Annotated in this window: 48 protein-coding genes and 5 tRNA genes; 43 read left to right on the top strand and 10 right to left on the bottom strand. The window is 60.7% G+C overall.

Annotated features, from left to right (window positions below; genetic code table 11):
- Positions 1-22: 22 nt before the first annotated feature.
- The 5 genes from DMX11_RS05930 to mgtE all read left to right on the top strand — a co-directional run bounded on the left by DMX11_RS05930 (position 23) and on the right by mgtE (position 2,458).
- Positions 23-113, top strand: a tRNA-Ser gene (locus DMX11_RS05930).
- 106 nt (positions 114-219) lie between these two features.
- Positions 220-296: transfer RNA gene (locus tag DMX11_RS05925), tRNA-Arg, on the top strand.
- Positions 297-367: 71 nt separating this feature from the next.
- Positions 368-444: transfer RNA gene (locus tag DMX11_RS05920), tRNA-Arg, on the top strand.
- A gap of 73 nt (positions 445-517) precedes the next feature.
- Positions 518-594, top strand: a tRNA-Arg gene (locus tag DMX11_RS05915).
- 421 nt (positions 595-1,015) lie between these two features.
- Positions 1,016-2,458, top strand: a complete 1,443-nt coding sequence (mgtE, locus tag DMX11_RS05910) for a magnesium transporter (RefSeq protein WP_110743646.1) — start codon at positions 1,016-1,018, stop codon at positions 2,456-2,458.
- A gap of 126 nt (positions 2,459-2,584) precedes the next feature.
- Here mgtE and DMX11_RS05905 read toward each other — a convergent pair whose 3' ends face one another.
- The gene (locus DMX11_RS05905) at positions 2,585-2,911 is read right to left on the bottom strand and encodes an Arc family DNA-binding protein (protein ID WP_003254499.1); all 327 of its coding nucleotides are present in this window, start codon (positions 2,909-2,911) and stop codon (positions 2,585-2,587) included.
- Between the two features lie 345 nt (positions 2,912-3,256).
- Here DMX11_RS05905 and phnN point away from each other — a divergent pair, with 345 nt between their 5' ends.
- A complete protein-coding gene (gene phnN / locus DMX11_RS05895; protein ID WP_110743644.1) occupies positions 3,257-3,850 on the top strand; it encodes a phosphonate metabolism protein/1,5-bisphosphokinase (PRPP-forming) PhnN in 594 nt (197 codons plus the stop codon).
- 111 nt (positions 3,851-3,961) lie between these two features.
- A tRNA-Arg gene (locus DMX11_RS05890) sits at positions 3,962-4,038 on the top strand.
- Between the two features lie 129 nt (positions 4,039-4,167).
- Here the strand turns inward: DMX11_RS05890 and DMX11_RS05885 are convergent.
- Positions 4,168-4,692 (bottom strand): hypothetical protein, encoded by a 525-nt coding sequence (locus tag DMX11_RS05885; protein WP_110743643.1) that lies wholly within the window; start codon positions 4,690-4,692, stop codon positions 4,168-4,170.
- A 215-nt stretch (positions 4,693-4,907) separates the two neighbouring features.
- On the opposite strand from DMX11_RS05885, the gene DMX11_RS05880 reads away from it, so the two are divergent.
- Positions 4,908-5,906 carry a sensor domain-containing diguanylate cyclase gene (locus DMX11_RS05880; RefSeq protein WP_110743642.1) on the top strand — a complete coding sequence of 333 codons (999 nt, stop codon included), beginning with the start codon at positions 4,908-4,910 and terminating at the stop codon, positions 5,904-5,906.
- An 89-nt stretch (positions 5,907-5,995) separates the two neighbouring features.
- Here DMX11_RS05880 and lpdA read toward each other — a convergent pair whose 3' ends face one another.
- From lpdA to DMX11_RS05860, 4 genes are read right to left on the bottom strand one after another with little or no spacing between them, the layout of a single operon-like run.
- Complete coding sequence (gene lpdA, locus DMX11_RS05875; RefSeq protein WP_110743641.1) at positions 5,996-7,375, bottom strand: dihydrolipoyl dehydrogenase; 1,380 nt, start codon at positions 7,373-7,375, stop codon at positions 5,996-5,998.
- 2 nt (positions 7,376-7,377) lie between these two features.
- Positions 7,378-8,649 (bottom strand): dihydrolipoamide acetyltransferase family protein, encoded by a 1,272-nt coding sequence (locus tag DMX11_RS05870; RefSeq protein WP_110743640.1) that lies wholly within the window; start codon positions 8,647-8,649, stop codon positions 7,378-7,380.
- The gene (locus DMX11_RS05865) at positions 8,650-9,708 is read right to left on the bottom strand and encodes an alpha-ketoacid dehydrogenase subunit beta (protein ID WP_012273542.1); all 1,059 of its coding nucleotides are present in this window, start codon (positions 9,706-9,708) and stop codon (positions 8,650-8,652) included.
- Position 9,709: 1 nt separating this feature from the next.
- Positions 9,710-10,942, bottom strand: coding sequence for a 3-methyl-2-oxobutanoate dehydrogenase (2-methylpropanoyl-transferring) subunit alpha (locus DMX11_RS05860; protein WP_110743639.1), 1,233 nt, complete (start codon positions 10,940-10,942; stop codon positions 9,710-9,712).
- Between the two features lie 198 nt (positions 10,943-11,140).
- On the opposite strand from DMX11_RS05860, the gene bkdR reads away from it, so the two are divergent.
- The 3 genes from bkdR to DMX11_RS05845 all read left to right on the top strand — a co-directional run bounded on the left by bkdR (position 11,141) and on the right by DMX11_RS05845 (position 14,499).
- Positions 11,141-11,626, top strand: a complete 486-nt coding sequence (gene bkdR / locus DMX11_RS05855; protein ID WP_012273540.1) for a Bkd operon transcriptional regulator BkdR — start codon at positions 11,141-11,143, stop codon at positions 11,624-11,626.
- A gap of 162 nt (positions 11,627-11,788) precedes the next feature.
- Positions 11,789-13,030: a glutamine synthetase family protein gene (locus DMX11_RS05850; protein ID WP_177410716.1), complete on the top strand. Its 1,242-nt coding sequence runs from the start codon at positions 11,789-11,791 to the stop codon at positions 13,028-13,030.
- Positions 13,031-13,158: 128 nt separating this feature from the next.
- Complete coding sequence (locus DMX11_RS05845; protein ID WP_110743637.1) at positions 13,159-14,499, top strand: MFS transporter; 1,341 nt, start codon at positions 13,159-13,161, stop codon at positions 14,497-14,499.
- Positions 14,500-14,568: 69 nt separating this feature from the next.
- Here the strand turns inward: DMX11_RS05845 and DMX11_RS05840 are convergent, their stop codons facing one another.
- The 4 genes from DMX11_RS05840 to flgA all read right to left on the bottom strand — a co-directional run bounded on the left by DMX11_RS05840 (position 14,569) and on the right by flgA (position 17,139).
- Complete coding sequence (locus DMX11_RS05840; RefSeq protein WP_110743636.1) at positions 14,569-15,312, bottom strand: flagellar brake protein; 744 nt, start codon at positions 15,310-15,312, stop codon at positions 14,569-14,571.
- A gap of 79 nt (positions 15,313-15,391) precedes the next feature.
- The gene (locus DMX11_RS05835) at positions 15,392-15,859 is read right to left on the bottom strand and encodes a flagella synthesis protein FlgN (RefSeq protein WP_110743635.1); all 468 of its coding nucleotides are present in this window, start codon (positions 15,857-15,859) and stop codon (positions 15,392-15,394) included.
- 49 nt (positions 15,860-15,908) lie between these two features.
- A complete protein-coding gene (gene flgM / locus DMX11_RS05830; protein WP_110743634.1) occupies positions 15,909-16,223 on the bottom strand; it encodes a flagellar biosynthesis anti-sigma factor FlgM in 315 nt (104 codons plus the stop codon).
- A 163-nt stretch (positions 16,224-16,386) separates the two neighbouring features.
- Positions 16,387-17,139 (bottom strand): flagellar basal body P-ring formation chaperone FlgA, encoded by a 753-nt coding sequence (gene flgA / locus DMX11_RS05825; RefSeq protein ID WP_110743633.1) that lies wholly within the window; start codon positions 17,137-17,139, stop codon positions 16,387-16,389.
- 77 nt (positions 17,140-17,216) lie between these two features.
- Here flgA and DMX11_RS05820 point away from each other — a divergent pair, with 77 nt between their 5' ends.
- The 32 genes from DMX11_RS05820 to fleQ all read left to right on the top strand — a co-directional run bounded on the left by DMX11_RS05820 (position 17,217) and on the right by fleQ (position 57,645).
- Positions 17,217-18,146: a chemotaxis protein CheV gene (locus tag DMX11_RS05820; protein ID WP_110743632.1), complete on the top strand. Its 930-nt coding sequence runs from the start codon at positions 17,217-17,219 to the stop codon at positions 18,144-18,146.
- Between the two features lie 52 nt (positions 18,147-18,198).
- On the top strand, positions 18,199-19,026 hold the full coding sequence (gene cheR, locus DMX11_RS05815) for a protein-glutamate O-methyltransferase CheR (RefSeq protein WP_110743631.1): 828 nt from the start codon (positions 18,199-18,201) through the stop codon (positions 19,024-19,026).
- Between the two features lie 285 nt (positions 19,027-19,311).
- The gene (gene flgB, locus DMX11_RS05810) at positions 19,312-19,722 is read left to right on the top strand and encodes a flagellar basal body rod protein FlgB (protein ID WP_012051595.1); all 411 of its coding nucleotides are present in this window, start codon (positions 19,312-19,314) and stop codon (positions 19,720-19,722) included.
- 2 nt (positions 19,723-19,724) lie between these two features.
- Positions 19,725-20,168: a flagellar basal body rod protein FlgC gene (flgC, locus tag DMX11_RS05805; protein WP_026034446.1), complete on the top strand. Its 444-nt coding sequence runs from the start codon at positions 19,725-19,727 to the stop codon at positions 20,166-20,168.
- Between the two features lie 15 nt (positions 20,169-20,183).
- Positions 20,184-20,888, top strand: coding sequence for a flagellar hook assembly protein FlgD (gene flgD, locus DMX11_RS05800; protein ID WP_110743630.1), 705 nt, complete (start codon positions 20,184-20,186; stop codon positions 20,886-20,888).
- Positions 20,889-20,919: 31 nt separating this feature from the next.
- Positions 20,920-22,674, top strand: a complete 1,755-nt coding sequence (locus DMX11_RS05795) for a flagellar hook-basal body complex protein (RefSeq protein ID WP_110743629.1) — start codon at positions 20,920-20,922, stop codon at positions 22,672-22,674.
- 72 nt (positions 22,675-22,746) lie between these two features.
- Positions 22,747-22,935 carry a hypothetical protein gene (locus DMX11_RS26160; RefSeq protein ID WP_110743628.1) on the top strand — a complete coding sequence of 63 codons (189 nt, stop codon included), beginning with the start codon at positions 22,747-22,749 and terminating at the stop codon, positions 22,933-22,935.
- Positions 22,936-23,140: 205 nt separating this feature from the next.
- Entirely contained in the window at positions 23,141-23,881 is a 741-nt protein-coding gene (locus DMX11_RS05785) for a flagellar basal body rod protein FlgF (RefSeq protein ID WP_110743834.1), read from the top strand.
- A gap of 48 nt (positions 23,882-23,929) precedes the next feature.
- Positions 23,930-24,715 (top strand): flagellar basal-body rod protein FlgG, encoded by a 786-nt coding sequence (gene flgG, locus DMX11_RS05780; RefSeq protein WP_012051601.1) that lies wholly within the window; start codon positions 23,930-23,932, stop codon positions 24,713-24,715.
- A gap of 36 nt (positions 24,716-24,751) precedes the next feature.
- Positions 24,752-25,447, top strand: coding sequence for a flagellar basal body L-ring protein FlgH (flgH, locus tag DMX11_RS05775; RefSeq protein ID WP_060500738.1), 696 nt, complete (start codon positions 24,752-24,754; stop codon positions 25,445-25,447).
- Positions 25,448-25,459: 12 nt separating this feature from the next.
- The gene (locus DMX11_RS05770; RefSeq protein ID WP_110743833.1) at positions 25,460-26,569 is read left to right on the top strand and encodes a flagellar basal body P-ring protein FlgI; all 1,110 of its coding nucleotides are present in this window, start codon (positions 25,460-25,462) and stop codon (positions 26,567-26,569) included.
- An 11-nt stretch (positions 26,570-26,580) separates the two neighbouring features.
- Positions 26,581-27,735 (top strand): flagellar assembly peptidoglycan hydrolase FlgJ, encoded by a 1,155-nt coding sequence (gene flgJ, locus DMX11_RS05765; protein WP_110743627.1) that lies wholly within the window; start codon positions 26,581-26,583, stop codon positions 27,733-27,735.
- 12 nt (positions 27,736-27,747) lie between these two features.
- Positions 27,748-29,778 (top strand): flagellar hook-associated protein FlgK, encoded by a 2,031-nt coding sequence (gene flgK / locus DMX11_RS05760; RefSeq protein ID WP_110743626.1) that lies wholly within the window; start codon positions 27,748-27,750, stop codon positions 29,776-29,778.
- A 13-nt stretch (positions 29,779-29,791) separates the two neighbouring features.
- Positions 29,792-31,357: a flagellar hook-associated protein 3 gene (locus tag DMX11_RS05755; protein ID WP_110743625.1), complete on the top strand. Its 1,566-nt coding sequence runs from the start codon at positions 29,792-29,794 to the stop codon at positions 31,355-31,357.
- A gap of 127 nt (positions 31,358-31,484) precedes the next feature.
- The gene (locus DMX11_RS05750; RefSeq protein WP_110743624.1) at positions 31,485-35,063 is read left to right on the top strand and encodes a glycosyltransferase; all 3,579 of its coding nucleotides are present in this window, start codon (positions 31,485-31,487) and stop codon (positions 35,061-35,063) included.
- A 52-nt stretch (positions 35,064-35,115) separates the two neighbouring features.
- Positions 35,116-37,833, top strand: a complete 2,718-nt coding sequence (locus tag DMX11_RS05745) for a glycosyltransferase (protein WP_110743623.1) — start codon at positions 35,116-35,118, stop codon at positions 37,831-37,833.
- Between the two features lie 247 nt (positions 37,834-38,080).
- Positions 38,081-38,851, top strand: coding sequence for a glucose-1-phosphate cytidylyltransferase (gene rfbF / locus DMX11_RS05740; protein ID WP_110743622.1), 771 nt, complete (start codon positions 38,081-38,083; stop codon positions 38,849-38,851).
- A complete protein-coding gene (rfbG, locus tag DMX11_RS05735) occupies positions 38,833-39,909 on the top strand; it encodes a CDP-glucose 4,6-dehydratase (protein ID WP_218278943.1) in 1,077 nt (358 codons plus the stop codon). Before rfbF ends, rfbG begins: the two co-directional genes overlap by 19 nt.
- Positions 39,902-41,224, top strand: coding sequence for a lipopolysaccharide biosynthesis protein RfbH (gene rfbH, locus DMX11_RS05730; RefSeq protein WP_012051611.1), 1,323 nt, complete (start codon positions 39,902-39,904; stop codon positions 41,222-41,224). The genes rfbG and rfbH overlap by 8 nt, the downstream gene beginning before the upstream one ends.
- Positions 41,225-41,315: 91 nt before the next feature.
- Positions 41,316-44,807, top strand: a complete 3,492-nt coding sequence (locus DMX11_RS05725; protein ID WP_110743621.1) for a glycosyltransferase — start codon at positions 41,316-41,318, stop codon at positions 44,805-44,807.
- A 154-nt stretch (positions 44,808-44,961) separates the two neighbouring features.
- Positions 44,962-46,071, top strand: coding sequence for an N-acetylneuraminate synthase family protein (locus DMX11_RS05720; RefSeq protein WP_012051613.1), 1,110 nt, complete (start codon positions 44,962-44,964; stop codon positions 46,069-46,071).
- A 2-nt stretch (positions 46,072-46,073) separates the two neighbouring features.
- A complete protein-coding gene (locus DMX11_RS05715; protein ID WP_256590508.1) occupies positions 46,074-47,903 on the top strand; it encodes a thiamine pyrophosphate-binding protein in 1,830 nt (609 codons plus the stop codon).
- A complete protein-coding gene (locus tag DMX11_RS05710) occupies positions 47,903-49,033 on the top strand; it encodes an FkbM family methyltransferase (RefSeq protein ID WP_110743619.1) in 1,131 nt (376 codons plus the stop codon). Before DMX11_RS05715 ends, DMX11_RS05710 begins: the two co-directional genes overlap by 1 nt.
- Positions 49,033-49,986, top strand: a complete 954-nt coding sequence (locus DMX11_RS05705; RefSeq protein WP_110743618.1) for an NAD(P)-dependent oxidoreductase — start codon at positions 49,033-49,035, stop codon at positions 49,984-49,986. The genes DMX11_RS05710 and DMX11_RS05705 overlap by 1 nt, the downstream gene beginning before the upstream one ends.
- Before the next feature lie 70 nt (positions 49,987-50,056).
- Positions 50,057-50,959 carry a class I SAM-dependent methyltransferase gene (locus DMX11_RS05700; protein WP_256590507.1) on the top strand — a complete coding sequence of 301 codons (903 nt, stop codon included), beginning with the start codon at positions 50,057-50,059 and terminating at the stop codon, positions 50,957-50,959.
- Between the two features lie 214 nt (positions 50,960-51,173).
- Positions 51,174-52,109: a ketoacyl-ACP synthase III gene (locus tag DMX11_RS05695; protein ID WP_110743617.1), complete on the top strand. Its 936-nt coding sequence runs from the start codon at positions 51,174-51,176 to the stop codon at positions 52,107-52,109.
- 252 nt (positions 52,110-52,361) lie between these two features.
- Positions 52,362-53,213: a flagellin domain-containing protein gene (locus DMX11_RS05690; RefSeq protein ID WP_110743616.1), complete on the top strand. Its 852-nt coding sequence runs from the start codon at positions 52,362-52,364 to the stop codon at positions 53,211-53,213.
- Between the two features lie 71 nt (positions 53,214-53,284).
- Positions 53,285-53,662, top strand: a complete 378-nt coding sequence (locus DMX11_RS05685; RefSeq protein ID WP_110743615.1) for a flagellar protein FlaG — start codon at positions 53,285-53,287, stop codon at positions 53,660-53,662.
- An 81-nt stretch (positions 53,663-53,743) separates the two neighbouring features.
- Positions 53,744-55,156 carry a flagellar filament capping protein FliD gene (gene fliD, locus DMX11_RS05680; RefSeq protein ID WP_110743614.1) on the top strand — a complete coding sequence of 471 codons (1,413 nt, stop codon included), beginning with the start codon at positions 53,744-53,746 and terminating at the stop codon, positions 55,154-55,156.
- Positions 55,157-55,293: 137 nt separating this feature from the next.
- On the top strand, positions 55,294-55,689 hold the full coding sequence (fliS, locus tag DMX11_RS05675) for a flagellar export chaperone FliS (RefSeq protein WP_012051622.1): 396 nt from the start codon (positions 55,294-55,296) through the stop codon (positions 55,687-55,689).
- 14 nt (positions 55,690-55,703) lie between these two features.
- Entirely contained in the window at positions 55,704-56,000 is a 297-nt protein-coding gene (locus DMX11_RS05670; RefSeq protein ID WP_110743613.1) for a flagellar protein FliT, read from the top strand.
- 169 nt (positions 56,001-56,169) lie between these two features.
- Positions 56,170-57,645: a transcriptional regulator FleQ gene (gene fleQ / locus DMX11_RS05665; RefSeq protein WP_110743612.1), complete on the top strand. Its 1,476-nt coding sequence runs from the start codon at positions 56,170-56,172 to the stop codon at positions 57,643-57,645.
- The last annotated feature ends 26 nt before the right edge of the window (positions 57,646-57,671 follow it).

Below are 57,671 nucleotides of genomic sequence, written 5' to 3'. Positions count from 1 at the left end.
TTTAATATTCGCCTCGTGTTGCGGTGAGGTGGCCGAGTGGCCGAAGGCGCTCCCCTGCTAAGGGAGTATACCTCATAAGGGTATCGGGGGTTCGAATCCCCCCTTCACCGCCATTATTTGCGTAGGGCGCTGCAAACGGTAGGAACGCTAAGTAGTTGTTTTATAACGAAAAGCTTCTTGCAAAAATGTTTCAGCGACCTATAATGCGCGGCAAGACACGGACTCATAGCTCAGCTGGATAGAGTACTCGGCTACGAACCGAGCGGTCGCAGGTTCGAATCCTGCTGAGTCCGCCACTTTTGAAGTGGCTTTGTTTGCAAGGCTGCTTCAATCAACCAGCGGTATCTGGTCTAAAACTGCCAATCGCGGACTCATAGCTCAGCTGGATAGAGTACTCGGCTACGAACCGAGCGGTCGCAGGTTCGAATCCTGCTGAGTCCGCCACTTTCTTGAAGTGGTTCTGCTTGCAAAGCCATTTCAGTAAGCCAGTGGTAACCTGGTCTAAAACTACCATCACGGACTCATAGCTCAGCTGGATAGAGTACTCGGCTACGAACCGAGCGGTCGCAGGTTCGAATCCTGCTGAGTCCGCCATACCCCATCAAGAAGCCCGCTCGATTGAGCGGGCTTCTTGTTTTTCTGCGCCACAGAATTGTTGGCCGTATCGATCTAAGCTCTCCTGTAATAAGTGTGGCGTAGCTTGGGCGCGCAGCAGTCCTGAATTTGCCATGGCGCCACACATCCCGAAATTAAATGTGCTTTCCCAAGCAGAACAACCGTCGCACTGATAGCTTCACGCGTTGTCCCAGCTTTATCGCGCAAACGATTGTTCTGGCCAAAAATTTAAGCGATCTGACAGCTTTAGCAGTGTATGATTGCGCCCGTCAGCCCCGCCGGGGCTTGTGGAAAACCACCATGGACTTACCCAGTAGTTACTCGCTAACAAGATTCGTACAGAAAGATCTGACCGATTGATTCTCCCGGCGTGCTCCGCTGCTGGGAGTGGAGTTCGCCTATGACTGAAGTAGAAGTAAAAAAAGCGCAAGACAGCCTGCAGGATCGCCTGGCCCAGGTGATCGAACTGCTGCAGCGCCAGCGCGTGGTCGAAGACCTTACCCATCGTCAGGAAGGCGCGCACAACGACCTGGTGGAAAATCTGGTCCACCGCCAGAACCTCGTCGAGCTGCAGCGCAAGCTTGATGACCTGCACCCTGCCGACATCGCCTATATCCTCGAAGCCTTGCCCCTGGAAGATCGCCTGACGGTCTGGCAGCTGGTGCGCTCGGATCGCGATGGCGACATCTTGCTCGAAGTGTCCGACTCTGTCCGCCAATCGCTGATCGCCGACATGGACGATCACGAGCTGTTGGCTGCCGCCAAGGAAATGGACGCCGACGAGCTGGCCGACCTGGCCCCTGAGCTGCCGCGTGATGTTGTTCACGAGCTGATGGAAACCCTCGATGCCCAGCAACGCGAACGTGTGCGTTCGGCGCTGAGCTACGACGAGGAACAGGTCGGTGCGCTGATGGACTTCGAGATGGTCACCATCCGCGAAGACGTGAGCCTGGAAGTGGTACTGCGCTACCTGCGCCGCCTGAAAGAGTTGCCCAACCACACTGACAAACTGTTCGTGGTCGATTACGACGGCATCCTCAAGGGGGTATTGCCGATCAAGCGCCTGCTGGTCAACGACCCGGAGAAGAAGGTGGCGGAGGTCATGGCAACTGACCCCGTGTCCTTCCAGCCCGAGGAAGATGCCTACGATGCAGCCCAAGCCTTTGAACGTTACGACCTGGTCTCGGCCCCTGTAGTCGACAAGGGCGAGCGCCTGATTGGCCGTTTGACCATTGACGAAATGGTCGACCTGATTCGTGAGGAAAGCGAAAGCGAAGTCCTCAACATGGCCGGTCTGCGCGAGGAAGAAGACATCTTCGCTTCGGTCTGGCGCTCGTTCCGCAACCGTTGGGCTTGGCTTGCGATCAACCTGATTACCGCCTTTTTGGCTTCGCGGGTGATCGGTGTGTTCGAGGGCTCGATTGAAAAACTGGTGGCATTGGCTGCATTGATGCCGATCGTGGCTGGTATTGGTGGGAACTCGGGTAACCAGACCATCACCATGATCGTCCGTGCCATGGCGCTTGACCAGGTGTCGCCGGGCAACACCAGCCGCCTGATGCGCAAGGAGTTGGCGGTTTCGCTGATCAATGGCCTGGTATGGGGTGGGGTGATTGGTGCGGTGGCGTTCTGGCTATACGGCAGCTGGTCACTGGGGGTAGTGATGACTGCCGCGATGACCCTGAACCTGTTGCTGGCGGCGCTGATGGGTGTGCTTATCCCGATGACCCTGGCCCGTCTGGGGCGCGATCCGGCAATGGGGGCGAGTGTGATGATCACCGCTGTGACTGACAGCGGCGGTTTCTTCATCTTCCTCGGGCTTGCTACGTTGTTCCTGCTGTAGCCTGTTTGTCGCCGTTGCAAGGCGTTTGCACTGCATCAAGGGCGTGCCTCGGTGCAGTAGCTGCAGCAACCGGCCACCCATAAAAAAAGCCAGCTTGCGCTGGCTTTTTTGCGTCCGCTGCAACCTTCAGGAAGCGTCGGCGGCCATTTCCACATCGTGAGCGATGAGGGCGACCAGGGCGTTCTGCTGGCGGTGGGAAAGCTGGCGGAAGCGTTGCAGCAACTCGCGCTCATGCAGGGACAGCTCTGGGCTGTCAAGGCGCATGCTCAGCTCGTCACCCAGCGCGCCTTCCTGGATAAGGCTCTGCTCCAGGCGTGCGATGATTTCGGAGTTCATGCTGCGGTGATGGTTGCGCGCTACCTCGGCAATGCGCTCACGCATCCCGTCTGGCAGGCGGACGACAAACTTGTCAGCGGTGCGGCTCGAATAAATAGCCTGTTTCATTGGGCGCATATAAATTGACCGGATTTTGGTTCAGGGGAAGCGGTTCTCAAATTGGCCGCACGGGGTGGAAGTACGACCGTGGCGACGACAAAATGTTCAACCGTCAGTGAAAAATGGATGTTCATCTTGCCTCATGGTCGCCGTTTCCTTGGCGTCAATTCTGTGACAAATAGTGAGCCGGATAAAGGCTTTATGCCAGTACCAATTATCAGAAATGAGTACTGGTTTGAAAAGTTTTACATGATCCGGCTTACCTCACTGTCAGACTTTTGCCGTCAAAAACTGGTAAAACGCAGCAAAAGGCTTGGAAAACCCCTAAAATGCGCCGGTTTCCCTCCATAGAGCATAGTGGCTATGCAACATGACGCAAGCGACCGCCGATCAGGGACAGGGCGGCTGGTATTTCTGATAGGACCGTCGGGTTCGGGGAAAGATTCCCTGATCGAAGCTTCACGTGAGCGGCTGATAGCGGCCGGGGTGTTCATTGCCCGCCGCGTCATTACCCGTTCAGCCGAAGCCAAGGGTGAAGATGCGCATGGCGTCACTGCCGAACAGTTCCAGGCCCTGCTTGCACAGGGTGCATTTGCCATGCACTGGCAGGCCAATGGTCTGGACTACGGCATTCCGCAGCAGATCGATCAGTGGCTGGGGTCAGGCAGGGCAGTGCTGGTGAATGGCTCGCGGGCCTATCTGGCAGAGGCGCGCCGGCGCTATCCGGACCTGCTGGCAGTGCTGGTCGAGGTCCAACCCGAGATACTGCGCGAGCGCTTGCTGGCGCGTGGACGCGAAAGTGCAGAAGAAGTGGAGCAGCGCTTGGCTCGTAGCGCACGCTTGCAGGCTGCGGCCGACCCCTCCGTGCATGTGCTCGACAACTCCAGCACCTTGGATGATGCTGTCTCGGGGTTGTTCCGATTGCTGCGCGAACAGGGCGTTTTGCCTGCCGCGTAGCAGTGGCAGAAAAGGATTACGCGAAAAAGCCCGGCGCAGACATGACAAACGGCAATGGGCTGGTTAACATGCTTGCCGTCCCGCTTCGCAGCGCTCGCTGCAGGTGCTTGCGTCTCAGTAGCTCAATTGGATAGAGCATCCCCCTCCTAAGGGGAAGGTTGCAGGTTCAATTCCTGCCTGGGACGCCATTTCATATCTCCCCTACTTGCTTGTCCCATCCTTGGGGCGCGCGTTGGTCTTGATCGTCAGCCGGTGCTCAGGCGCGACCCTTCAACACAGCCCATCCCGCTGCAGTAGCATACGTAGCCACCAGGGCCCTACACCTGGCTGTCTTCATCCTCCTGGGGGGCCTGGGTTGTGGCCTGGGTATCGATCTTCGCCAGGGTCTCGGCCTCGATGTCGTCCTTCATACGCTGGGCAATCTGCTTGTCCACCAGTTCTTTCTTCTCTGGTGGCATGGCGTTGTACTCGTCTTCGGTCAGGCCCAGTTCACGCAGCAGTTTTTCCTTGATCATTTCGGCAGGTGACCTGGACATGAGGTCGTGAAAATCCTGCCTGGCGCTGCTGGTTTGTTCCGTGTTGGCATTCTCGGGCTGGCCAACGCTGGTGCCGGGGCTGTGCAGCTGCAGCTGCAGCTTGAGCTTGGCAAAGGCTTCCTCACGTGCGTCCGCCGCATCCTGCTGGGAAGTACTGCTCTGGCCGCCCTGTTGCGCCGTGGCGGTACTGGCCGGCACTGGCGGGCCAAACTGTGGCATATAGGCCGCCGCCGGGTCAGTGTCGGTGGTGCGCTGTTGCGGGTGGACCGTAGCCTGCCAGCCGAAACCGTTGAGGGTAATGGTCATGAAATCCTCCTTGGAAATGTGAGTGCCAAGAGAGACCGGCAAATGCCGTGCCAGGCGGTGCTGCACAAAAATAGGGCGCTGGAGCTATTCCGGTCGTCTTGCCGTGGGCATATGCTTGCCCGTCAGAGGCAGGATCTTGCCGCCTGCGGCTAATTACACATTGTCGGCAGCCCCTTGGGTGGGCGCGCAGTTGCTGGGCATCAGGGAGAGGGTTCATGAATCAGGAAACCCGGCCGGCACCCGCCGGCTTCAGTGAGCAGCAGCTGCGCACCTTGTTCGAGTTGATCAGTGATGGCATCTGGGACTGGAACGCCAACACCGGCTACGTCTACCGCAACCCCGGCTGGTACGCCATGCTTGGCTATTCCAGCCACTCAATGGCCAACACTGTCTTCACTTGGGAGAGTGTCATTCACCCTGAGGACTACCCGCGGGTGATGGCGCATTTCGAGGCCTACATTGGCCAGCGCAATGAACGTTACCTCATCGAATACCGGTGCCGTTGCCAGGATGGCAGTTACCTGTGGATCGAAGACAGCGGCCACATCATCGACCGTAATGCAGACGGCTCGGTAGCGCGCATGCTCGGTGCCCACCGCAACATCGACGCCGGCAAGCGCCTGGTGGCGCAGCTGGAGCAGAAAAACCAGTCGCTGGAGTGCCAGGTGGCGGAACGCACCCGTGAGCTGTCCTGGGTGAACCAGCAGTTACAGCGGCAGCTTGACGAAAACCGCGAGCTGGCCGAGCGCGATGCCTTGACCCATGTTGCCAACCGCTATCGGCTGGAGAAGGTGTTGCAGCGGGAGTGCGAACGCGCGCAGCGCTTCCGCCAGCCGCTGTCGCTGATCGCGATGGATATGGATGATTTCAAGCCTATCAACGACCGTTACGGTCACGCCCGTGGCGATACAGCATTGGTAGGCGTGGCGCAAACGCTAGGTAGCTGCCTGCGCGATCTGGACCTGCTGGCGCGTTGGGGGGGTGACGAGTTTGTCATCGTGCTGCCGCAGACCGCGCTGGGCGAGGCGCTGGATGTAGCGGGGCGGTTGCGCCAGGTAATGGCGCAGCTGGAGCCGGTGGGGGAGTGCCGGCTGACCATGAGCTACGGCGTGGTGCAGAGGCAGGACGGAGAGGATCAACCTGCGCTGTTGGCACGGGCAGACAAGGCGCTGTACCGGGCCAAGGGCAACGGCAAGAACGCCATAGCCGAGTAGTACCCGGTCATTGTGGAGCGGCCTGAATGAAAAAAGACCCGCGGCGCCTCACGGCGCAGCGGGCCAAATCGGCCTTGGCCGCTTCAGTGTCAGATATGCAGGGCGTGGCCCAGGGCGCGCAGTGCCGCTTCCTGTACCGCCTCACCCAGTGTCGGGTGGGCATGGATGGTACCGGCCACATCTTCAAGGCATGCGCCCATCTCCAGCGACTGGGCAAACGCGGTGGACAGCTCGGAGACCGCCACGCCAACTGCCTGCCAACCCACGATCAGGTGGTTGTCACGGCGCGCCACCACCCGCACGAAACCGCTTTTCGACTCCAGGCTCATGGCCCGGCCATTGGCGGCAAACGGGAACTGCGCGACGATGCAGTCCAGGCCTTGCTGGCTGGCCTGCTCCGGGGTCTTGCCGACCACCACCACTTCCGGGTCGGTAAAGCAGACGGCGGCGATCGCTGCCGGCTCGAAGCGTCGGGCCTTGCCGGCGATGATTTCGGCCACCATTTCGCCCTGGGCCATGGCCCGGTGCGCCAGCATCGGTTCGCCAGCGACGTCGCCGATGGCCCACACGTTGTGCATGCTGGTGTGACAGCGCTCGTCGATGGCAATGGCGGCGCCGTTCATCTTCAGGTCCAGGCATTCCAGGTTGAAGCCTTTGGTGCGTGGTCGGCGGCCCACGGCCACCAGCACCTGGTCGGCCTCCAGGCGCAGTTGCCCACCCTTGCCGTCGCTGGCCAACAGGCAGCCATTTTCGTAGCCCTCGACGCTGTGGCCCAGGTGCAAAGCGATGCCCAGCTTCTTCAGCGACTCGGCCACCGGCGCGGTCAGCTCGCTGTCGTAGGTCGGCAGGATGCGCTCGCGCGCTTCCACCACACTGACCTGTGCACCCAACTTGCGGTAGGCAATGCCCAGCTCCAGGCCGATATAGCCGCCGCCGACCACCACCAGGTGTTGCGGCAGGGTTTTTGGTGCCAGGGCTTCGGTAGAGGAAATCACCGGCCCGCCCAGCGGCAGCATCGGCAGTTCGACACTGCTGGAACCGGTCGCCAGCAACAGATGCTCGCACTGAATACGCTGGCCATCGACCTCGACCTGCTTGCCGTCCAGTACCTTGGCCCAGCCATGCACCACTTTCACTCCGTGCTTTTTCAGCAGTGCTGCAACACCTGTGGTCAGGCGGTCGACAATGCCGTCCTTCCAGGCGACGCTCTGGCTGATGTCCAGGCGCGGTGACGCCACGCTGATGCCCAGCGGCGAGGGCTCGGTAAAACGTGAAGCCTGGTGGAATTGCTCGGCCACGTGGATCAGCGCCTTGGAGGGGATGCAGCCGATGTTCAGGCAAGTGCCGCCCAGTGCCTGGCCTTCCACCAGTACGGTAGGAATGCCCAGTTGCCCGGCGCGAATGGCTGCTACATAGCCGCCTGGGCCACCGCCGATGATCAGCAGGGTAGTCTGGATAATCTGTTGCATGCTCACTCCACGAACAGGCAGGCGGGTTGTTCGAGCAGGCCGCGCACGGCCTGAATGAACAGGGCGGCGTCCATGCCATCGACCACGCGGTGGTCGAACGAGCTGGACAAATTCATCATCTTGCGCACGACGATCTGGCCATCGATCACCACGGGCCGTTCAACCATGCGGTTAACGCCGATGATCGCCACCTCCGGGGTGTTGACCACCGGCGTGCTGACAATGCCGCCCAACGCGCCGAGGCTGGTCAGGGTGATGGTCGAGCCGGACAGCTCCTCGCGGCTGGCCTTGTTGCTGCGCGCTGCGTTGGCCAAGCGCGAAATCTCGCTGGCGTTGGTCCACAGGCTGCCTGCTTCGGCATGGCGCAGCACCGGTACCATCAGGCCGTTGTCGCCCTGCGTGGCGATGCCGACATGCACCGCCCCATGGCGGGTGATGATTTGCGCTTCGTCGTCGTAGGTGGCGTTGATCTGGGGGAAGTCCCGCAGGGCCACGACCAGGGCGCGCACCAGGAATGGCAGCAAGGTCAGTTTGCCGCGGCTGTCGCCGTGCTTACTGTTGAGCTGTTGGCGCAGGGCCTCCAGGGCGGTGACGTCGATTTCTTCCACGTAGCTGAAATGTGCGACGCGGCGCTTGGCGTCCTGCATGCGCTGGGCGATCTTGCGGCGCAGGCCGATAACCTGCACCTGTTCACTGTCAGTGCGCTTGGCATAGCCATTCGGTGCCTGGCCGGCACTGCTTTGCGGTTTGCTCATGAAGGCGTCGAGGTCTTCGTGCAGGATGCGCCCGGCTGGGCCGCTGCCGTGCACGTAGCGCAACTCGATACCCGCATCCAGGGCGCGCTTGCGCACGGCTGGCGACGCCAGCGGCTTGTCGCCCGGCTGACGTGGCACGATGGGCGCGGCCTCGTGGCTGGCCGGGGGCTGGCAAGCAGCCAGTTTCACCTCTTTCTGCGGCTCTGGCTTGGCCGCTGCCGGGGCAGCCGGGGTTTCGACCTGTTTGGCCTGAGGCACATCCACATGGTTGCCGCTGCCTTCCACCTCGATGCGGATCAGCTCGCTGCCGACCGCCATCACCTCCCCAGGCTGCCCCCCCAGGGCCAGTACCTTGCCGCTGACCGGCGAGGGGATTTCCACGGTGGCCTTGTCGGTCATGACGTCGGCCACCACCTGGTCCTCGGCGATGATGTCGCCGACCTTGACGAACCATTCCACCAACTCGACCTGCGCGATGCCTTCGCCAATGTCCGGCATCTTGATGACGTGCGTGCCCATTCAGACCTCCATGACCTTTTTCAATGCCGCACCTACCCGCGAAGGGCCTGGGAAGTAAGCCCATTCCTGTGCGTGAGGGTAGGGGGTGTCCCAGCCGGTGACGCGCTCGATCGGCGCCTCCAGGTGGTGGAAGCAGTGCTCTTGCACCAGCGACACCAGTTCGGCACCGAAGCCGCAGGTGCGGGTGGCCTCGTGTACCACCACGCAACGGCCGGTCTTTTTCACCGACTCGACGATGGTGTCCAGGTCTAACGGCCACAGGCTGCGCAGGTCGATCACCTCGGCGTCGACGCCGCTTTCTTCGGCGGCCACCTGGGCCACGTACACCGTGGTGCCGTAAGTCAGTACGGTCACGTCATTGCCAGGACGGGTAATGGCGGCCTTGTCCAGCGGTACTGTGTAATAGCCGTCGGGCACGGCGCTGTGCGGGTGCTTCGACCACGGTGTTACAGGGCGGTCGTGGTGGCCATCGAACGGGCCGTTGTACAGGCGTTTGGGCTCCAGGAAGATAACCGGGTCATCGCATTCGATCGAGGCAATCAGCAGGCCTTTGGCGTCATACGGGTTGGACGGCATGACGGTGCGCAGGCCGCACACCTGGGTGAACATCGCCTCCGGGCTCTGGCTGTGGGTCTGGCCGCCATAGATACCGCCGCCGCAGGGCATGCGCAGGGTCAGCGGGGCGATGAATTCGCCGGCTGAACGGTAACGCAGGCGGGCCATTTCCGAGACGATCTGGTCGGAGGCCGGGTAGAAGTAGTCGGCGAACTGGATTTCCACCACCGGGCGCAGGCCGTAGGCACCCATGCCCACGGCGGTGCCGACGATGCCACTTTCGGAGATGGGGGCGTCGAACACGCGGGACTTGCCGTACTTGGTCTGCAAGCCCTCGGTGCAGCGGAACACGCCGCCGAAGTAACCGACGTCCTGGCCGTACACCACTACATTGTCGTCGCGCTCAAGCATGACATCCATGGCCGAGCGCAGGGCCTGGATCATGGTCATGGTAGTGGTGGCCATGGCGGTTTCCGGGTTGATGCTGTTGTTATGGTCGTTCATCTCAAACCCCCAGTTCCTGGCGCTGTCGGCGCAAGTGGTCGGGCATTTCCTTGTACACGTCCTCGAACATCGAGGCGGCGCTCGGGATGTGACCGTTGGCCAGGGTGCCGTACTGCTCGGCCTCCTTCTGCGCGGCAATCACCGCGGCTTCGAACTCGGCCGTGGTGGCCTGGTGTTCTTCCTCGGACCAGTGGCCGATCTTGATCAGGTGCTGCTTCAGGCGGGCGATCGGGTCGCCCAGCGGGAAGTGGCTCCAGTCATCGGCGGGGCGGTACTTGGACGGATCGTCGGAGGTCGAGTGCGGGCCGGCACGGTAGGTGACCCACTCGATCAGGCTTGGGCCCAGGCCGCGGCGGGCGCGTTCGGCGGCCCAGCGCGAGGCGGCGTATACGGCGACGAAGTCGTTGCCGTCAACCCGCAGCGAGGCAATGCCGCAGCCCACGCCACGGCCGGCGAACGTGGTCGACTCGCCACCGGCAATGGCCTGGAAGGTAGAAATCGCCCACTGGTTGTTGACCACGTTGAGGATCACCGGGGCGCGGTAAACGTGGGCAAAGGTCAGGGCTGTGTGGAAGTCCGACTCGGCGGTGGCGCCGTCACCGATCCACGCCGAAGCAATCTTGGTATCGCCCTTGATCGCCGACGCCATGGCCCAGCCGACGGCCTGCACGAACTGAGTCGCCAGGTTGCCACTGATGGTGAAGAAGCCGGCTTCGCGTACCGAATACATGATCGGTAGCTGGCGGCCCTTGAGCGGGTCGCGCTCGTTGGACAGCAGCTGGCAGATCATCTCTACCAGCGACACGTCGCGGGCCATCAGGATGCTTTGCTGGCGGTAGGTCGGGAAGCACATGTCGGTGCGGTTCAGCGCCAGCGCCTGGCCGCTGCCAATGGCTTCTTCGCCCAGGCTCTGCATGTAGAAAGACATCTTCTTCTGGCGCTGGGCAACCACCATGCGGCTGTCGAAGATCCGCGTCTTGAGCATGGCGCGCATGCCCTGGCGGAGGATTTGCGGGTCGATGTCTTCGGCCCACGGGCCTTGGGCATTGCCTTGCTCATCGAGCACGCGGACCAGGCTGTAGGACAGGTCGGCCGTGTCGGCGGCATCTACATCGACAGGGGGTTTACGGGCTTGACCCGCGTCATTCAGGCGCAGGTAGGAAAAATCGGTCTGGCAGCCTGGCCGGCCGGTGGGCTCGGGCACATGCAAACGCAGGGGGGCGTACTCGTTCATGCTTTTTACGCTCGCTCGGGTATTTGTTTTTGTGAGCTCTGAAGCGGCCGCCGCTGAGTACCGGCTTGTGACTGGTAGGTCAGCGTCATCTACATCTTAGTGGTCCGGCAGGAGAATTTTTCTCTCAAGTTGATTGCCTTTGCCGAGCGGTGCAGATAAACATTCCGCATAAACACAAGAAACCGGTGATTTTGTCTCATGCGCAAACTCGATCGTACCGATATCGGCATTCTCAACAGCCTGCAGGAGAACGCCCGCATCACCAACGCCGAGCTGGCACGCTCGGTAAACCTGTCGCCCACGCCCTGTTTCAACCGGGTGCGGGCCATGGAGGAGCTGGGGGTTATCCGCCAGCAGGTGACGTTGCTGTCACCGGAGGCGCTAGGGCTGGATGTGAACGTGTTCATCCATGTCAGCCTGGAAAAACAGGTAGAGCAGTCGCTGCACCGCTTCGAGGAAGAAATTGCCGAACGGCCGGAAGTGATGGAGTGCTACCTGATGACCGGTGACCCGGATTACCTGCTGCGGGTGCTGTTGCCGAGCATCCAGGCGCTGGAGCGGTTTCTTGATTACCTGACGCGCTTGCCGGGGGTGGCGAATATCCGGTCGAGTTTTGCCTTGAAGCAAGTGCGGTACAAGACCGCCTTGCCACTGCCGGCCAACGGCATGACCTTGCGGGAGTAGAGGCGTTCAAAGAGGGTGCTTGATATTTTAAACACCCACAGCCTATGTTGTTGTCAGCCTACAACAACAAGGACAAGCGTCATGAGCACTGCTCACCTCCACGGCATCGATGAAATCGAATGTGTCACCCCCGACCTCAATGGTGTCCCGCGTGGCAAGGTGATGACCGCCGAAGGCTTTCTCGAGGGCCGCCGCCTGCAGATGGCCCGGGGTGTGCTGCTGCAGTGCATCATGGGCGGCTACCCGCCGGCCAGGTTTTACGGCAGCGACGACGGTGACCTGGCGCTGGTGGCCGAGCCCCACCAGGTCCACCGCCTGCCCTGGAGCGATGACGGCCGCGCCTTGGCCATTTGCGACGCCGTCGAACTGGATGGCCGGCCTTCGGCGCTGTCCACCCGTGGCCAGCTCAAGGCGGTGATCGACCGCTACGCAGCGCTGGGCCTGGCACCGGTGGTGGCGACCGAGCTCGAGTTCTTCGTGTTCGCCCCCAACAGCGACCCGCAGCAACCGTTCCAGCCACCGCTGGGCATCGACGGCCGCCGCGAGTTGGGCCATAGCGCATTTAGCGTCAGCTCCAACAACGGCCTGCGGCCGTTCTTCAAGGAGGTCTACCAGTGCATGGCCGCGCTGGGCCTGCCGCGTGACACCTTCATGCACGAAATGGGCGTCAGCCAGTTCGAGATCAACCTGTTGCACGGCGACCCGTTGCTGCTGGCCGACCAGACCTTCCTGTTCAAGCACCTGCTCAAGGAAGTGGCGCTCAAGCACGGGCTGACGGTGGTCTGCATGGCCAAGCCGCTGGCGCGCACGCCCGGCAGTTCCATGCACATTCACCAGAGCCTGGTCGAGGCTGACAGCGGGCGCAACGTGTTCAGCGACGAGCAAGGCCTGCCGACCGACACCTTCCACCACTTCATCGGTGGGTTGCAGGCGTGCATGGCCGACTTCACCGCGCTGTTCGCGCCCAATGTCAATTCTTACCAACGCCTTTGCCACCCCTATGCCTCGCCGAACAATGCCTGCTGGTCTGAAGACAACCGCGCCGCCGGCTTGCGTATCCCGGCCAGTGCGCCGGTGGCACGGCGGGTGGAAAACCGCCTGCCTGGCGCCGATGCCAACCCGTACCTGGCCATCGCCGCCAGCCTGGCCGCCGGGCTGCACGGCATCGAGCAGCGCTTGCAGCCGTCGCCTGCCATCCAGGGCGAGTTCGAGGTGCCGGACCACCTGGCCCTTCCTTGCACCTTGCATGCGGCGCTGGACCGGCTCAAGCGCAGTGCGCTGGCGCGGGAACTGTTCGGTAGCGAGTTCATCGAAGGCTACATCGCCAGCAAGACCCTGGAGCTGACCGATTTCTTCGACGAGATCACCCCGTGGGAGCGACGGGTGCTGGCAGCACAGGCCTGATCGCGACACGACCTGCACCGGACGCGCCCCAGCGCCGTTAAATCGCAGCTGGGGGCCTGCGCCAGGCGGTTTTTGCCCTTATGCTGCTAGCACCCCCGCCACCTGACCAAGGGAGCTTCACGGGACCTATGCGAAATATATGGAAGCCGTTTCAGTCGTTGTATTTCGCCGCGCTGATGATGTTGATCGGCTCGGGCCTGCTCAGTACCTACCTGGCTTTGCGCCTGGCCGCCGATCATGTCGACAGCCTGTGGATTGGTGCGCTGATGGCGGCCAACTACTTCGGCCTGGCGCTGGGTGGCAAAGTCGGACACCGGCTGATCGGCCGGGTCGGGCACATACGCGCCTATGCGACCTGTGCCGGTATCGTCGGTGCGGCGGTGCTCGGCCATGGCCTGACCAACTGGTTGCCGGCCTGGGTCGGGCTGCGCATGATCGTCGGCCTGGGCATGATGTGCCAGTACATGGTGATCGAGAGCTGGCTAAACGAGCAGGCCGATGTGAAGCACCGCGGTGCGGTGTTCAGCGGCTACATGATTGCCTCGTACCTGGGGCTGGTGCTTGGCCAGCTGATCCTGGTAGTACACCCGCAACTCGGGCCTGAGCTGCTGATGTTGGTGGCGATGTGTTTTGCCCTGTGCCTGGTGCCGGTGGCGATGACCCGGCGCATTCACCCGGCGCCATTGCGCCCGGCGCCGATGGAGCCGAAGTTCTTCATCAAGCGGGTGCCCCAGTCGCTCAGCACGGTACTGGGCTCGGGCCTTATCGTTGGCTCGTTCTACGGCCTGGCGCCTTTGTATGCCTCCAGCCAGGGTATGACGACCGAGCAGATCGGTCTGTTCATGGGTAGCTGCATCTTTGCCGGCCTGCTGGTGCAGTGGCCGCTGGGCTGGTTGTCGGACCGTTACGACCGCGCGGTGCTGATCCGTAGTGTGGCGGTGGGCCTGGCACTGGCCGCTGCGCCGCTGGCGATATTGCCCAGTGTGCCGCTGGAGCTGCTGTTCGGCATCGGCTTCCTTATTTCGTTGCTGCAGTTCTGCCTGTATCCGCTGGCGGTGGCGTTTTCCAACGACCACGTGGAAAGCGAGCGGCGGGTGTCGCTGACGGCGATGCTGCTGGTCACCTATGGCGTTGGCGCCTGTATCGGGCCTTTGGCGGCCGGTGTGCTGATGAAGGTGTTGGGCCCGCAGATGCTGTACGCCTTCTTCGTGTTCTTCGCGCTGGTGCTGGTGTGGCGTATCCGGCCCAAAGCGGTTACCGGCCTGCACCAGGTGCAAGACGCGCCGCTGGGCCACGTGGCGATGCCGGCGGCAGGTTCGCCATTGTCGGCAGCGCTGGACCCGCGGGTGGATGAGCAGACCGTGCAGGACGTGATGCAGGCGCCGGTGGCGGCGGAAGATACCGAGGATGAAGATAAAGGGGCTGAGCAGCAGGCAGCTGAACCGGAGGAGGTCAGCAAGTCGGTGTGAGGTCGGCACAGGAAGGGCACACATGAAAACGCCACCTCGACAGGTGGCGTTTTTGCATTCAGCCGACGATCAATAGTCGTCTTTGTCGAACCGCCGCGCCTCACGCTGCAACTGGTACACAAAACTCTCGATCTTGCGTTGCGCCTGGCCACTGAGGTTGTGGAAACGTACGCCGGCAAAGGTGGTGTTGATGCGCTCTTCATAATGCAAGTGGCGCAGCTCGACCATGGTGTCAACCAGGCCCAGCGGGTTGCCTGCCTTGAAACGCTCGTACACCTGGCCCAGTTGCAGGCGGTCTTCGACATTGCCGTCGAAGCGCAGCTTGCAGCCAGTGGCCGAGATATCCAGCAGCTTGCCACGCAGGGCGCCGTTACCTTTGAGGTGGGCGCCATCGAGGATGATATCGACCAGCTGCGACAGCTTCAGCGCGGCGCGGAAGGCGTTGCGGCGCTGATGGTAGGTCATTTCCTCCGGCATGGCACCGCTGTAGCAGCGGTGGCCGTCGACTTCAGTGATCTTCAGCTCGTGATCGCATTCCCAGGCGATGCGCACGCCATCGTGAAAGCCCTCAACGCGGAAATGCTCGCCGTTTTCGATGAATTTCTCACCGTCGCGCGGGATCATCTCGTCCAGTGCCAGGGTGTTGCTTTCACGGTCCACATGCACCACATAGCTCTGGAAACGCTGGCTGCGGTCGTGGAACGTGATAATCAGGGGGTCGTGACTTTCCTGCAGCTGCCGCAAGTTTGCCGCAATCTCCAAGGGGGTGCTCAGCACCTTTGGTGGTTGCGGGGCATCGGATTCATTGAACACGGCTTATCGTTCTCCAGGCAAAAGCGACACATGCAAGTAACGGCATTTTGCCAGTATGTTCCGTGCCTTGATAGAAAAATCAGACTTGGCTGAGTGCGCGTGGCTTGGCCAGCGGCGACGTGCTGCCACGGCTGTCGTACAGTGACGGCGAATCACCGCCCATGAGGATTCGAATCTGGTTGCTGGTGACGTGTTGCTGCACCTGGATGATCCGGCCATTGGTCTCGTTAAGCTGTTGACAGGCTTGCATCAATTGGCTGATCACGTCGAGTTGTTGCAGGATCAATTCACCGTTGGCCGATTGTGCTGCCACAGCCTCCACACCGGCGCGGTCTGCACTCAGGCCAAGGCTGGTAAGCAGGTTATTGCGGCGTAGGCCTTGCTGCTCCAATAACACGATCAACGACTGCTTGCGGGCCAGGATGGTTTCCAGTGGTGCCATATCGCGGCCATGCAGGGCTACCGACTCTTTCTGCAGAAGGTCGCGCAGCTCTTGCATCGGGGCAATGTCATCTTCGATCAGTTGCAGCAAGGTGGTGTCGTGCATGGCTAACTCTTGGCTTTTCAGGCGTCCGTGAAGTCAGCGCGCCGTACGGTCAGCGCTGGGCTTCGAAATCGAGCAGTTTGCTGGCGACCCGGCCGGCATCGACCTGGTAGCTGCCGTCGGCGATTGCCTGCTTCAACTGGGCCACACGGGCGCTGTTGACTACTGGCTCGTCGCGCAGCTTGTCGCTGATCTTCTGCAACTGCTGTGCCTCTTGGCTGAGGTGTACCGCCTCTCCGCTGGCGCTGGTGTCTTTCACCGCATCCTGGCTGGCTGCCGGCTTTTCGGCGCTGCCGGACGCGGTGTTGCCGCGCACGCCGCCCGTGACGGACGGAGAATTATTCAAACGACTGAAGTCGATGACCATGATCAGAAACCTCTGGGTATTTGGACGCTTGCCTTGTTTTCGGCCAACCCGAAAGAAACTTTAGGCACAAATGCATAGCCGCCTGTCAGCAAGCTCGCGACCCATGTTCTGACACAGTTTAGGAAAAGCGGTTCCTCTCTGCCAGCGCAATCTGGCGACTGGCCTACATACTGACCTCGACCTGGCCTGGGCCAGTGACCCTGGCCTTGACCACCCGTTTGGAGTTCAGGTTGCGTACCCGTATCTGTTCGCTCAGGCCGCCCTTGCTCAGCGCTTCGCCGGGCATGCGGACGCTCAGGCTGCCACTGCGGGCGATGATCACCACCTGGTCACCCTTGCGCACCACCTCGGCCTGTTGCAGGTGCTGCGGGGTCAGTACCTGGTCGATCACGGTGGGGCGCAGCATCTTCATGCCCACTGCCTGGTCCAGTTCGGTCAGGAAGCCCTGGCCGAGAGTGCCGACATCGCGCTCGCGCAGGGCCACGTCGCCTTCGCCCACCGTGTTGTCCCGCTTGAGCGGGCGCGTCACCACCACCACGTCGCGGAACAGCCGCACCGTCGCCGGCACGAACACGGTCCACGGCGCTGCGCTATCACAGCGTACCCGCACCGTCACCCGGCCCAGCGGCTGCGCGGGGCTTTCCAGCGAAGCGTCAAGCTGCTGGCTGCACAACGGCATGCGCAGGCGCGGGTCCAGCGAGTTGACCTGGATTTCATAGCGGCCGGCAGTCTGGGTGCTGGCGAGGTAATCTTCGACGGTGAATTCAAGAAACCCTTGGGTGACACCGATAAGCTGTTCAGGCAAGGTGAACGCGTCCGCGACAGTGCGCACGCCGGGCACCAGCAGGCACAGCGTGGCCAGCAAGCCAGTCAGCAGGCGCGTCAATCGTCGGAAAAATGTCGTTTTCGTATGCATGACGCTCAAAAAAGCAAAGCCCGTGCCGACTCGCTACCTGAGTTGCAACGAAAGGCTGAAACATTAAGGAGTCTGGCATGGCGGGTGTTATGGATTCGGTCAACCAGCGCACGCAGCTGGTGGGGCAGAATCGCCTGGAACTGCTGCTGTTCCGCCTCAATGGCGAGCAGCTTTACGGCATCAACGTATTCAAGGTCAGGGAGGTGCTGCAGTGCCCGGCGCTGACCCTGCTGCCCAAGGCGCACCCAGTGGTGCGTGGCGTTGCCAACATTCGTGGGGCCACCATTCCGATCCTCGACTTGTCGATGGCCACCGGGTTGCGGCCCCTGCAGGAAGACACGCGCAACAGTTTCGTGATCATCACCGAGTACAACACCAAGACCCAAGGCTTCCTGGTGCACTCGGTGGAGCGCATCGTCAACATGAACTGGGAAGAGATCCATCCGCCACCCAAGGGCACGGGCCGTGATCACTACCTGACCGCGGTCACCCGGGTGGACAACCGCATGGTCGAGATCATCGACGTTGAGAAGGTGCTGGCCGAAGTATCGCCGTCGTCCGAGTCGGTGTCGGCTGGGGTGGTCGATGCCGAGGTGCAGGACAAGGCCGTGCTGATGCGGGTGCTGACTGTCGACGACTCGTCGGTGGCACGCAAGCAGGTCAGCCGTTGCCTGCAGACCGTCGGCGTTGAGGTGGTGGCCCTCAACGACGGTCGTCAGGCCCTGAACTACCTGCGCCAGCTGGTGGACGACGGCAAAAAGCCCGAAGAAGAGTTCCTGATGATGATCTCGGACATTGAAATGCCGGAAATGGACGGCTATACGCTAACGGCAGAAATCCGCAGCGACCCGCGCATGCAAAAATTGCACATCTGCCTGCATACTTCGCTCTCCGGGGTATTTAACCAGGCAATGGTCAAGAAGGTCGGTGCCGATGACTTCCTGGCCAAGTTCAAGCCGGACGACCTGGCCCAGCGGGTGGTCGACCGGATCAAGGCAGCGCATTGAAGCAGCCGGGGGCAAGCCCCCCGGCACCAGTGATTGAAAAGAGGCGGCAGTAGTGTCTACGGGTAATTTGGATTTCGAACAGTTCCGGGTCTTCCTGGAAAAAGCCTGTGGCATCTTGCTGGGCGAAAATAAGCAGTACCTGGTGTCCAGCCGTCTCAACAAGCTGATGGAGCAACAGGGCATCAAGAGCCTGGGCGAGTTGGTGCAGCGCATCCAGGCCCAGCCACGCGGCGGCTTGCGCGAACAGGTGGTCGATGCCATGACCACCAACGAGACCCTGTGGTTTCGGGATACCTACCCGTTCGAGGTGCTGAAGAACAAAGTCATTCCCGAGTTCATCCGCAACAACCCCGGCCAGCGCCTGCGCATGTGGTCGGCGGCCTGTTCGTCGGGCCAGGAGCCGTACTCCATCTCGATGGCCATCGACGAGTTCGAGCGCAGCAACCTGGGGCAGTTGAAGATGGGGGCGCAAATCGTTGCCACCGACCTGTCCGGCACCATGCTGACCAACTGCAAGACCGGTGAGTACGACAGCCTGGCGATTGCCCGCGGCTTGTCGCAGGAGCGTCTGCAGCGCTACTTCGACCCCAAGGGGCCGGGGCGCTGGGCGGTCAAACCGGCGATCCGCAGCCGCGTCGAGTTCCGCTCGTTCAACCTGCTGGACAGCTATGCCAGCCTGGGCAAGTTCGACATCGTGTTCTGCCGCAACGTGCTGATCTACTTCTCGGCGCAGGTGAAGCGGGACATCCTGCTGCGCATCCACAGCACCCTCAAGCCGGGTGGTTACCTGTTCCTTGGTGCTTCAGAGGCGCTGAACGGCTTGCCGGACCATTACCAGATGGTGCAGTGCAGCCCGGGGATCATTTACCAGGCCAAGTAAGGTATGCCTGGAGGTGGGCGGCGCTCGATCTTCCAGGCGAAACACGTCTATCGCCAACCACGTCTATCGCGAAACAATGACGTCAATTTTTTGTTTTGCCGCTTTTGCCGCCCGGCAATTGCCGCTTTCGCCGCCCCAGGCGGAAGGCCTTTGCCGCTTTTCTGGCATCAGTCTGACAGTACGATTCCGCCAAGCCCCATAAACAGGGGCTTCGGCGTGGTTGGCACAGCCCTTGCTAAACCAAGCTCAACGAAATTCCGGTCAACCTCTGAAGGTTTCCCCGACATGAGCATCAGTTTCGACAAGGCGCTTGGTATCCACGAAAAGGCCCTGGGCTTCCGCGCCCAGCGCGCGGAGGTGCTGGCCAACAATATCGCCAACGCCGACACGCCCAATTACAAGGCGCGTGACATGGACTTTTCATCGGTGCTCGCCGCCGAGACCAGCAAGCAGCAAGGCGGCCGCTTTGCCATGGACCGTACCAATAGCCGGCACATCGAAGCCGAAGGCCTCGCCATCGCGGCTGACGATACCCTCAAGTACCGTACGCCGTTGCAGCCCTCGATCGACCAGAACACCGTGGACGCGCAGATCGAGCAATCGAACTACACCGAAAACGCTATCGGCTTCCAGGCCAGCTTCACCTTGCTCAACAGTAAATTCAAAGGGCTGGTTTCCGCCCTGCGGGGAGAATGATCATGTCCCTTTCCAGTGTCTTCAATATTGCCGGTAGCGGCATGAGTGCGCAGAACACGCGCCTCAACACCGTGGCTTCCAACATCGCCAACGCCGAGACCGTCTCATCGAGCATCGATCAGACCTACCGTGCCCGTCACCCGGTGTTCGCCACCACTTTCCAGGATGCGCAAGCCGGCGGCAGCCAGTCGCTGTTCGAGGATCAGGGCGAAGCAGGGCAGGGCGTACAGGTTAAAGGCATCGTCGAGGATCAGAGCACCCTCGAAGCGCGGTACGAACCGAACCATCCGGCGGCGAACAAGGACGGCTACGTCTACTACCCGAACGTCAACGTGGTCGAGGAGATGGCTGACATGATCTCCGCGAGTCGTGCGTTCCAGACCAACGCCGAATTGATGAATACGGCCAAGAGCATGATGCAGAAAGTGCTGACCCTGGGGCAGTGATAAGGAATTCAGACCATGGCAATCGATACTAGCGGTGTGAACCTCAATGACGTGCTGTCGGCGTCGGGCGTGGGCACCAGCACCAAAAAAACCACGGACACTGCATCCACAACCGGCAACGATTCGCTCGGCAAAGATGCTTTTCTGCAGCTGCTGGTCACTCAGATGCAGCACCAGAACCCGCTGGATCCGCAGGATAACGGCGAGTTTGTTGCCCAGCTGGCGCAGTTCAGTAGCCTGGAAGGCATCACCTCGCTGAACGACTCCGTAAGCGCCATCACCAGTGCAATGGCCTCGTCCCAGGCGCTGCAGGCATCGTCGCTGGTAGGTCGGTCGGTGGTGGTTCAGAACGACAAGGCTGTGGTTGATACCGCTGAAAGCTTCAATGCCCAGTTCGTTGTGCCCCAGGCCATCAGTGAGGCGAAGATCACCATCAAGGACAAGGACGGCAACACGGTCAAGACCATCGAGTTGGGTGAGCAGAAAGCCGGTTACGCCGACTTCATCTGGGACGGTACCAACAACAGTGGCGAGAAAGTGGACCCGGGTACTTACACCTTCACCGCTAGCACCACAGTCGATGGCCAGGCGGCGCAAATGAGCACGCTGTTGCCGGCCAAGGTGACCAGCGTCAGCTTCAGTGCCTCAGGAGAAATGGTGCTCAACCTTGCCGGCGTAGGCAAGGTCTCTCTCTCCGACGTGCAAACCATTGGTATCTAAGGCCCGCTAGAGCGGCAAAAGGAGCGAATTCATGTCTTTCAATATCGGCCTTAGCGGTCTGTACGCAGCCAACAAGCAACTGGACGTCACCGGCAACAACATCGCCAACGTCAATACCACGGGGTTCAAGTCCTCGCGTGCCGAGTTCGCGGATGTTTATGCGGGCGCCAACCGCCTGGGTGTCGGCAAGAACCAGGTGGGCAACGGCGTGCGCTTGGCAGCCATTTCCCAGCAATTTACCCAGGGTGATATAAACACCACCGGCAATGTGCTGGACATGGGCATTCAGGGGCAGGGCTTCTTCGTGCTGTCAGACAACGGCTCGCAGGTTTACACGCGGGCGGGCTCTTTTCAGCCTAGCAGTGACAACTTCGTCGAGACCTCCGATGGCCTGCGCCTGCAAGGTTACATGGCGGATGCCAACGGCAAGATCCAGAAGGGCGGCCTGACCGACCTGAAAATCGACACATCGGCACTGCAGCCCAAGCCGACCTCGTTGATCGATCAGGGTATCAACCTGAACTCCTCGGCGGACTCGATTCCTTTCCAGGTGTATGACAACACCAAGCCGCCGACAATGGCCGCATTCGACCCTGCGGACCCAAGCACTTATCAGCGCTCCAGCACCAGTACCGTGCTGGATGCTGACGGCGTCCAGCACGAAGTGCAGCAGTACTACCGCAAGACCGATACCAACGAATGGACCATGTACACGCTGGTCGATGGTCGTAACCCGTTCGACCCGGCCAGTACCACCCCATTGGCTGGCACCATCAACTACAACAGTGATGGCACCATCAGCTCCATGCAGGCCGACACCACTGGCGTGCCAAGTGGTGCATCGTTCACTGTCAGCAACGGTGCATTTGCCATGACCGGCTGGGTCCCAGCCGCTCAGGATGCCAATGGCGACTGGGGTGCCAGTGGCGCGGCAGGTACTGACCTGGCGGTGGGTGTTACCTCGCCTGCCTTGGTAGCGAACAAGCCGTTCGATCCTTCTGACGATACGACCTATACCCGCTCGTTCCCGACCAAGGTGTATGACAGTCAGGGTAACGAACACACCATGGAGCAGTTCTATCGCAAGACGGGCACCAACCAGTGGACCATGTACACCCTCGTTGACGGGCGTAACCCTTTCAATCCGGGGAGTACGGAACCACTGGTAGGCACGATCGCATTCAACAGTGATGGTTCGGTCAACTCGATGACAGCCGACAACACCGGGCATCCGGCGGGTGCCTCCTTCACGGTCGTCAACAATACCTTCAGCATGATTGGCTGGGTGCCGGCAGTTGAAGATGCTTCGGGTAGCTGGAGTGCCAATGGCGCGGTGGGCGATGCTGCCGGCATGAAAATGTCGATGGCCAGCACGACCTCCTACAACACCGAAACTGCGCGGATGTCCCAGTCTCAGGATGGTTATGCCACGGGCATCCTGTCCAACCTGAGCATAGACGCGACAGGTGTACTGTTCGCCTCCTTCAGCAATGGCCAGTCGCGAGCCATTGGCCAGGTTGCACTCGCGAGCTTCGCCAACGAGCAGGGGTTGCAGCAAATTGGCAGTACCCGTTGGACCGAGACCTACAACTCTGGCATTCCGGGTATCGATTCGCCGAAAACCGGTACTTTGGGTGCCATCGAGTCCAACTCGCTGGAAGGTTCCAACGTCAATCTGACCCAGGAGCTGGTTGATCTGATCAAGGCGCAAAGCTATTACCAGGCAAATGCCAAGACCATTTCGACCGAAAGTACCGTCATGCAGACCATCATTCAGATGACTTGATCGTCATTGCTTGAGTGCGTGCGGACAAACCCCTTTCTCGTGAAGGGGTTTGTTGTTTTTGCAGGAGAGGGGATGAAAAGACTATTGGTCGGAATGCTGCTTGCTTGCTGCCTTGCTCAGGTGCAGGCGGCGCCAGCGCTTTACTGGCGATGGGAAAGCCTGGTGGATGGGCGTCTGGTGTGTTCGCAGTGGTCACCCGGTGAAGGCTGGAGGCGCTTTGCCGGGCCCTACAACAATGCGCGTTGCCGGGATCTGCCGTAGGCACAGGTTTGCCTGTGATAGAAACCATTTTGCCGCCAACGGCAAAGCGGCGCCGGATAACCGGCGGCTGTCGCTGCCCGGGCTTTCTCAATTGCCCGTATTCATGGGCTTTTTCGTGTTTTTGACAAGTTGGTTCGGAACTTGCTTTAGCCCTTGCAAAGCAACGGCGAACGGCAAACGGCCGCCAGTGCAATGGAGGATGATTGTGGACAAGATGCTTTATGTGGCCATGACCGGGGCCAGCCAGAACGCGCTGGCGCAGAAGGCTCATGCCAACAACCTGGCCAACATTTCTACCAATGGTTTTCAGCGTGATCTGGAACAGGCGCGCTCGATGCCGGTGTTTGGTGACAGCTTTCCGGCGCGTGCCTTTGCCATGACCGAACGCCCGGGTACCGACTTCAGTGAAGGCCCGATGGTGGAAACCGGCCGGGACCTGGATGTGACCGTAAGCGGTAATGGTTTTATCGCTGTGCAAGCGCCAGATGGCAGCGAAGCGTATGTGCGTACCGGTAGCCTGAACATCGATGCACTTGGGGTGTTGCGTGCTGGCAACGGCATGCCTGTGCTCGGTAACGGCGGCCCTATTGCCATCCCGCCTGAACAAAAGGTCGAAGTCGGCTCCGACGGCACCATCAGCATCCGCTCCATGGGTGAAGACCCTCGCGTGATGGCAGAGGTCGACCGCATCAAGCTGGTCAACCCCGACACCAAAGGCCTGACCAAAGGCGAGGACGGGCTGATTCACACCACGTCCGGTCAACCCGCCGATGCCGACATCAATGTGCGGGTGGTATCAGGCTTTCTGCAGGGCAGCAATGTCAACGCCGTCGAGGAAATGACCTCTGTACTGGCGCTGTCCCGTCAGTTCGAACTGCACGTCAAGATGATGAACGCGGCCAAGGAAGGCGATGAAGCCATGGCGCGTGTTTTGCAACTCGGCTAACCACATTTGAACGGGTGCCGTAAATCAGGCGCACGAGGAGAACACTAAATGCTTCCGGCTCTCTGGGTCGCTAAAACCGGCCTGTCCGCACAGGACACCAACCTGACGGTCATCTCCAACAACCTGGCCAACGTCTCGACCACCGGCTTCAAGCGGGATCGTGCCGAATTCCAGGACCTGCTGTACCAGATCAAGCGTCAGCCAGGTGCGCAGTCTACCCAGGACAGCGAGTTGCCGTCGGGCCTGCAGGTCGGTACCGGTGTGCGCATTGTCGGCACCCAGAAAAACTTCCAGACCGGCAGCTTGCAGACCACGGAAAACCCGCTGGATATGGCCGTCAATGGCCGTGGTTTCTTCCAGATCCTGCAACCTGACGGCACCGTCTCCTACACCCGCGACGGTACGTTCCACCTGAACTCCGACGGCCAGATCGTCAACGCCGATGGCTTGGCACTGGAGCCGGCCATTGTGGTCCCGAACGACGCCCAGACCTTCACTGTCGGCCAGGACGGCACGGTGTCGATCACCACCGCCGGCAACCCGGCTGCGCAGGTTATCGGCAACATTCAGACCGCCGATTTCATCAACCCGGCTGGCCTGCAGGCGATGGGTAACAACCTGTTCCTGGAAACCGCCGCCAGTGGCGCGCCGCAGGTCGGTACTCCAGGGCTCAACGGCTTCGGCACTACCCTGCAGCAGACGCTGGAAAACTCAAACGTCAGCACGGTGGAAGAGCTGGTGAACATGATCACGACCCAGCGTGCCTACGAGATGAACTCCAAGGTCATCTCCACCGCCGACCAGATGCTGTCGTTCGTTACTCAGCAGCTCTAAGCCCTGTCGCTTTGTTACACCCGTGAGGTATGCATCATGAATCGTCTGTTGTCCGTGTTCGCCCTGGGGGGGGCGGTGTTGCTGGCAGGTTGCGTCGGCCCGACGCCCAAGCCCAACGACCCGTACTATGCGCCGGTCCTGCCGCGCACCCCGTTGCCGGCAGCGGCCAACAACGGTTCGATCTACCAGGCCGGTTTCGAGCAGAACCTGTACAGCGACCGCAAGGCGTTCCGGGTGGGTGACATCATCACCATCACGCTCAACGAGCGCACGTCCGCCAGCAAGAACGCGGGCTCGCAGATTGCCAAGACCAGCAAGACGGATATAGGCCTGACTTCGTTGTTCGGTACCACGCCCAATACCAATAATCCGTTCGGTGGTGGCGACCTTTCGCTGGAAGCCGGTTACAGCGGCGATCGAGCCACCAAAGGTGACAGCAAGGCCACTCAAGGCAACACGCTGACCGGTTCGATTACCGTCACCGTGGCCGAGGTGCTGCCGAACGGGATCATTGCCGTGCGCGGCGAGAAGTGGCTGACCCTGAACACTGGCGAAGAGCTGGTGCGTATCGCCGGGATGATCCGCGCTGACGATATCGCCACCGACAACACCGTGCCGTCCACCCGTGTGGCCGACGCGCGCATCACCTACTCCGGTACCGGTTCGTTCGCCGATGCCAGCCAGCCCGGGTGGCTGGACCGCTTCTTCATCAGCCCGCTTTGGCCTTTCTGAGTACGGATGACCATGTTGAACGTGAGGCAGCTGATTGCCGCAACCCTGCTCTTGTCCTGGGCTTTCGCTGCCCAGGCCGAGCGCCTGAAGGACATTGCCAGTATCTCTGGTGTACGTTCCAACCAGTTGATTGGTTATGGCCTGGTGGTGGGCCTCAATGGCACGGGTGACCAGACCACCCAGACGCCGTTCACCCTGCAAACCTTCAACAACATGCTGTCGCAGTTCGGCATCAAGGTGCCGGCCGGTTCCGGCAATGTGCAGCTGAAAAACGTTGCAGCGGTGTCGGTGCATGCTGACCTGCCACCGTTCGCCAAACCTGGCCAGGTGGTTGACATTACCGTTTCCTCGATCGGTAACTCCAAGAGCCTGCGCGGCGGCAGCCTGCTGATGACCCCGCTCAAGGGGATCGACGGCAACGTCTACGCTATCGCCCAAGGCAACCTGGTGGTCGGCGGCTTTGATGCTGAAGGCCGTGACGGTTCGAAGATCACCGTCAACGTTCCGTCGGCTGGCCGTATTCCGGGTGGTGCCAGTGTCGAGCGTGCGGTGCCGAGCGGGTTCAACCAGGGTAATACCCTGACCCTGAATCTCAACCGCCCCGACTTCACCACCGCCAAGCGTATCGTCGACAAGGTCAACGACCTGCTCGGCCCTGGCGTGGCCCAGGCCGTGGATGGCGGTTCGGTGCGGGTCAGTGCGCCGATGGACCCCAGCCAGCGCGTGGATTATCTGTCGATCCTTGAAAACCTTGAAATCGACCCGGGCCAGGCGGTGGCCAAGGTCATCATCAACTCACGAACCGGCACCATCGTCATCGGCCAGAACGTCAAGGTTTCGCCGGCGGCGGTGACCCACGGCAGCCTGACCGTGACCATCACCGAAGACCCGATCGTCAGTCAGCCGGGGGCCTTCTCCAATGGCCAGACTGCCGTGGTGCCACGCTCGCGGGTCAATGCCGAGCAGGAAGCCAAGCCGATGTTCAAGTTCGGCCCGGGCACCACGCTGGATGAAATCGTCCGCGCGGTGAACCAGGTGGGCGCAGCGCCTGGCGACCTGATGGCAATCCTCGAAGCCCTGAAGCAGGCCGGCGCCTTGCAGGCCGACCTGATCGTGATCTGAGGACCGCGCGGATGAACAGCAAAAGCCTGGTTTCCGGTAGTGCCGACAGCGGTGCCTATACCGACCTCAATCGCCTGAGCTCGCTCAAGCATGGCGACCGCGACAGCGATGCCAACGTGCGCAAGGTAGCCCAGGAGTTCGAATCGCTGTTCATCAGCGAAATGCTCAAGGCCTCACGCAAGGCAAGCGACGTGCTAGCCGACGACAACCCGATGAACACCGAAACGGTGAAGCAGTACCGTGACATGTATGACCAGCAACTGGCTGTAAGCATGTCACGCGAAGGTGGCGGTATCGGGCTGCAGGATGTGCTGGTGCGCCAGCTGTCGAAGAACAAGGCCAACCCGGCCAGCACCAGCCCGTTTCCGCGGATCGAGGGCAACGCCCCGGCGCTGTGGGGCAACAAGGTCGCCGAGCCCGTGCATGCCACCCAGTCGACCGCCACCCGCAACGACGTCGCTGCGCTCAATTCACGTCGCCTGGCGCTGCCGAGCAAGCTCACCGACCGCTTGTTGGCCGGTATCGTGCCATCGGCGGCCACGGCCAATACTGCCACCGTCCCAGCCCGTGACGGCCAACAGGTAGCCAAGGCTTTCGCCGTGCCGGACAACGGCCTGCGCATTGTCGGGCGCGCGGTGGCGCAGCCGCCGTTGGCACCGAACAAAGCCTTTGGCGACAGCGATGAATTCGTCGCCACCATGCTGCCAATGGCCGAACAGGCAGCCAAGCGCATTGGTATCGATCCGCGTTACCTGGTGGCCCAGGCCGCACTGGAGACCGGGTGGGGCAAGTCGGTAATGCGCAACACCGACGGCAGCAGCAGCCACAACCTGTTCGGCATCAAAGCCACCGGCAATTGGGACGGCGGTGAGGCGAGGGCGATAACCAGCGAGTACCGTGATGGCCAGTTCGTCAAGGAGACGGCGGCGTTCCGTTCGTACGATTCCTACCAGGACAGCTTCCACGACCTCGTCAGCTTGTTGCAGAACAATGCGCGCTATCAAGATGCAGTGAAGGCCGCCGATAACCCAGAACAGTTCGTGCAAGAGTTGCAGAAGGCCGGGTATGCCACCGACCCGAATTACGCCAGCAAGATCTCGCAGATCGCAAGACAGATGAAGTCGTACGAGCACTACGCAATGCTCGGTACCGCAACAAAACTTTAAGGGTATGGAACCATGGCGAGTCTGATCAACATTGGTATGTCGGGGCTGGGTGCCGCGCAATCGGGGATGTACACCCTCGGTAACAACATCGCCAACGCCGATGTCGAAAGCTACTCGCGCCAGCAGAACGTGCAGAAGACCAAGGGCGGGCAACAAGTTGGCCAGGTGTTCATTGGCACCGGAACCACGTTGGCAGATGTGCGCCGGGTGTACAATGCGTTCATCGAGAACCAGCTGCGCACGACCACCTCGCTGAGCAGCGAGGCATCCTCGTACCTGGACCAGATCACACCGCTGGATACCTCGCTGTCCAGCAGTGATACCGGCATCACGGCTGCGCTGCAAAGCTTTTTCACCTCCATGCAGGATGCGGCGTCCAAGCCAACCGAAGACGCTTCGCGTCAGCTGTTGTTGACCAGTTCGCAATCGCTGGCCAAGCGTTTCAATACCCTGTCGTCGCAGTTGAATCAGCAACTGAGCAATATCAACAGCAACATGACGGCGATTACCGACCAGGTCAACAACCTCACCAAGACCATCGCCGGGTTGAACGAGCAAATCGCCCGCGTGGGTGCTGTTTCGGGCCAGCCCAACGACTTGCTGGACCAGCGTGACGGCGCAGTGCGTGAACTGAACAAGCTGATCGGCACGGACGTGGTCGAGCGTGACGGCACCTACGATGTCTACCTCAAGAACGGTCAGGCGCTGGTGCTGGGTAATACCACCCAGACGGTCGGCGTGGAGCCGACGGCGAGCGACCCAGGCCGTTTGAGCCTGGTGCTCAATCGTGGTTCGACGAAGATGGATATCACCAGCAGCGCTACCGGAGGCGAGCTGGGTGGGTTGATCCGTTACCGCAGCGAAACCCTCGACCCTGCGCTTAACGAGCTTGGGCGCGTGGCCCTGGTGGTGGCAGACCAGATCAACAGCCAGTTGGCCCAGGGTATCGACAAGGATGGCAATTTTGGCGCCACCCTGTTCGGTGACATCAACAGCGCCAAGGCCATGAGTGAGCGTAGCGTCGCCAAACTGGGCAACAGCATCGGCTCCGGTAACCTGGATGTCAGCATCAAGGACACCGGCAAACTGACCACCAGCGACTACCAGGTGACGTTCACCAGCGCGACCGGCTACAGCGTGCGCAAGTTGCCCGAAGGCACCGAAATGGGCAGTTATGACCTCAATGACACACCACCGCCGGTCATCGATGGCTTTACTCTGTCGCTCAATGGCGGCGGTTTGAGTGCTGGCGACAGCTTCAAGATCACCCCCACTCGCAACGCAGCCGCCAATATCGAGACGGTCCTCACCGACCCCAAGCGCCTGGCGCTGGCGGCACCACTGACGGCCACCAATGGTGCCGGCAACAAGGGCACCGGGGTGATCACCCAGCCGACCTTGACCTCGCAGCTGGACATCTACGACGCCGCGCAGCGTTCGCAGCTGCAGGCAGGCCTGAAAAACTCTACCCCGGTCAAGCTGGTGTTCGGTGACGACACCACTTCGCCCCAGGCTTACAAACTGTACGACGCCAAGGGTACGGAAATCGGCAGCGGCACCATCGTGCCGGGCCAGGCGAACAAGCTGCAGCTGTCGGTGCCGATGGTCGATGGCAGCGGCAACGCGACCGGTAGCAGCTTTACCTTCGAAATGAGCGTTTCCGGCGCGCCGCAGAACGGCGACAGCTACACCGTAGCGCTGACCGGGGCAGGCTCTGCCGATAACCGCAATGCCCAGTCGGTGATCGACCTTCAGACCAAATCCACCGTTGAAGTTGGGGCCAACGGCAAGGGCATCAGCTTTACCGATGCCTATGCCAAGCTGGTTTCAAACGTTGGCGGCAAGGCTGGCCAGGCGGAAATGGACAGTGATGCCACCAATGCGCTGCACAGTTCTGCGCTGGACAGCCGCAACAGCCTTTCCGGCGTGTCGGTCGATGAAGAGGTCGGCAACCTGGTCAAGTTCCAGCAGTACTACACCGCGTCGTCCCAGATTATCAAGGCGGCACAAGAAACCTTCACCACCTTGATCAATGCTCTTTAAGGAGGCGTAGACCATGCGCATTTCCACTTCGCAGTTCTACAGCAGCAACAGCGCCAACTACCAGCGCAGCTTCTCCAACCTCGACAAGACTCGGCAAGAGGCTTCTGACGGCATTCGGGTGCGTCGGGGGGCTGACGACCCGGTAGGTGCGGCACGTCTGCTGCAACTGCAGCAGCAACAGAACATGCTCGACCAGTACACCCGCAACGTTACCAATGTGCGCAACGCCCTGGGCACCGCAGAAAGCACGCTGAATGCGATTGGCACCATCCTGCAGCGCGTCAATGAGCTGGCCATCAGTGCCGGCAACGCCGGTTTCACCGATGCAGACCGCAAGGCCAATGCTACCGAGCTGGCGTCGCTGGAGGATCAGCTGTTCTCGTTGATGAACAGCAAGGATGAGAGCGGTGCGTACCTGTTCTCGGGGTCCAAAGGTGATACACCGCCTTATGTGCGAAACGCTGATGGTACTTATACCTATCAGGGTGACCAGGGCAAACTGAACCTGCAAGTCGGTGACATGCTCACCCTGGCAGCTAACGAGACGGGCTACGATGCCTTCGAGCAAGCGCTCAATACCAGCCGCAGCGAAACCAGCCTGGTGTCGCCGGCCACCGACGATGGCCGGGTCAATTTGTCCAATGGCCAGGTGAGCGGTAGCGCGACGTATAACGACCGCTTCCGCAGCGGCGAGCCCTACACCATCGAGTTCACCAGCAGCACCCAGTTCAAGATCACCGATGCCGAAGGCAAGGACGTGACGCTGGAAGCGAGCCAGGGGGGCACCTTCGATCCCAATGGCAAGAACACCACGATCAATTTCCGTGGTGTTGACCTGCGCCTGGACATCACCCTCGAGGAAGGCGATGCAGCCGACCCTGACGCGGCCATTGCCGGCCATGTCTTCAGCCTGAGCTCGAAGGCAGATGAAATCAGCGGCACCCGCAGTGCAGGCAACAGCTCGTCGGCCCAGGTGACGGGCGCGACCATCACCGATGCGGAAAAGTACAAGTCGGCATTCCCTGAGGGGGCTGTACTGAAGTTCACCAGCGCTACCGAGTTCGAACTGTATGCCTCCCCCGTGAGCGCCGACAGCAAACCGATTTCCACAGGCACGCTCAGTGGCAACACGGCGACCGCCATGGGGGTCGAGTTCACGCTTTCGGACACGCCGAGCGCAGGCGACAGCTTTGGCATCAAGGTCGACACGCATCAAACTCAGAACGTCCTCGATACCATCAGCCAGTTGCGTGCGGCCCTGGCCACCCCGGTCGATAACGACCCTGCGGCCAGGCAGAATTTCCTGGCATCGCTGGACTCGGCGATTGGCAACATCGCCAGCGCCACCAACCAGGTCAGTTCCTCGATATCGTCGATTGGCGGCCGTGGCCAGGCGATCGATGTACAGGTGGAAACCAATGAGGCACTGAGTGGCGAAAACGCCAAGACCCAGAGCTCGATTCGTGAGAGCGATCCGGCCGAGGTGATGATTCGTCTTCAGATGCAATCCAACATGTTGCAGGCCTCGTTGCAGGCGTACGCCAAGATTGCCGGTCTCTCGCTGGTCAATTACATCTGATGTTGGCGGGCATTTGCCCGTCATGACGCAAGGGCAGGCCGGTCAGGGCTGATAACGACCGGCCGGTTCGCCCTTCTGAATGCCTGCTTGTTGCCAAGCGCACCGCCCCTCCATCAAGGTCGTCATCGTGTCAGAGCAGCCACTCGTCAGTATCGCCATTCCTGCCTTCAATGCCGATTTCTTTCAAGCGACCTTGGTCAGTGCGCTTGGTCAAGACTACCCCAACCTGGAAATCGTCATTTGCGATGACAGTGCTGGTGTGGAAATCGAGGCAATCTGCCAGGCGCTCGGCAAGGGTACGGCGGTGCCCGTGCGTTATACCCGCAACCCTGTTCGATTGGGTTTTGCACGTAACCTGCAAGCATGCCTGGAGCAGGCCAACGGGGTGTTGGTGAAGTTTCTGTGTGATGACGACCTGTTGCTCGACAGTTGCATCAGCCGGCAAGCACACGTGCTGACGCAGTGGCCTCAGCTCAGTATGGTGATCGGGCAGCGTCTGCTCTGGTCTGCTGATGACATCCTCCTGCCTTCCCGCGCGCTCAACAGCGTGATTGCGCCGCAAAGCGCCGTGCTTGTGGGTACGGACCTGCTGGCCAGCATCGCCGAAAATGTCCCGAATCTGTTCGGCGGGATCAGCCATGTGCTGTTCCGTCGAGCCCAGGTGCTGGAATACCTGCCGCAACTGGTCCAGGGCGGCCAAGGGTTCGCCGCACGACTGGACCTCGCCTTGTATGCATGTCTGCTGCGCCGTGGGCACCTGGCGAGCCTGGAGCGCATACTGAGTGTGGAGCGCATCCACCCAGGCCGGCTCAGTCATCACTCCAGCATGACCGAAGCCTACAAGCATGAAACCGAATGGCTGCAGCAGATGCTGGCGGCGCGCACTGGCGAGTCGGCGCCGGCCAATGGCTGGGTCCGTTACCTGCCGCTGGAGGCCTACGACCCTGAGGCCGACCAGGCTTGGGAGGAGTTGGACATCCGCCGCTTCCATGCCGGCCAGGTCGCCAATTTTTCGCAGCAGGTAGGCAGTCACGCCCTCAGCTTTACCGAGCTCTATGCCGAATGGCTGGCCTGCCGCAACCTGTCAGACGGGCAGTTGCGGTTGCTGCCGAAGCGAATCGAGCAATGGCCAGTACAGCCCGGCATCGTCCCGATCATAACCTGTCGCGAGGGCGATGAAGGCGCACTGCGCGCCACTCTGGACAGCCTGGCTGCACAGTCCTATGCCGCCAGCGAGGTGTTAGTGCTGGTGCCTGATCGCTTCGACAGGGTTGACGCGGCAGGCGTGCACTACCTGGCCTTGGACGGCAGTGGGTACGCTCAACTCAACCAGTGGCTGGCAGGCGCGCGCGTTGCCGACTGGGTGCTGCTGTTGCGTGCCGGTGATCGCCTGCGGCCGCATGCACTGGTCGTCATGGCCGAGCGCATGGCGCTGCGCGCCGAGAGCACGTGCCTGTACACCGATGAAGACACCTTTGGAGCCCTGGCGCCCGGCAACCCTATTTTCAAGCCGGACTTCAACCTCGATCTGATGCGCAGTGCGCCCTACGTGGGGCGTACCCTGGCATTCAAGCGTGCGGCGCTGCTGGCACTGGAAGGCTTCGATACCCAGTTCCAGAGCCTGGCCCCTCAGGATCTGCTATGGCGAATGGTCGAGGCGCATGGCTTGCATGTGGTCGAGCACGTTGCGCAGATGCTGGTGCACTGCCAGTCGGGGTACGCAGACTGGATGACCGAGCCGGCAGGGCAGGCGGAGGCTGCGCGCGTGGTCGAGGCACACTTGCGTCGTATAGGTGTCGACGCGTTGGTGGAGGGCGCTGCCGGCAGCTTGATCACACGTGTGACCTATCGGCATGAGCAGCAGGCAAGTGTATCGATCCTGATCCCCGCCGGGGCCAACCTGAATGCGCTCAGGCGTTGCGTCGAGTCACTGTTCCAGTACACCGAATACAGCCAGTTCGAAGTGCTGGTCATCGCCAATGGCGACGAGCCGCAGGCTGTCGCCGAGTGGTTGGTGGCGATGCGGGGACTGGGCAGTGACCAGTTGCGCGTCGTCGATGTTCAGGCGCAGGGTAGGGCAGCGATACTCAACCAGGCCAGTCGCCATACGCAGGGAGACTATCTGCTGTTGCTCGCACCGGAATGTGCGCTGTTCGAACCGCGTTGGCTGAGTACGTTGATGAGCCAGGCGCAGCGCCCCGAGGTCGGCCTGGTGGGGCCGACGTTATGCGGCAGCAACGGCGAACTGGTGTCGTCCGGCCTGGTGCTCGGCCTTGGCGGCGGGACCGCAGGTTGTCCGTTCCCGGGCAGCTTCATGACTGCCGAGGGTTACATGGGGCGCCAGCAACTGGTACAGAACTGGAGCGCACTGAGCCTGGACTGCCTGCTCATTCGTCGGGCGTTGTTCGAGGAGCTCGAGGGGCTGGATACGTCTGCCTTCAAGGTCGCGTTGTTTGACGTTGACCTCTGCCTGCGTGCGCGCGAAAAAGGCTTCCTGTCGGTCGGGACACCTTTCGCGCGTGTCATGAGGCTAGCGGGTGGTGAGGCTGTGGAGCTGGCTGATGAGCTTGCCAGGGCCGACCGGGACGTTGCTTACGACCGTTGGCTCAGCCGCATCGCCCGGGACCCGGCCTACAACGACAACCTGAGCCTCAAGTTCGCCAATTTCAACCTGGAGCCAGGCCTGCGCAGTGGTTGGGACCCTTTCATTGCCCGTGCCATGCCGTCAGTGTTGGCGTTGCCGATCAATACCACGGCAGTGGGGCATTACCGGGTAATCCAGCCGTTCACCGAACTTGAACGGGCGGGCTGGATCCAGGGGCGGGTCAACCACGTCTCCCCAGGCATTATCGAGCTCGAGCGCGAAAAGCCCGATGTGATGATCCTGCAGTGTCGTTACATGCCGGGCAACATCAGGGAAATGGCGCAGTTCAAGCGCTTTTCGCAGGCGCGGATGATCTACGAGCTGGACGACTACATTATCGATCCGCCAAAAAAGAACGACCATGCCCGCAACCTGCCCAGCAATCTTGCCGAGTTGGTGGCCCAAGGCATCGGGCAGTGTGATCGGCTGGTGTGTTCGACGGAACCGCTGGCTGATGCGTTATCCAGCATGCACCAGGATATTCGCGTAGTGCCCAACATGTTGTCCGCCGCGCTCTGGGCTGGCCTTTCCAGTCAGCGTCAGACCAGTATCCGGCCGCGCGTCGGGTGGGCGGGTGGCACCAGCCATCGTGGTGATCTGGAGCTGTTGCAAGAGGTGGTGAAAACCCTTGCCAACGAGGTTGACTGGGTCTTCTTCGGTATGTGCCCGGACCCCTTGCGCCCCTATGTGAAAGAGTTTCACAAGGCGGTTCAATTGGCTGACTACCCGCGCAAGCTCGCCAGCCTCAACCTCGACTTGGCGCTGGCACCGTTGGAGCAGAACCTGTTCAACGACTGCAAGAGCAACCTGCGCTTGCTGGAGTACGGTGCGTGCGGTTTCCCGGTGATCTGCAGCGACACCAAGGCCTACGCCGGCTACCTGCCATGTACCCGGGTCAAGGACAACACTGCCGAGCAATGGCTGGATGCGATTCGCATGCACCTGGCTGACCCGCAGGCCAGCTACCGCCAGGGCGATGCCCTGCGTGCGGAAGTGCTGCGTGACTACATGCTGATGCCGCACCATTTGCAGCATTGGGCCAACGCCTGGTTGGCAGACTGAACATTGGCGTGGGGAGATGCCCGCGCCTGATTGACAATTGGACAGGTGCTATATGATCGATACCGCAATCGGCTCGCGCAATGATGTGACCGTTGTTTTGCTGGGCGAGGATCAGGCGCACAGCCGCGTCCGCGCGCAGCATTACTACCAGCAGGCTCGGGTGCCCTGCGTGGCGTTCGACTTGCCGCCTGGGTCGAGCTCGGCTGGGTTCGCTCAGGCCCTCGCGGAATGTCTGGCGGGGCTCGCCACGGCTTATGTGGTGCTGGCGCTGGATACCGACTTCGTGCTGGCCCCGTCTCTGGACAATGCAGCGGCGTGCCTGCACGCGCAACCTGGGGCGGTGGCTGCGCAAGGCCAGTTGTTGGGCTACAGGCCTGCGAGTGGCAAGGTGGAGTACTACCTGGTAGGTTCGGCATTTGCGCCTGCCATTGCCGAAACCGCTACAGCCAGGCTTTTGCAGTACGCCCAGTCTGGGCAGCAAGCCTGGCGTGCAGTCATGCGTGTGTCGACGTTGCAAGCCGTGTTGACGGCTTTGCCAGACGAACTGGATGCGCCTGCCGTGCGTGTGGCGATGTCCCTTGCCGTGTTGGCACAAGGGCCGGTTGCCCACCTGGACCAGACCGATGTGGTGAGTGAGCATGAGCCCGCTGGCTACAGCCCGGTGGAGCGTGAAGAACGCCTGACTCAGCTGGTACGCGGTTTGCGCCAGTGGGACGCTGAGCTGTATCGCCTATGTGGCGACGAACAAGGTTACACGGCCCTTAACAGATTCGTGCGCAACACCTACGATCTGGGGGCTACGTCGTTGATCTTCACGTCCAGCTGGCGCAGTGTGATCGATGACCCGGAGCGGTTGTTCGAGCCACATCAGGATGTACAGCTGCCGTATTACAACGGCGCCCTGTTTGCACGGTTGACCGAGCTTGAGTTTCTCTGCCACGCCTGGCCGACCAGCCCGCAGCAGCAATATGCGCTGGAAGGGATCTGGGTGCAGCAGCGTGACTTGTTGCAAGCGCACCCCAACGATACCGCTGAAAGCCTCAGCCACCGCTACTGGCAGGCCTTGGCGTTGAGCCTGTTCAACCGCGAAGTCTGTCATCTGCTGTTGTCCACGCTGGACAGGGCAGAGGAAGCTGCGCATGTTCGTGAGCTGACGGATTGGCTGGCACGCCTCGAACAGGTCCCGGGTATCCATGAGCAATGCCGTTTGCAAGGCACTCCGTCGGGTCAGGTGATCGATGCCATCGCTGCCGCTACACCGGATGAGGCGGGGCGCCAGCGTGTGCTCCGGTACCTGGCAAAGCACCCGAGCGAGCAGATCGCCTTCGTGGTTCTCGATCTCAAAAACGACGATCAAGCGCTTCAGACTACGTTCGACAGCCTGCTTGCCAGCGGCATACGCAATTTCAAGCTGCTAGTGCTCAAGGCTGGCAAGCCACCGGCCATCACCACCCCGCGCGACACGCTGCATTTCATTCAGGTCAGTGACAGCAATTGGGTGAATCACCTGAATCAGGCGGTGCGACAGTTGCCGAGTGCCTGGCTGATGCTGCTGAATGCCGGTGATGTGCTGCTTGCCGGCGGCCTGTTGCGTCTGTCGGTGGAGCTTGTCGATGCGCCGGCCTGCCATGCCATTGCCGCGAATGAAGTTCAGCGCGACAGTGAAGGGCGTTTGCACCGTGTTGAGCGCCCCGGTGCAGACCTCGATCTGCTGCGCAGCCAGCCAGGGTTGATGTCGCGGCACTGGCTGGTGCGTCGCCAGACGGTACTGGATCTGGGAGGGTACAGTGAAACCTGCCCAGAGGCGCTGGAGCTCGACCTGCTGCTGCGTCTGGTGGAGGCCCAGGGCTTGAGCAGCCTGGCGCACATGGCCGACTATCTGGTTATCGGACAGCAGGGCGGTAGTGTACTGGATGAGGCGGCCGCCAAAGTGGTTGGCCGACATCTGACGCAATTGGGCTATCGCGCACAGGTGAAGATCCAGGCGAACGAAGGGTTGTCTATCGACTACCGGCATTCGTCCACGCCATTGGTAAGTGTGCTCGTCGCGAGTGAAGGCGATGCCTCGCAGCTGCAGGCTTGCCTGCGTAGCGTGCTGCAGCGTACCCGTTACCCGCGCTATGAAGTGCTGGTGGTGTGTGCCGACCACGAGGTCGCGGCACTGCAGCAGTTCGCTGGCAAGGTGCATGTTCTGGTCGGTCAGCCCGGCGAGTCGCGCAGCCATTGGCTGAACCTGGCGGCTAGCCAGGCACGAGGGGCTTATCTGGTGCTGATGTCTGAGCGCAGTCAGGTCATTACCCCTGCCTGGATCGAGGCATTGCTCAATGAGGCTCAGCGCCCGGAGGTGGGTGTGGTAGGCGCCTGTCTGGAAGGCGGGGATGCTGCTCTTCTGCATGCAGGCTACGCCTTGTTGCAGGGGCCGCAGGTGGCCTCGCCCTGGCAGGGGCTGAAGCCGCAAGCCTGTGCTGAAGCCAGATGGCCTTTGGCAGTGCGCGGTTGTCAGGCGGTCAGTGCCGACTGCCTGATGGTGAGCAAGGAGGTGTTCGAGCATTGCGCGGGTTTGCAGGTTGCTCAAGGTGCCGATATCGACCTGTGCCGGGCCGTTGTCGAGGCCGGGCAACTGGTGGTCTGGACGCCGCAGGCCCGGCTACTGCTCTGCGCCCTGCCTGAAGCGGATAACGCATTGGCGCAGGCGTTGCTTGATCGCTGGCCCGCGGCGTTCGGCGAGCAGGCTGCGTCGACCTTGGGCTGGCTGGAGCAGGTCGGATAGGCCGAGGCGGATTATTGACAGGGCTGCAAGCTGGCATTGCAGCCCTGGTCTGCCTGTTTCGACAACACCCGCGAGCCCGGCCGATCAAGGCCGGCTCCACGCGTGAGCGCTACATCCCGCTGCACGCGCATTCACCTTGTCCACTGAGGCTGATTGGCAATCTTTTTGCTAGATAACGGCAACGTACTGAATTGGTCAGTATTTTGTCAGCCCGCTATGGGCGCCAGCCTGTCAAGGTGTGTCGACAATGAAAGCAGTCATCCTGGCCGGTGGCCTGGGTACCCGTATCAGTGAAGAGTCGCATCTGCGCCCGAAACCGATGATCGAAATTGGTGGCAAGCCCATCATTTGGCACATCATGAAAATCTACTCCCATCACGGGATCAACGATTTCGTGATTTGCCTCGGTTACAAGGGTTATGTGATCAAGGAGTACTTCGCGAACTATTTCCTGCACATGTCGGATGTCACCTTCGACATGTCGGAAAACCAGATGCATATCCATAACCGGCATGCCGAGCCTTGGCGGGTCACGCTGGTGGACACTGGCGAGAATACGGCAACTGGCGGGCGCCTCAAGCGGGTACGCGATTACGTTGGTGACGAAACCTTCTGCCTGACGTATGGCGACGGCGTTGCCGATGTGGACCTGCCAGCCTTGATCGATTTCCACAACCGCCATGGCAAGCTGGCCACGGTCACGGCCGTTCAGCCGCCCGGGCGTTATGGTGCGCTCGATGTGCGGGGGGAGCAGGTGCATGGCTTCCAGGAAAAACCACTGGGCGACGGTGGCTGGATCAATGGCGGCTTCTTCGTGCTCGAACCCGGGGTCTTTGACTACATCGAGGGCGACGCTACCACTTGGGAATATGAGCCCATGCGTGCCTTGGCGCAGGATGGCCAACTGATGACCCACGTGCACCGTGGCTTCTGGCAGGCCATGGACACGCTGCGCGATCGCAGTTATCTGGAAGAGCGCTGGAAGGCCGATGAAGCACAATGGCGCATCTGGTCATGAGCCGTAGCTTCTGGTCAGGGCGGCGGGTTTTCCTGACAGGGCACAGCGGCTTCAAAGGCGGCTGGCTAGCCCTTTGCCTGCGGGAGATGGGCGCCGAAGTGTATGGCTACTCCCTGGCCCCCGATACTTCGCCCTCGCTGTATGGCAGCGCCAGGCTGGCGGAGTGCGTGGCTGGCGAGTTTGCCGATGTTCGTGATGCGGACCGGTTGCTGCGCAGCGTTGCGGCATTTCGCCCTGAGATTGTCCTGCACCTGGCCGCGCAGCCGTTGGTGCGCGAGTCCTATCGCAGCCCAGCGCAAACATACGCCACCAACGTTACCGGCACGGTCAACCTGCTCGAAGCTGTACGGCAGTGCGACGCAGTGCGTGCCGTATTGGTTGTCACCAGTGACAAGTGCTACGAGAACCGCGAGTGGCAATGGCCCTACCGCGAGCAGGATGCCTTGGGGGGGCATGACCCCTACAGCAGCAGCAAGGCGTGTGTCGAGCTGCTGTGCGCCTCATGGCGCGAGTCATTCTTGCGCGAGCGCGGTGTGGCGCTTGCGACGGCGCGTGCGGGCAACGTGATCGGTGGCGGCGACTGGTCAGCAGACCGGTTGCTGCCCGATATCCTGCGTGCCTGGGAAGCCGGGGAGTCGGTGACCTTGCGCTATCCCGATGCCGTGCGCCCGTGGCAGCACGTTCTCGACCCGCTTGAGGGCTACCTGCTGCTGGCCCAAGCGCTGATCGAGCGTGGTCAGGACGTGGCCGAGGCCTGGAACTTCGGGCCTGACAGCGGTGGGACGGCAACCGTGGGTGAGTTGGTCCATGCCATGGCGCAGTTGTGGCCAGGCGAAGCGGGTTGGTCTGTCGAGCCGCACGTGCAGCCCCATGAAGCAGGCTTGTTGACCCTCGACTCCTCCAGAGCTCGCCAACGCTTGGGCTGGCGGCCCAAGTGGGGCCTGAAGCAATCGTTGCGTCACACCCTTGAATGGCATCGCGCCTGGCGCGATGGCCAAGACATGCAGCAATACTGCCGCACGCAAATAGCGGCACACGAAGGTGAGTTCAATGACTGATCAAACGGCGCAGCAGTTGCGTCAGCAAATTACCGAGCTCGTTGGCCGTTATGCCGAGTTGGAGCTGGCCGCGCCCGTTTTTGTACCTGGCCAGCATGCGGTTCCGCCCTCTGGCAAAGTCATTGGTGCACCCGAACTGCAAGCCATGACCGAAGCGGTACTGGACGGCTGGTTGACCACTGGGCGCTTCAACCAGGCATTCGAAAAACGCCTGGCACGTTACCTGGGGCGGCGTGGCGTACTCACCGCCAACTCCGGCTCTTCGGCGAACCTGTTGGCGTTTTCCGCCTTGACTTCGCCACGCCTGGGGGATCGTGCCATTCGTAAGGGGGACGAGGTGATTGGCGTGGCGGCGGGTTTTCCTACCACCGTCAACCCGATCCTGCAATTTGGTGCCGTGCCGGTCTTCGTCGATATCGAGATGGGTACGTATAACGTCGACCCAGCCTTGATCGAGGCGGCAATCAGCCCGCGGACCAAGGCGATCATGCTGGCCCACACGCTGGGCAACCCGTTCAACCTGGCGGTGGTACGAGAATTGTGCGACCGCTACGGTTTATGGTTGATCGAGGACTGCTGCGATGCGCTCGGCGCCACCTACGATGGCCGCCAGGTAGGCAGCTTCGGCGACCTCGGTACGCTCAGCTTCTATCCGGCCCACCATATCACCATGGGCGAGGGCGGGGCGGTTTTCACTGATTCTCCGCTGCTCAAGCGTATCGTCGAATCGTTCCGTGACTGGGGGCGTGACTGCTATTGCGGACCAGGCGAAGACAATACCTGCAGCAAGCGTTTCTGCTGGCAGCTGGGCGACCTGCCGCAAGGTTATGACCACAAGTACACCTATTCCCACCTGGGCTACAACCTCAAGATCACCGACATGCAGGCTGCCTGTGCGTTGGCACAGATGGACCGGGTGGATGATTTCATCGCTGCACGCAAGCGTAACTTTGCCTGGCTCAGCGAGCGCTTGTCCGGGTGTGTGGAGCAGCTGATCCTGCCACATGCCACCCCCAACAGCGACCCGTCCTGGTTCGGCTTTCCGCTGACGCTGCGGGATGGTTGTGGCGTCGAGCGGCTGGACCTTTTGCGTCATCTCGATGCGCAAAAGGTGGGTACTCGCCTGCTGTTCGCCGGCAACCTTACGCGACAGCCCTACATGAAAGACCAGCAATACCGGGTCGCCAGTGACCTGACGGTGACAGACAAGATCATGAAGGACACCTTCTGGGTCGGTCTGTGGCCCGGGCTTGGCGAAGACCATCTTGAACATGTGGCCGACAGCATCGAAGCCTATGTGCGGAGGTTGCGTTGATGGGCGTTCGCGCGTGTGAACGGTTTGTCGGGCGCAGGCGCAGGTTGCTCGACCGGGCCAGCGTCGCACGCCTGTCCATGCCTTATCCAGGATGCAGCCTGTGAGCACTCAGCACTATCCGCCATTGCACGTTGCGTCGCCGCGCCCGTATTACATCGTTGCGCCCGCATACCGGCATAACTCGGCCGGTATCCGGGTGATGCACATGTTGTGTCATTTGCTGAACCGGTGCGGCCAGGATGCCTACTTGTACAGCTCCACGACCAACCCGATGTGGCACACCCCGCTGCTCACCAATGAGCTGAGGCAGCAGCATGAGCAGGCCGGGCGCCAGCCTATCGTGGTGTACCCGGAGGTGGTCTCGGGGAACCCGACCAATGCACGGTCGGTAGTGCGTTACTTGCTCAACGTACCAGGGCTGATCGCAGGGGACACGGAGTTTGCCGATTCGGAAATGATCTTTGCCTACGGTGAGCATCTGCTGCCCAAAGGCGCAGGGGCTGAGCGCATACTGTTTCTGCCGCCGATCGACACGTCGCTGTTCAATAACCATGACAACCCCTATGACGGCCATCGCAAAGGTTGGCTGATCTATCCGGGGCGCCATACCCATGCACTTCAGGAACACCCCGAGCTGGCCGCGAGGTGCACGCTCATTACCAACGAATGGCCAGCCACCCCTCGGGAAATGGCTGATCTGTTCCGGCGCAGTGAGGGCATCTATTGCTTCTCTTCCACCGCAACTGCGCTGGAAGCGATGTTGTGTGGTTGCCCGGCCGTGGTGCTCAAATCGCCCTTTTTCGATGGTACGCCGCTCGGTATTGGCGAGTTCGGCACACACGGGCTGGCCTTCGAGGACACGCCTCAGGCTATCGAGCATGCCCGATCGGGTTTGGCCATCGTTCAGCAAAAGTACGCTGACTTGCAGGGCCGGTTCTGGGAACAATTGGCCAGTTTCATCGAACAGACCCAAGCCATGCCTTGCACAGACCTGCAACCAGATACCCTGCAGGGGGCAGCAGGTCGGCCAGATGCACAGGTTGCCCAGTGGCTGCGGTCCCGTCGCCCTACTGATGCCCAGGCAGAGCTGATCGCCCGGCGTCTGGAAGACAGGCGCATGGATTTACCCCGTTTCGATTTCGTCATTATTCCGGACGGCCCGCCAGCTGCGGTCGAGACGACGCGCAAAAGCCTGCTGGGGCAGATGTATCAGCAGGTCGCCGTCCACTTGCCCGCTGATTGCGAGCTTGCCACGCTTAACCAGTTGGTCCTGCAACAAGGGACCGGGCAGTGGCTCTGCTTTGTGCGTGCGGGTACCACGTTCACACCGTTCGGGCTGTTGATGCTGGCGCTGGAGCTGCTCGACGGCGACCAGGTGCGTGCGGTGTATGCCGATGAGCTGGTTACCACCCCACAGGGCACCCAGCATGCACTGCTGCGCCCCGATTTCAATCTCGACATGCTGCTGGCCAGCCCGGCCCAGCTGGCGCGGCATTGGTTCTATCGTCGCGAGGTATTCCTCGGCGCCGGCGGTTTCGACCTGGCCTGCGCGGGTGCGGCGGAGCTGGCGTTGCTGTTGCACTTGATCGAAGATGCCGATGGCCTCGACGGGTTGGCTCATGTCAGCGAGCCTGTGTGCATTTCGCCGGGCGAGGCGCCTGTTCACAGCCCTCAGGAACAGGCGGTGCTGCTGCGGCATTTGCAGCGGCGCGGCTATACCCAGGCGCAGGTGCGCATGCACCGGCCAGGCATTCATCGCATCGATTATGGTCACGCCGAGCAGCCATTGGTTTCGCTGGTTGTGCCATGCGGCGGGCGTCTCGATCACGTACAACGCTGCGTGCATGCGTTGCTTGAAAAGACCCGTTACCCCCACTTCGAGATTCTGCTGGTAAACGATGGCAGCGGCAGCCCGGCTACCCGAGCCTGGCTGGCTGGGCTTGTGGCGCGGGAGCAAAACCGGGTCAGCGTGCTGAGTGACGCGTCGGTACGTGACCATGCCTCGGCCTGTAATCTGGCGGCCAGGCATGCGCGGGGCGAGTACTTGGTGCTGCTGCACGAGGATACCGTGGTTGTGCACGATGACTGGCTGGATGCCTTGCTCAACCACGGCCAGCGCCCGGAAGTAGGCATTGTCGGCGCCAGGTTGATGCATCCCAATGGCATGGTCGAACAGGCTGTGCAGGTCCTGGGCTTGAACGGCCCTGGCAACTCGGCGTTTTCCGGGCTTGTACAGGATGAGGGGTACATGCGCCGGCTTGAGCTGGATCAGAACCTGAGTGCCGTGTCTGGCGCTTGTCTGCTGATTCGCCGGGCGCTTTACCAGGGTGTGGGTGGAATGGACGAGCGCCTGACGCAGCGCACGGGTGCCAGCCTCGATCTATGCCTGAAGGCGCGGCAGGCTGGTTATCTTACGGTGTGGACCCCCCATGCTGTGTTGGTGTGCGAAGGGCAGGGTGAGTGTATGCCTGCCGAAGCGGTCGAGGCCGAACAGGAAGCGGTGTATGGCAGATGGCTGCCTGTCATCGCCCGCGATCCGGCCTACAACCGCAACCTGTCTTTGCAGGGGGCGGGTTTTGAGCTCGAGACTGACCCGGGCCTGACATGGAACCCCCTGAGCTGGCGTCCGTTGCCCGTGCTGTTGAGCATGCCGGGCGAACTTGCCGGCGCCGCTCGAAGCCGGATCGTCGATCCAGCCTTGTCCATGAGTATTGCCGGCCTGGCTGATGTCCGACTGGCCTTGCGGCCTTATCTGCCCGCCGAGGTGGAGCGGCTGCAGCCCGACAGTTGGGTCATGGGGCGGCCGGCAAACGACGCGCAAATTCAGGCGTTACGTTGCAACGCTCGGTTCTCCCGCGCATTCAAGGTGGGCGATGTGAATGCCGACTTGCCTGGCCTGGCTGAAGACGATATTGCAGGTGCGCTGCGGTGGTCTGTCGGCGTTGTGGACCGGCTGGTAGTGCCAACCCAGGCTTTGGCTGAAGCGCTGCAGGGCTTCTGCGCCGATATTCGGGTCGTGCCGGATCGTCTGCACCCGGCCCGCTGGGGGGCGTTGGCCGCGCCGCGCCAGCCGGGTGGCCGCCCTCGTATAGGGTGGGTGGGGGAGCAGTTCGACGCCCGTGTTCAGCGCCTGATGCTGGAGATCGTTCAGGCCATGCGTGCTGATGTGGACTGGGTCTGTCTGGGTGAATGCCCGCCCCAGTTGCAGCCCTATCTGCGCGAGTTACATGGCCCGGTGCCCTACGATGACTACCCGCAAAAGCTCATGTCGATAGGGCTGGACCTGGCGCTGGCACCTCTAGGCGATGGCTGGCTTGACGCGTGTCGCAGCAATGTGCGGCTGCTGGAATATGCCGCGTGCGGCTATCCGCTGGTTTGCAGTGACGTGTTGCCCTATCAGGGGTTGCCCGTGACCCGGGTCAGGAACACGGCCGGCGACTGGGTCAGTGCTATCCAGGCGCACCTTGCCGAGCCTGCTGCCAGTGCAAAGGGCGCACAAGCACTGCGTGAGCAGGTACTGGCACGCCACATGCTGGATGAAGGCTATGCACGCCAATGGCTTGACGCCTGGCTGCCAGGTTGAGGGCAGACCACCCACCGAGAGCGAACAGTCAACCATTCCAACAGCCGCCGGGCACGTCCCAAGGCGGCGAGCAATGCCGGCATCAGCCGCACATAAAACACAGCATGCCTTGGCGCCACATCGACCCGGCCCATGGCAACCAGGGGAGTATCCGGTGAAAACCATTAGTCAGCGTGACAAAGACCTGTTTGAAAACCTGTTCGTACTGGAGCTCGCCAACAACCATTGGGGCAAGCTGGAGCGCGGGCTGAAAATTGTCCGCGACCACGGAACGATTGCGCGTTACAACAACGTCAAGGCTGCCATCAAGCTGCAGTTCCGCGATGTCGATGAATTCATTCATCCTGATTTCAAAGGTACCGCAGACCTTCGCTATGTGAAGAAGACCGAGGACACTCGCCTGACCAAGGCGGAGTTCGCCCGCATGGTGGAAGAAGTCCGCAACCTGAGCTGCATTCCCATGGCGACGCCATTCGACGAAGCCTCGGTTGACCTGTGCGTCGAATTCGACATGCCGATCATCAAGATCGCCAGTTCCGACATGAACGACTGGCCGCTTATCGAGAAAATCGCGTCCACCCGCCGGCCCACCATCATTTCCACGGGCGGGGCATCGGAAAAAGATCTGGACGATATCGTTCGCTACTTCGAAAAGCGTGATATCCCGCTGGCCATCAACCACTGTGTCTCGCTGTACCCCAGCGAGGACGACGAGCTGCAGCTCGATCAGATCGACTACCTGCGCAACCGGTATCCTGGCCATGTCATTGGCTTGTCTACCCATGAGTACCACGACTGGCACTCGTCCATGCTCATTTCCTACGGCAAAGGTGTTCGTACCTGGGAAAGGCACATTGATATCCAGTACCAAGGTGTACCGGTATCCAATTACTGCTCGCTCCCTGAGCAGTGCGATACCTGGTACAAGGCCTTCCACAAGGCCAAGGAGATGTGCGGGGGTGTCAGCGGCACTCGACGCATCATTTCGCGTAAAGAAACCGAGTACCTCAATGCACTCGTGCGGGGTGCCTATGCACGTCGGGACCTGTCGCCGGGCTACGTGCTGAACCGGGACGAGTTCGAAAAGGACTTCTACCTTGCAATCCCGCTGCACAAAGGGCAACTGTCGTGCCGGGAAGTGATGAACGGTGAAACGCTGCTGCAGCCGATCAAGGCCAACGAACGCCTGACCATCGACCACATTGACGGGCCTTACAGTGAAACCCCGGCACTGAAAGAACTGATCCTGGGCCGAGGGCTGTGATGATGGCGACGGTATCCCAGCAAATTGCGCAATGGTTGGTTCAGCAAGGGGTCGAGCAGGTTTTCACCGTCACCGGCGGCGGTGCCATGTTCCTCAACCAGGCCTTGGGTGGCCATGAGCAACTGCGTTGCACGTTCATGCACCATGAGCAGGCTTGTGCCATGGCCGCCGAAGGTTATGCGCGCATCACCGGCAAGCCGGCCGTGGTGATGTTGACGACCGGTCCGGGCTCTATCAACGCGCTCAACGGCGTGCATGGGGCGTTCACCGACTCCATCCCGATGATCGTGTTGTCTGGCCAGATCAAGCGCGAAACCTGTGTGTCTTTCCAGGATGTGCCAGGCCTGCGTCAGTTGGGTGATCAGGAGGGGCCGACCATCGCCATGGCCAGCCCGGTCTGCAAGTACGCGCAGATCGTGCGTTCGGAGCAGGATGTGGAGGTCATGCTGCCCAAGGCGTTCGCCGAAGCAGTAGGCGGTCGCCCCGGGCCTGTCTGGCTCGATATTCCACTGGATATCCAGCAATCCAAAGCCCAGCTCGATATCCCCGCGCCATCGTTGATCCCACCGCCGCGGGCCGAGGATTTGCGCGCTGCCTGCCGTGATATCGTCGGCAAGCTGCTGCAATCGCACCGCCCTGTGGTGCTGGGGGGCACCGGTGTGCGCCTTTCACGCACCGAGCAACGGCTGCTGGCGCTGGTGGAGCGTTACGGCATTCCCCTGGCGACCGCCTGGACCCATGATTTGATCGCGTCTGATCACCCATTGTTCGCCGGCCGCCCTGGCACTATCGGTACCCGTGCCGGCAACTTCTGCTTGCAGGCGGCTGACTTTGTGCTGGTGCTGGGGTCGCGACTGAATGTCCGCCAGACCAGCTACAACTGGCAGGCATTCGCCAAGCACGCCTGGGTGGCTCAGGTCGATATCGACGCCGCCGAGCTGAACAAGCCCACCGTGCGCCCGGACTTCGGCGTTGCCGCCGACCTGGCAGACTTCCTCGATGTCTTCGAGCAAGAGCTGGCAAAGGCTACCCTGCAGAGTTTTGCGCCGTGGGTGCAATGGTGCCAGCACATCGGGCGTACCTATCCGGCATCGGCGGAGCACACGCAAAAAGCCGATGGGCCTTTGAACCCGTACCTGATGGTGCAACGCATCTTTGCGCAGATGCGTGCGGATGACATCGTGGTGTGTGGCAATGCGTCAGCCTGCATCCTGCCGTTCCAGATCGGCGCCTTGCAGAAGGACCAGCGCCTGTTCAGCAACTCGGGCTCTGCGTCGATGGGCTATGACCTGCCTGCGGCTATTGGTGCGGCGACGGCAGCCAAAGCGGAAGGTGCACGCCGGGTGATCTGCTTTGCCGGTGACGGCAGCCTGCAGATGAACATTCAGGAGCTGCAAACGCTCAAGACCATCGGCGTCAATGTGATCGTGATTGTGCTCAACAATCGGGGTTACCTCTCGATCTGGCAGACACACGAAAACTTCTTTGGCCGGGTGATCGGCGCCACGCCTGAATCAGGCGTGGAATTCCCGGACTTCACTGCCGTGGCCAGCGCTTATGGCCTGCGCGCCGAAAGCATCGCTACGCAGGGCGACCTGGCACGGCTCGATGCACTTCTGGAAAGTGATGGCCCGCTGTTGATCGACCTGCACGTCGACCCTCGGCAGGAGTTCGTGCCGCGTATCAAGTCGCGGGTCGATGCCAACGGAGCGTTCGTCACTCCGGAACTGGATGACATGCACCCGTTCCTCGAGCCGGAAACGATGGCGCAAATTCGGGCAGAAGCTGCAGCGCTGCGTTCCGTCCCCAACACCGATAAAGGTGGTATGTGATGGCTGAAAAGAAAGATCGCTTTCAAGACTTCATTGCTCTGCGTGACCGGGCAGCTGATGTCGTACCTGCGCGCATCGACACAAAGCGGCCGTTGTGGATCTTCGGTGCGGGGAACTTTGGTCGTAGCCTGGCCGCCGCCGCACAGCAGCAAGGTATTGCTGTTGGCGGCTTTGTGGAGACATCGCCACGCATCGACTCGGCCCTAGGGTTGCCCGTATTGAACTGGCAGGCGCTGGCCCGCCAGGCCCCCGAGGCGCAACTTGCACTCGGTATTTTCAACCGCGATGCGCCTTACGATGAGCTGTTGTCGATCGTTGCCGAGGCAGGCTTCGCCAAACCATTGATGCCCTGGGAGTTGTACGAGCAGTTCGCTTCTGCCTTGGGCTGGCGGTTCTGGCTGAGCAGCCGTAGTTACCTGCTGGACGCCATGGAGCGTATCGGGCGCGTGGCAGACAAGCTGGCAGATGAAGAAAGCAAGCAGCTTCTCTATCGGATGTGTGCATTCCGGCTCGGGTTAGACCTGGAGTACGCCAGCTTCCTGTCGCAGGAGGAACGGTATATCAATGCGTTGACGTTGCCGGCCTTGCAGGGGCGCGATATCACGTACGTGGATTGTGGTGCCTACGACGGGGACAGCTACGAAGAGTTGATTGCCTGGCCCGAAATTTCCTGCAGCCGAGCATTTCTGCTTGAGCCTGACCCTGAAAACTTCGCTCGGCTGGTGCAGCGAGTGGGGGCTGAAGATACCCGCGCAATTTGTTTGCCATTGGCGGCCGCTGAGCATTACGGCATTCTCACTTTCAACGCTGGCCAGGGTGAGGCTTGCTCTATCAGCCAGCACGGTGGGGGCGTATCGATTGCTGCCGTCGCTTTGGATCAGATGCTGCCAAGCGCGCCGGTCGACCTGATCAAACTGGATGTCGAGGGCGCTGAAGCACAGGTGTTGCGTGGTGCTGAACAGATCATCCGGCGTTGCCGCCCGGTACTGATCGTGTCGCTGTACCATAACCCTCAGGATGTGTGGGAACTGCCGGAATTGCTGTTCGAGTTTTGCTCCGATTACCGGTTCCATATTCGGCAACACTGCCCGAACACGTTCGAGTCGGTTTTGTACGCAGTGCCGAACTGATGAACCTGCTATTGACCGGCGGTACCGGCTTTTTTGGCAAGGCGCTGTTGCGCCACTGGCTGGAAATCGCCGATGCAGGTTTGCAGGTGCCATCGGTAACGGTATTGAGCCGGTCGCCCGAGGCGTTTCTGACCCGGCATCCTGAGTTTTCCGGCTTGGCGTGGCTGCGTCTGCACTGTGGGGACATACTGCAGCCCGCGTCCTTTCCTGAAGCAGCTGGCTTCACGCATGTGTTGCACGCGGCAGCCGATTCGACTGCCGGCGCGCAGCTCACGCCATTGCAGCGCTATATCCAGATCGTCGATGGCACCCGTCATGTGCTGGATTATTCCGTCAGGCAACGTATCCCGCGCTTGTTGATGACCAGTTCCGGTGGCGTGTACGGTCCCCAGCCGCAGGGCATGGAGCAGATTCCCGAGGATTACCACGGCTTGCCCGACCCGTTGGAGCCTGCCCATGCCTATAGCGTTGCCAAGCGCTGCGCCGAGCATCTGGGCATTTTGTACCAGCAGCAGTTTGGCCTGGAGGTAGTCATCGCCCGCTGTTTCGCCTTCGTCGGCAGGGACCTGCCCCGCGATGTGCACTTCGCGATCGGAAATTTCATTCGCGACGCCCTTGAATCGCCCGCCATACGCGTCAGCGGGGATGGAACGCCTGTGCGGTCTTACATGGACCAGCGAGACCTGGCGCACTGGCTGGATGTGATGCTGCGTCAAGGTCGCGCGGGCACTGCTTACAACGTCGGGTCGGATGAGGCGGTGACGATCGCTGAGCTCGCTCATCAGGTGCGTGACGTTCTGTCGCCACAAAAACCTGTGCGTATTGCAGCTGCACAGGCTGCCGTGGGGAGTTTCCGCAACCGGTATGTGCCGTGCATCGACAAGGCGCGCTTGGAGCTCGGGCTGCAACTGCGTCATGGTTTGCAGCAGTCGATCAAGGACGCGGCGATTTAGAGGGCTGCCCGGTTGAACTGGCCGAGGCGCAATAATCCCATTTTTACCTGGACGTGCTAGGTCTGACTTCATGATCAACGATGTGTTTCCCGCCGGTGCCCGCGAACGCGTTGCTACCCAGTGCGTTTGCTGTGGGTCGGCGCAGTTGTCGCGGTCTCCTGCGGTGCTGATGCCTTTCGTGTCGCATCGAGCCCTTGGCTGGGCGCCTGCAGTCATCGACGCCAGTTGGGGGTTGAACAGTATCTCTCAGGGAACGGCCTACTGCGTGTGCAATACCCTTCACTGCGCGCGGTGTGAGTTCCTGTTTCTGGATATCCGGTTTTCGGACCGCGAGATGCAGCGCCTCTATGAGGGTTACTACGGCAAGGCTTATGAAGATTTGCGAGAACACTATGAGCCAGGCTTCAGGGAGCGCAACAAAGCGCTGAGCGCGCCCAGCGAACTGCTTGGCCTGACCCGTTCATACATTCTTCGGCATATTGCCCCCACACAGGTCCTGGACTGGGGTGGGGGCGACGGCTCCAATACACCGTTCAAAGGGCAGGGCTACTCGACCGATATCTACGATATCGACAAAAAGCCCACCGTGCCCGGTACCAGCAGCGTGACCCAGGACGAGGTGCGAGGCCGTACCTACGACTTGATCGTGTGCCGGCATGTGCTTGAGCACGTTCCTTATCCAACGGACACACTTGCGCAGATAAGCGCCTGCATGCACGACGATACGTTGCTGTACGTGGAGTTACCCCACGAGGCGTTGATGGTTGGCAACGAGCAGGTTTCGGCCGAGCAAAAGCGGCATTGGCACGAGCATATCAACTTCTTTTCGGTGGCAGCGCTTACCCATCTGTTCACGCTTGCCGGTTTCACCGTCCTGGATATTCAGTCGACCGCCTATGCCAGTAATCCCAAGCTGGGTTCGGCAGGGCACCTGCTTCAGGCGGTTGTGAAAAAGGTACCTGGAGGCGTGTGACCTTAGGGGGGATGAGGCTCTCGGGCTGCGTGAAAACCATGCAAAAGCGGCCCCGGCATTGCGGCATTTGCAGCTTTGGTCGTATAACCGTGACTTGGCAGTCGAAACGTGCATCTTTAATCTATCAAGTCAGCGGGCAGCTACGTCGATGGCCTGACGAGGCCAGTTTCAGGCCCGGTCCCGCACTCTCCGCCATGTCAACCGGGAAGCCACAATGATTGGCATTAAAAGCATCGCCAGTTACGTACCTTTGAAGGGTGTAGACAACTACGCCCAAGGTGCGAAATTCGGCAAGGATCAAGAGTTCATTTTCGGCAAGATCGGTTCGACCTTCTTGCCGCGCAAGGATGCCAACCAGGAAACATCCGATCTTTGCGTCGAGGCAGCCAATGCATTGTTTGCCGCCAATCCGTCGCTGAATCCAGCTGCCATTGATGCAGTGATAGTGGTCACCCAGAACGGCGATGCCGAAGGGTTGCCGCATACCGCGGCGATTGTTCAGCACAAGCTTGGGCTTTCGACCGCCGTTGCGGCCTTTGATATTTCACTGGGCTGCTCGGGCTATGTCTACGGCTTGTATGCCATGAAGGGTTTCATGGAGGCCGCGGGCCTCAAAAACGGCCTGCTGATCACTGCCGACCCTTACTCGAAGATTGTCGACCCGGAAGATCGCAATACCACCATGCTGTTTGGTGACGCCGCTACCGCCACCTGGATGGGCGAAGACGCTGCCTGGCAATTGGGCAAGTCGTTGTTCGGCAGTGATGGCGCGGGTGCGGAGCACTTGCGTACCACCGATGGCAAGTTCTTCATGAATGGTCGCCAGGTCTATAACTTTGCCTTGGTCAAGGTGCCTGCGCACTTGCATCAGCTGCTTGAAGCCAGCGCACTCCAGGCCGACGACATCGACCTGTACTGCCTGCATCAGGGCAGCGCGGCGATCGTGGATGCCGTTTCGTCGCGCTTCGACGAAGGCGAGCACAAGCAGAAGTTCGTCAAGGATATGGTCGAGACGGGCAATACCGTGTCGTCAAGCATACCGCTGTTGTTGGAAAAGCACGTGCTTGGCTCCGGCTGCAAGCGCGTGGCGCTGAGTGGCTTCGGGGTGGGCCTCTCATGGGGCTCGGCCATTATCGAACGCTGCGACTGACCATTCGTCGCCTTCCACAACGCCGTCATCGTCTGACGGCGTTTTACTTTCTATCCTGCAACAACGTGCCGCCTGTAAATTGGCGTCAACTCCTTGATTTCATTGGACTGGCACGGTGCCAGCAATTTTTTTTGAAAATCCGCTAAAGCAAGACGCCCTGACGACGATAACTATTACGAAGGTTCTCTGTGCCACCTCCGGCGAATTGCCAAGGCCGGAAGCCGTAGTACCCAATCCAACGAGGAATTCGTCATGGCTTTGACTGTAAACACCAACACCACCTCCCTGGGCGTTCAGAAGAACCTGAACCGGGCTTCCGATGCACTGGGCACCTCGATGACCCGTCTGTCCTCCGGCCTGAAAATCAACAGCGCCAAAGACGACGCTGCCGGCCTGCAGATCGCTACTCGCATGACTTCGCAGATCCGTGGCCAGACCATGGCGATCAAAAACGCCAACGACGCCATCTCCATCGCCCAGACTGCTGAAGGCGCGATGCAAGAGCAGACCAACATCCTGCAGCGTATGCGTGAACTGGCTGTTCAGTCGCGAAACGACAACAACAGCGAAGCCGACCGCGATGCACTGGATAAAGAATTCCAGTCGATGCTCAAAGAGATCGACCGTATCGCCGGTTCGACCCAGCTGAACGGCAAGAACCTGCTGGACGGCACTGCCAGCGACATGACCTTCCAGGTTGGCTCCAACACCGGCAGCGACAACCAGATCACCATCAGCCTGAGCGATGCCATGAACACCACTGGCGCGCTGAGCGGCCTGAGTGGCCAGAGCATCACCGGTGCTGACAGCGCTGCTGCCGAAGCGACCTTCACCGCCGCCCTGAGCGCTATCGATGACGCGCTGAACGCGATCAACAGCACCCGTGCCGACCTGGGTGCCGTGCAGAACCGTCTGACCAGCACCATCAACAACCTGCAGAACATCAACGAAAACGCCGAAGCCGCCCGTGGCCGTGTACAGGACACTGACTTCGCCGCCGAAACTGCCCAGCTGACCAAGCAGCAGACCCTGCAGCAAGCTTCCACTTCGATTCTGGCCCAGGCCAACCAACTGCCATCCGCCGTACTGAAGCTGCTTCAGTAATCGCTGATGGTGATCGGCGGGGGAGTGCATTCTAAGGCGCTTCCCCGCCTTTTCGTTATGAGGTGGTAGACATGGACATGAGCGTCAAGCTGAATCTGTCCTACCCGGCATCCCGCCCCGCCGAACAGGCTGGCGAAAAACCGGTTGCCCGCGCCGAGGAAGCTTCGCGTAGCGGCAGTGACACGCTGGTACCCAATGCCATCAGTGCTGCCGAGCACAGCAATGATGCCGAAAAGGTGAAAAGCGCGGTTTCGGAAATCGAAAAGTTTCTCAGCTCCACCCGACGCAATCTGGAATTCTCCACGGACGAAGAATCCGGAAAGATCGTAGTCAAGGTCATCGCCAGTGAAACCGGCGAGCTGATCCGCCAATTGCCTTCTGAAGAGGCCTTGCGGATTGCGCATAACCTGAGCGATGTAAACAGTATTTTGTTCGACGCCAAGGTTTGATCGGCGGAGAATATGCTAAGGCAGGAATCACGTCGGGCTTGCAGGAGCAGGTTCTGACGGTCAACAAAGAGGGATAACTGTATGGCGAGCACCCTGGTTTCCAGTATCGGTCAAGGTACTGGTCTGAACATCACCGATATGGTCGCGGCGCTGGTCAATGCCGACACGGCGGCCAAGAAGGCGCAGATCACTCGGCAGACCAGCAACAATACCGCGATGATTTCCGGTGTGGGCTCGCTTCGCAGTGCCCTGACGGCGTTTCAGGACGCCATGGCAAAGCTGAACAGCTCCACCAGCCCCGCTTTCAATGCGTATGCCGCCAAGTCGGCCAATGAGTCGGTGGTCAAGGTGACGGCTGGCAACACCGCGGTGGCCGGCAGCTATGACATTGTGGTCAATCAGCTGGCGACCGGCTCTAAAGTGGCCAGTGCCCCCATTGCTGGCGGTGCGGCTGCCACGGTGACGGGGGGTACGCTGACCATTGAGCAGAATGGCAATACCTATGAGCTCGAAGTTGAAGATGGCGCCTCGTTGCAGTCCGTGCGCGACCAGATCAACAAAGAGTTGGCCGTCCAGGGTATCTCCGCCAACATCGTGAACGGCAAGGACGGTGCGCGGCTGGTGTTCAGCTCCACCACCACCGGTGCCCAGACCGACCTGATGGTCAGTGGTGTCCCTGAGCTTGAGATCGACGGTACTGAGCAGATGTCGGATACCGGCGCCGGGTTCATCACCGCCAAGGCGCAGGATGCCGAGCTGACTATCGACGGCCTGGTGGTCACCAACAAGAAGAACACCATTACCGACGCCATCAGTGGCATCACGCTGGAGTTGACCGGCGTCAGCGCCAGGTCGGGCGCCGACGGTGTGCCCACCAACGTCTCGGTGTCGCAGGACAATGATGGCCTGAAGAAATCGATTCAGTCGTTCGTCGATGCCTACAACACGTTGCAGAAAACCATCACGGCGCTGACAACGTCCACACGTGACGAGGATGACAACCTGTCGCTCGGCCCCTTGAGCAACGACCCGACCACCCGTTCGCTGGTCAACGATATTCGCAAGGTGCTGTCCGAGGTGGGGGCGGGTGACCAGTTGACGACCCTGAGCCAGTTGGGCATCAACACCACGAAAGATGGCACCCTCGAATTCAACTCGACCAAGTTCACCGCGGCGATGAACGACAAGAAGCTGGGCTCCGAGGTTCAGGAGTTGTTCACCGGCTCCAATGGGCTCATCGAGCGTATGAACAAGGCCATCGATCCGTACAACTCCACGGACGGCAGCCTGGCGACGCGCAAAAGCAACCTGGACAAGGTGGCGAAGAACCTGGCAGACCAGCAGACCGCGTTGGATCGTCGCACCGAGGCTTTGACCGAGTCGCTGACCAAGAAGTGGGTGGCGATGGACACTGCGGTGGCCAAGCTGAACGCCCAGGCCGACCAGATCAAATCGGTTTTCGACGCTATCAACGCTCAGGCCAAGAACTCCTGACCGTTCTCGCCTTTTGCCCTGCAAAAGCCCGGCAGCGACCAGTGTCGCACCGGGCTTTTTGCGTTGGCACTAAAGTTTTTTGACGCTCAGGCGATACACAGGTACAAGCAACCTTTTTCGCTGCACGAGGTAGATCCATGAACCCGATGTTGGCCCTTCGGCAATACCAGAAAGTCAACGGCGTGGCGCAGACGTCCGAAGCCAGTCCGCACCGCCTGGTACAGATGCTTATGCAGGGCGGCCTTGATCGTATGGCCCAGGCTAAGGGTGCCATCGCGCGCAATGACATCGCGCAGCGGGGTATTCTGCTCGGTAAGGCCATCGACATCATCGGTGGGCTACGTGAAGGTCTGGACCTGGAAAACCATGGTGACAACCTGGCTGAGCTGGATAGCCTGTATATCTACATGAGTCGCCGCCTGACCGAAGCCAATCTCAAAGGCGATCCGACCATCATCGACGAGGTCGCGCGCCTTCTGATCACTGTGAAGGAAGGTTGGGACGCAATCGGCGACCAGTCGTCGGCTTCCTGATAAAGGAGCATGACATGAGTGAAGTAATCGCCCGAATCGAACAGACCCGCGACATGCTGTTGGCTGCGTTGGCTGACCGCGACTGGGAGGCAGTGGGGGAGTTGGACCTGGAATGCCGTTTGCGCATCGGTGATATGGTGTCCGAAGCCAGAGGAAATGAGGCGGACGTGAGTGCCAGTCTCGAGGAGTTGCTGCGCGTTTACCGTCAACTAATCGAGGTTGCAAGTGGCGAGCGTCAATCCTTGGTCAATGAAATGACGAAAATCCGTCAGGCGAAGAACGCGGCAAAGGTATACCATTTGTTCACCTGACCACCGATGTTGCAAAAAGCCGTGCGCCATTAATTTGACTGATCGGTGTTTTTTGACTTTACTAGTGGCTGTTTTCGAATTTCAGACGTCCGAACACTGACCATTCAGTCGGAATGATGTCGAGCACGCCCCTGCAGGGCGCCGATATGACTAGGGAAGTTGCTATTGCATGTGGCGTGAAACCAAGATTCTGCTGATCGATGACGACAGCGCGCGCCGCCGCGACCTTGCGGTGGTGCTGAACTTCCTCGGCGAAGAAAACCTCGCATGTGCCAGCAATGACTGGCAGCAGGCGGTCGAGCCATTGTCCTCGAGCCGCGAAGTGCTGTGCGTGCTCATCGGCACCGTAAATGCTCCGGGCAACCTTCTTGGGCTGCTTAAGACAGTGGCTACCTGGGATGAGTTCCTTCCGGTTCTGCTTTTAGGTGAAATTTCTTCTGCCGAATTGCCGGAAGACCTTCGCCGCCGGGTGCTCTCCAATCTGGAAATGCCGCCAAGCTACAGCCAGCTGCTGGATTCGCTGCACCGTGCCCAGGTTTACCGCGAAATGTACGACCAGGCGCGTGAGCGCGGTCGCCAGCGCGAGCCCAACCTGTTCCGCAGCCTGGTCGGCACCAGCCGGGCCATCCAGCATGTGCGGCAGATGATGCAGCAGGTGGCCGATACCGACGCCAGCGTGCTGATCCTGGGTGAATCGGGCACCGGCAAGGAAGTGGTGGCGCGTAACCTGCACTACCACTCCAAGCGCCGTGAAGCGCCGTTCGTGCCGGTCAACTGCGGTGCGATCCCGGCCGAGCTGCTGGAAAGCGAACTGTTCGGCCATGAGAAAGGCGCCTTTACCGGGGCGATCACCAGCCGTGCCGGGCGTTTCGAACTGGCCAACGGCGGCACCCTGTTCCTCGACGAAATTGGTGACATGCCGTTGCCCATGCAGGTCAAGCTGCTGCGCGTGCTGCAGGAGCGCACTTTCGAGCGCGTCGGTAGCAACAAGACCCAGAGTATCGACGTGCGCATCATTGCGGCGACCCACAAGAACCTCGAGACCATGATCGAGGACGGCACTTTTCGCGAAGACCTCTACTACCGCCTGAACGTGTTCCCCATCGAGATGGCGCCACTGCGTGAGCGGGTAGAAGATATTCCGCTGCTGATGAACGAGCTCATCTCGCGCATGGAGCACGAGAAGCGCGGTTCCATCCGCTTCAACTCGGCGTCGATCATGTCGCTGTGCCGCCACGGCTGGCCGGGCAATGTGCGCGAGCTGGCCAACCTGGTCGAACGCATGGCGATCATGCACCCGTACGGGGTGATCGGTGTGTCCGAGCTGCCGAAGAAATTCCGCTACGTCGATGACGAAGACGAGCAGATGGTCGACAGCCTGCGCAGCGACCTAGAAGAGCGGGTGGCGATCAACGGTCACGCGCCGGACTTCAGCAGCCATGCCATGCTGCCACCGGAAGGCCTCGATCTTAAGGACTACTTGGGTAGCCTGGAGCAGGGGCTGATCCAGCAGGCGCTGGATGATGCCAACGGTATTGTTGCGCGCGCGGCTGAACGTTTGCGTATTCGCCGAACCACCCTGGTGGAGAAAATGCGCAAGTACGGCATGAGCCGCCAAGGCGGTGAGGAGCAGGCGGAGGATTGATGTTTGGGCGGGGTGTTCGCCTGGGG

This window comes from Pseudomonas sp. LB-090624 (assembly GCF_003205205.1).
Taxonomy (GTDB): Bacteria; Pseudomonadota; Gammaproteobacteria; order Pseudomonadales; family Pseudomonadaceae; genus Aquipseudomonas.
The sequence above is the reverse complement of the archived record's forward strand: the minus strand, read 5'-3'. Positions and strand labels throughout refer to the sequence as shown.

Coding starts and splice junctions, on each gene's coding strand:
- mgtE (WP_110743646.1), top strand. CDS start 1,016: ATGACTGAAGTAGAAGTAAAAAAAGCGCAAGACAGCCTGCAGGATCGC.
- DMX11_RS05905 (WP_003254499.1), bottom strand. CDS start 2,911: ATGCGCCCAATGAAACAGGCTATTTATTCGAGCCGCACCGCTGACAAG.
- phnN (WP_110743644.1), top strand. CDS start 3,257: ATGCAACATGACGCAAGCGACCGCCGATCAGGGACAGGGCGGCTGGTA.
- DMX11_RS05885 (WP_110743643.1), bottom strand. CDS start 4,692: ATGACCATTACCCTCAACGGTTTCGGCTGGCAGGCTACGGTCCACCCG.
- DMX11_RS05880 (WP_110743642.1), top strand. CDS start 4,908: ATGAATCAGGAAACCCGGCCGGCACCCGCCGGCTTCAGTGAGCAGCAG.
- lpdA (WP_110743641.1), bottom strand. CDS start 7,375: ATGCAACAGATTATCCAGACTACCCTGCTGATCATCGGCGGTGGCCCA.
- DMX11_RS05870 (WP_110743640.1), bottom strand. CDS start 8,649: ATGGGCACGCACGTCATCAAGATGCCGGACATTGGCGAAGGCATCGCG.
- DMX11_RS05865 (WP_012273542.1), bottom strand. CDS start 9,708: ATGAACGACCATAACAACAGCATCAACCCGGAAACCGCCATGGCCACC.
- DMX11_RS05860 (WP_110743639.1), bottom strand. CDS start 10,942: ATGAACGAGTACGCCCCCCTGCGTTTGCATGTGCCCGAGCCCACCGGC.
- bkdR (WP_012273540.1), top strand. CDS start 11,141: ATGCGCAAACTCGATCGTACCGATATCGGCATTCTCAACAGCCTGCAG.
- DMX11_RS05850 (WP_177410716.1), top strand. CDS start 11,789: ATGACCGCCGAAGGCTTTCTCGAGGGCCGCCGCCTGCAGATGGCCCGG.
- DMX11_RS05845 (WP_110743637.1), top strand. CDS start 13,159: ATGCGAAATATATGGAAGCCGTTTCAGTCGTTGTATTTCGCCGCGCTG.
- DMX11_RS05835 (WP_110743635.1), bottom strand. CDS start 15,859: ATGCACGACACCACCTTGCTGCAACTGATCGAAGATGACATTGCCCCG.
- flgM (WP_110743634.1), bottom strand. CDS start 16,223: ATGGTCATCGACTTCAGTCGTTTGAATAATTCTCCGTCCGTCACGGGC.
- flgA (WP_110743633.1), bottom strand. CDS start 17,139: ATGCATACGAAAACGACATTTTTCCGACGATTGACGCGCCTGCTGACT.
- DMX11_RS05820 (WP_110743632.1), top strand. CDS start 17,217: ATGGCGGGTGTTATGGATTCGGTCAACCAGCGCACGCAGCTGGTGGGG.
- flgB (WP_012051595.1), top strand. CDS start 19,312: ATGAGCATCAGTTTCGACAAGGCGCTTGGTATCCACGAAAAGGCCCTG.
- flgC (WP_026034446.1), top strand. CDS start 19,725: ATGTCCCTTTCCAGTGTCTTCAATATTGCCGGTAGCGGCATGAGTGCG.
- flgD (WP_110743630.1), top strand. CDS start 20,184: ATGGCAATCGATACTAGCGGTGTGAACCTCAATGACGTGCTGTCGGCG.
- DMX11_RS05795 (WP_110743629.1), top strand. CDS start 20,920: ATGTCTTTCAATATCGGCCTTAGCGGTCTGTACGCAGCCAACAAGCAA.
- DMX11_RS26160 (WP_110743628.1), top strand. CDS start 22,747: ATGAAAAGACTATTGGTCGGAATGCTGCTTGCTTGCTGCCTTGCTCAG.
- flgG (WP_012051601.1), top strand. CDS start 23,930: ATGCTTCCGGCTCTCTGGGTCGCTAAAACCGGCCTGTCCGCACAGGAC.
- flgH (WP_060500738.1), top strand. CDS start 24,752: ATGAATCGTCTGTTGTCCGTGTTCGCCCTGGGGGGGGCGGTGTTGCTG.
- DMX11_RS05770 (WP_110743833.1), top strand. CDS start 25,460: ATGTTGAACGTGAGGCAGCTGATTGCCGCAACCCTGCTCTTGTCCTGG.
- flgJ (WP_110743627.1), top strand. CDS start 26,581: ATGAACAGCAAAAGCCTGGTTTCCGGTAGTGCCGACAGCGGTGCCTAT.
- flgK (WP_110743626.1), top strand. CDS start 27,748: ATGGCGAGTCTGATCAACATTGGTATGTCGGGGCTGGGTGCCGCGCAA.
- DMX11_RS05755 (WP_110743625.1), top strand. CDS start 29,792: ATGCGCATTTCCACTTCGCAGTTCTACAGCAGCAACAGCGCCAACTAC.
- DMX11_RS05745 (WP_110743623.1), top strand. CDS start 35,116: ATGATCGATACCGCAATCGGCTCGCGCAATGATGTGACCGTTGTTTTG.
- rfbF (WP_110743622.1), top strand. CDS start 38,081: ATGAAAGCAGTCATCCTGGCCGGTGGCCTGGGTACCCGTATCAGTGAA.
- rfbG (WP_218278943.1), top strand. CDS start 38,833: ATGGCGCATCTGGTCATGAGCCGTAGCTTCTGGTCAGGGCGGCGGGTT.
- rfbH (WP_012051611.1), top strand. CDS start 39,902: ATGACTGATCAAACGGCGCAGCAGTTGCGTCAGCAAATTACCGAGCTC.
- DMX11_RS05725 (WP_110743621.1), top strand. CDS start 41,316: ATGCAGCCTGTGAGCACTCAGCACTATCCGCCATTGCACGTTGCGTCG.
- DMX11_RS05715 (WP_256590508.1), top strand. CDS start 46,074: ATGGCGACGGTATCCCAGCAAATTGCGCAATGGTTGGTTCAGCAAGGG.
- DMX11_RS05710 (WP_110743619.1), top strand. CDS start 47,903: ATGGCTGAAAAGAAAGATCGCTTTCAAGACTTCATTGCTCTGCGTGAC.
- DMX11_RS05705 (WP_110743618.1), top strand. CDS start 49,033: ATGAACCTGCTATTGACCGGCGGTACCGGCTTTTTTGGCAAGGCGCTG.
- DMX11_RS05700 (WP_256590507.1), top strand. CDS start 50,057: ATGATCAACGATGTGTTTCCCGCCGGTGCCCGCGAACGCGTTGCTACC.
- DMX11_RS05695 (WP_110743617.1), top strand. CDS start 51,174: ATGATTGGCATTAAAAGCATCGCCAGTTACGTACCTTTGAAGGGTGTA.
- DMX11_RS05690 (WP_110743616.1), top strand. CDS start 52,362: ATGGCTTTGACTGTAAACACCAACACCACCTCCCTGGGCGTTCAGAAG.
- DMX11_RS05685 (WP_110743615.1), top strand. CDS start 53,285: ATGGACATGAGCGTCAAGCTGAATCTGTCCTACCCGGCATCCCGCCCC.
- fliD (WP_110743614.1), top strand. CDS start 53,744: ATGGCGAGCACCCTGGTTTCCAGTATCGGTCAAGGTACTGGTCTGAAC.
- fliS (WP_012051622.1), top strand. CDS start 55,294: ATGAACCCGATGTTGGCCCTTCGGCAATACCAGAAAGTCAACGGCGTG.
- DMX11_RS05670 (WP_110743613.1), top strand. CDS start 55,704: ATGAGTGAAGTAATCGCCCGAATCGAACAGACCCGCGACATGCTGTTG.
- fleQ (WP_110743612.1), top strand. CDS start 56,170: ATGTGGCGTGAAACCAAGATTCTGCTGATCGATGACGACAGCGCGCGC.